Annotated in this window: 50 protein-coding genes and 1 pseudogene (2 of these 51 running past the window's edge); 25 read left to right on the top strand and 26 right to left on the bottom strand. The window is 65.9% G+C overall.

Features of this window, described 5'->3' with window-relative positions; translation table 11 throughout:
• Together ACIQCM_RS07195 and ACIQCM_RS07190 are read left to right on the top strand one after the other, a co-directional pair.
• A pseudogene (locus ACIQCM_RS07195) lies at positions 1-21 on the top strand (homocysteine S-methyltransferase family protein); its annotated part reaches 81 nt to the left of the window's first position; the annotation flags it as partial.
• Between the two features lie 257 nt (positions 22-278).
• On the top strand, positions 279-1,154 hold the full coding sequence (locus tag ACIQCM_RS07190) for a glycerophosphodiester phosphodiesterase (RefSeq protein ID WP_400605123.1): 876 nt from the start codon (positions 279-281) through the stop codon (positions 1,152-1,154).
• A 43-nt stretch (positions 1,155-1,197) separates the two neighbouring features.
• Here ACIQCM_RS07190 and ACIQCM_RS07185 read toward each other — a convergent pair whose 3' ends face one another.
• Positions 1,198-2,109, bottom strand: a complete 912-nt coding sequence (locus ACIQCM_RS07185) for an alpha/beta fold hydrolase (RefSeq protein ID WP_400605121.1) — start codon at positions 2,107-2,109, stop codon at positions 1,198-1,200.
• A gap of 192 nt (positions 2,110-2,301) precedes the next feature.
• Here ACIQCM_RS07185 and metH point away from each other — a divergent pair, with 192 nt between their 5' ends.
• Positions 2,302-5,964 (top strand): methionine synthase, encoded by a 3,663-nt coding sequence (gene metH / locus ACIQCM_RS07180; protein WP_400605119.1) that lies wholly within the window; start codon positions 2,302-2,304, stop codon positions 5,962-5,964.
• Positions 5,965-5,993: 29 nt separating this feature from the next.
• The gene (locus tag ACIQCM_RS07175) at positions 5,994-7,226 is read left to right on the top strand and encodes a saccharopine dehydrogenase family protein (RefSeq protein WP_400605117.1); all 1,233 of its coding nucleotides are present in this window, start codon (positions 5,994-5,996) and stop codon (positions 7,224-7,226) included.
• A gap of 66 nt (positions 7,227-7,292) precedes the next feature.
• On the opposite strand, the gene ACIQCM_RS07170 is transcribed toward ACIQCM_RS07175, so the two are convergent.
• The 8 genes from ACIQCM_RS07170 to ACIQCM_RS07135 form a co-directional block, all read right to left on the bottom strand.
• Positions 7,293-8,117, bottom strand: coding sequence for an alpha/beta fold hydrolase (locus ACIQCM_RS07170; RefSeq protein ID WP_400605115.1), 825 nt, complete (start codon positions 8,115-8,117; stop codon positions 7,293-7,295).
• A 173-nt stretch (positions 8,118-8,290) separates the two neighbouring features.
• Positions 8,291-11,173, bottom strand: a complete 2,883-nt coding sequence (locus ACIQCM_RS07165; protein ID WP_400605113.1) for an ATP-binding cassette domain-containing protein — start codon at positions 11,171-11,173, stop codon at positions 8,291-8,293.
• On the bottom strand, positions 11,170-11,721 hold the full coding sequence (locus tag ACIQCM_RS07160) for a hypothetical protein (protein ID WP_400605111.1): 552 nt from the start codon (positions 11,719-11,721) through the stop codon (positions 11,170-11,172). The genes ACIQCM_RS07165 and ACIQCM_RS07160 overlap by 4 nt, the downstream gene beginning before the upstream one ends.
• Before the next feature lie 83 nt (positions 11,722-11,804).
• Complete coding sequence (locus tag ACIQCM_RS07155) at positions 11,805-12,152, bottom strand: HPP family protein (protein WP_400605110.1); 348 nt, start codon at positions 12,150-12,152, stop codon at positions 11,805-11,807.
• 309 nt (positions 12,153-12,461) lie between these two features.
• Complete coding sequence (locus ACIQCM_RS07150) at positions 12,462-13,556, bottom strand: heme-dependent oxidative N-demethylase family protein (RefSeq protein ID WP_400605108.1); 1,095 nt, start codon at positions 13,554-13,556, stop codon at positions 12,462-12,464.
• Positions 13,557-13,565: 9 nt separating this feature from the next.
• Positions 13,566-14,537 carry a PDR/VanB family oxidoreductase gene (locus ACIQCM_RS07145; RefSeq protein WP_400605106.1) on the bottom strand — a complete coding sequence of 324 codons (972 nt, stop codon included), beginning with the start codon at positions 14,535-14,537 and terminating at the stop codon, positions 13,566-13,568.
• Positions 14,534-15,139, bottom strand: coding sequence for a dimethylamine monooxygenase subunit DmmA family protein (locus ACIQCM_RS07140; protein ID WP_400605104.1), 606 nt, complete (start codon positions 15,137-15,139; stop codon positions 14,534-14,536). The genes ACIQCM_RS07145 and ACIQCM_RS07140 overlap by 4 nt, the downstream gene beginning before the upstream one ends.
• A 19-nt stretch (positions 15,140-15,158) precedes the next feature.
• Positions 15,159-16,694, bottom strand: a complete 1,536-nt coding sequence (locus tag ACIQCM_RS07135; RefSeq protein ID WP_400605102.1) for an APC family permease — start codon at positions 16,692-16,694, stop codon at positions 15,159-15,161.
• A gap of 257 nt (positions 16,695-16,951) precedes the next feature.
• Here ACIQCM_RS07135 and ACIQCM_RS07130 point away from each other — a divergent pair, with 257 nt between their 5' ends.
• From ACIQCM_RS07130 to ACIQCM_RS07115, 4 genes are all read left to right on the top strand, one after another.
• Positions 16,952-17,707, top strand: coding sequence for a FadR/GntR family transcriptional regulator (locus tag ACIQCM_RS07130; RefSeq protein ID WP_400605100.1), 756 nt, complete (start codon positions 16,952-16,954; stop codon positions 17,705-17,707).
• Entirely contained in the window at positions 17,704-18,405 is a 702-nt protein-coding gene (locus ACIQCM_RS07125) for a cache domain-containing protein (RefSeq protein ID WP_400605098.1), read from the top strand. The genes ACIQCM_RS07130 and ACIQCM_RS07125 overlap by 4 nt, the downstream gene beginning before the upstream one ends.
• 61 nt (positions 18,406-18,466) lie before the next feature.
• Positions 18,467-18,979 carry an OsmC family protein gene (locus ACIQCM_RS07120; RefSeq protein ID WP_400605096.1) on the top strand — a complete coding sequence of 171 codons (513 nt, stop codon included), beginning with the start codon at positions 18,467-18,469 and terminating at the stop codon, positions 18,977-18,979.
• A 169-nt stretch (positions 18,980-19,148) separates the two neighbouring features.
• Positions 19,149-20,591 (top strand): DUF222 domain-containing protein, encoded by a 1,443-nt coding sequence (locus tag ACIQCM_RS07115; RefSeq protein ID WP_400605094.1) that lies wholly within the window; start codon positions 19,149-19,151, stop codon positions 20,589-20,591.
• Positions 20,592-20,634: 43 nt separating this feature from the next.
• On the opposite strand, the gene ACIQCM_RS07110 is transcribed toward ACIQCM_RS07115, so the two are convergent.
• Complete coding sequence (locus ACIQCM_RS07110; protein ID WP_400605092.1) at positions 20,635-22,269, bottom strand: phospholipase D family protein; 1,635 nt, start codon at positions 22,267-22,269, stop codon at positions 20,635-20,637.
• Positions 22,270-22,449: 180 nt separating this feature from the next.
• Here ACIQCM_RS07110 and ACIQCM_RS07105 point away from each other — a divergent pair, with 180 nt between their 5' ends.
• The gene (locus ACIQCM_RS07105) at positions 22,450-23,619 is read left to right on the top strand and encodes an acyl-CoA dehydrogenase family protein (protein ID WP_400605090.1); all 1,170 of its coding nucleotides are present in this window, start codon (positions 22,450-22,452) and stop codon (positions 23,617-23,619) included.
• A 61-nt stretch (positions 23,620-23,680) separates the two neighbouring features.
• On the opposite strand, the gene ACIQCM_RS07100 is transcribed toward ACIQCM_RS07105, so the two are convergent.
• Entirely contained in the window at positions 23,681-23,962 is a 282-nt protein-coding gene (locus ACIQCM_RS07100; protein WP_400605089.1) for a hypothetical protein, read from the bottom strand.
• Positions 23,963-24,267: 305 nt separating this feature from the next.
• On the opposite strand from ACIQCM_RS07100, the gene ACIQCM_RS07095 reads away from it, so the two are divergent.
• From ACIQCM_RS07095 to ACIQCM_RS07085, 3 genes are all read left to right on the top strand, one after another.
• Positions 24,268-24,987, top strand: a complete 720-nt coding sequence (locus tag ACIQCM_RS07095) for a potassium channel family protein (RefSeq protein WP_400605087.1) — start codon at positions 24,268-24,270, stop codon at positions 24,985-24,987.
• A gap of 117 nt (positions 24,988-25,104) precedes the next feature.
• Positions 25,105-25,959, top strand: coding sequence for a phosphatidylinositol-specific phospholipase C/glycerophosphodiester phosphodiesterase family protein (locus tag ACIQCM_RS07090; RefSeq protein WP_400605085.1), 855 nt, complete (start codon positions 25,105-25,107; stop codon positions 25,957-25,959).
• Positions 25,960-26,075: 116 nt separating this feature from the next.
• The gene (locus ACIQCM_RS07085) at positions 26,076-26,309 is read left to right on the top strand and encodes a hypothetical protein (RefSeq protein WP_400605083.1); all 234 of its coding nucleotides are present in this window, start codon (positions 26,076-26,078) and stop codon (positions 26,307-26,309) included.
• Between the two features lie 140 nt (positions 26,310-26,449).
• Here ACIQCM_RS07085 and ACIQCM_RS07080 read toward each other — a convergent pair whose 3' ends face one another.
• Entirely contained in the window at positions 26,450-27,538 is a 1,089-nt protein-coding gene (locus ACIQCM_RS07080; RefSeq protein ID WP_400605081.1) for an AGE family epimerase/isomerase, read from the bottom strand.
• 79 nt (positions 27,539-27,617) lie between these two features.
• The gene (locus ACIQCM_RS07075; RefSeq protein ID WP_400605079.1) at positions 27,618-28,844 is read right to left on the bottom strand and encodes an ROK family protein; all 1,227 of its coding nucleotides are present in this window, start codon (positions 28,842-28,844) and stop codon (positions 27,618-27,620) included.
• A gap of 142 nt (positions 28,845-28,986) precedes the next feature.
• Between ACIQCM_RS07075 and ACIQCM_RS07070 the strand changes: the two genes are divergently transcribed.
• The 5 genes from ACIQCM_RS07070 to ACIQCM_RS07050 are packed head-to-tail and all read left to right on the top strand — an operon-like array spanning position 28,987 to position 34,489.
• Positions 28,987-30,393, top strand: coding sequence for an extracellular solute-binding protein (locus ACIQCM_RS07070; protein ID WP_400605077.1), 1,407 nt, complete (start codon positions 28,987-28,989; stop codon positions 30,391-30,393).
• Positions 30,374-31,333 carry a carbohydrate ABC transporter permease gene (locus ACIQCM_RS07065; RefSeq protein WP_400605075.1) on the top strand — a complete coding sequence of 320 codons (960 nt, stop codon included), beginning with the start codon at positions 30,374-30,376 and terminating at the stop codon, positions 31,331-31,333. The genes ACIQCM_RS07070 and ACIQCM_RS07065 overlap by 20 nt, the downstream gene beginning before the upstream one ends.
• Entirely contained in the window at positions 31,330-32,199 is an 870-nt protein-coding gene (locus tag ACIQCM_RS07060; protein WP_400605073.1) for a carbohydrate ABC transporter permease, read from the top strand. Before ACIQCM_RS07065 ends, ACIQCM_RS07060 begins: the two co-directional genes overlap by 4 nt.
• Positions 32,199-33,278: an ABC transporter ATP-binding protein gene (locus tag ACIQCM_RS07055; protein WP_400605071.1), complete on the top strand. Its 1,080-nt coding sequence runs from the start codon at positions 32,199-32,201 to the stop codon at positions 33,276-33,278. Before ACIQCM_RS07060 ends, ACIQCM_RS07055 begins: the two co-directional genes overlap by 1 nt.
• Positions 33,279-33,280: 2 nt before the next feature.
• A complete protein-coding gene (locus tag ACIQCM_RS07050; protein WP_400605069.1) occupies positions 33,281-34,489 on the top strand; it encodes a CehA/McbA family metallohydrolase in 1,209 nt (402 codons plus the stop codon).
• A 93-nt stretch (positions 34,490-34,582) separates the two neighbouring features.
• On the opposite strand, the gene ACIQCM_RS07045 is transcribed toward ACIQCM_RS07050, so the two are convergent.
• The 3 genes from ACIQCM_RS07045 to ACIQCM_RS07035 are packed head-to-tail and all read right to left on the bottom strand — an operon-like array spanning position 34,583 to position 39,335.
• Positions 34,583-37,303 carry a hypothetical protein gene (locus ACIQCM_RS07045; protein WP_400605067.1) on the bottom strand — a complete coding sequence of 907 codons (2,721 nt, stop codon included), beginning with the start codon at positions 37,301-37,303 and terminating at the stop codon, positions 34,583-34,585.
• Entirely contained in the window at positions 37,300-38,433 is a 1,134-nt protein-coding gene (locus ACIQCM_RS07040) for a Gfo/Idh/MocA family protein (RefSeq protein ID WP_400605066.1), read from the bottom strand. The genes ACIQCM_RS07045 and ACIQCM_RS07040 overlap by 4 nt, the downstream gene beginning before the upstream one ends.
• Positions 38,430-39,335 (bottom strand): TIM barrel protein, encoded by a 906-nt coding sequence (locus tag ACIQCM_RS07035; protein WP_400605064.1) that lies wholly within the window; start codon positions 39,333-39,335, stop codon positions 38,430-38,432. Before ACIQCM_RS07035 ends, ACIQCM_RS07040 begins: the two co-directional genes overlap by 4 nt.
• Before the next feature lie 236 nt (positions 39,336-39,571).
• Between ACIQCM_RS07035 and ACIQCM_RS07030 the strand changes: the two genes are divergently transcribed.
• Positions 39,572-40,237 carry a GPP34 family phosphoprotein gene (locus ACIQCM_RS07030; RefSeq protein WP_400605062.1) on the top strand — a complete coding sequence of 222 codons (666 nt, stop codon included), beginning with the start codon at positions 39,572-39,574 and terminating at the stop codon, positions 40,235-40,237.
• A 295-nt stretch (positions 40,238-40,532) separates the two neighbouring features.
• Here ACIQCM_RS07030 and ACIQCM_RS07025 read toward each other — a convergent pair whose 3' ends face one another.
• Both ACIQCM_RS07025 and ACIQCM_RS07020 read right to left on the bottom strand, forming a co-directional pair.
• Entirely contained in the window at positions 40,533-42,230 is a 1,698-nt protein-coding gene (locus ACIQCM_RS07025) for a DUF5671 domain-containing protein (protein ID WP_400605061.1), read from the bottom strand.
• Entirely contained in the window at positions 42,227-42,694 is a 468-nt protein-coding gene (locus tag ACIQCM_RS07020) for a hypothetical protein (RefSeq protein WP_400605059.1), read from the bottom strand. The genes ACIQCM_RS07025 and ACIQCM_RS07020 overlap by 4 nt, the downstream gene beginning before the upstream one ends.
• A gap of 160 nt (positions 42,695-42,854) precedes the next feature.
• On the opposite strand from ACIQCM_RS07020, the gene ACIQCM_RS07015 reads away from it, so the two are divergent.
• Positions 42,855-43,661: a methyltransferase domain-containing protein gene (locus tag ACIQCM_RS07015; RefSeq protein ID WP_400605058.1), complete on the top strand. Its 807-nt coding sequence runs from the start codon at positions 42,855-42,857 to the stop codon at positions 43,659-43,661.
• A gap of 26 nt (positions 43,662-43,687) precedes the next feature.
• Complete coding sequence (locus ACIQCM_RS07010) at positions 43,688-44,461, top strand: oxygenase MpaB family protein (RefSeq protein ID WP_400605056.1); 774 nt, start codon at positions 43,688-43,690, stop codon at positions 44,459-44,461.
• On the opposite strand, the gene ACIQCM_RS07005 is transcribed toward ACIQCM_RS07010, so the two are convergent.
• Together ACIQCM_RS07005 and ACIQCM_RS07000 are read right to left on the bottom strand one after the other, a co-directional pair.
• Positions 44,437-44,790: a hypothetical protein gene (locus ACIQCM_RS07005; protein WP_400605054.1), complete on the bottom strand. Its 354-nt coding sequence runs from the start codon at positions 44,788-44,790 to the stop codon at positions 44,437-44,439. The two genes, ACIQCM_RS07010 and ACIQCM_RS07005, sit on opposite strands and share 25 nt — an antisense overlap.
• The gene (locus ACIQCM_RS07000) at positions 44,750-45,556 is read right to left on the bottom strand and encodes a type II CAAX prenyl endopeptidase Rce1 family protein (RefSeq protein ID WP_400605052.1); all 807 of its coding nucleotides are present in this window, start codon (positions 45,554-45,556) and stop codon (positions 44,750-44,752) included. The genes ACIQCM_RS07005 and ACIQCM_RS07000 overlap by 41 nt, the downstream gene beginning before the upstream one ends.
• 324 nt (positions 45,557-45,880) lie before the next feature.
• Here ACIQCM_RS07000 and ACIQCM_RS06995 point away from each other — a divergent pair, with 324 nt between their 5' ends.
• Positions 45,881-47,266: an MBL fold metallo-hydrolase RNA specificity domain-containing protein gene (locus ACIQCM_RS06995; RefSeq protein WP_400605050.1), complete on the top strand. Its 1,386-nt coding sequence runs from the start codon at positions 45,881-45,883 to the stop codon at positions 47,264-47,266.
• A gap of 126 nt (positions 47,267-47,392) precedes the next feature.
• Here ACIQCM_RS06995 and ACIQCM_RS06990 read toward each other — a convergent pair whose 3' ends face one another.
• The 3 genes from ACIQCM_RS06990 to ACIQCM_RS06980 form a co-directional block, all read right to left on the bottom strand.
• On the bottom strand, positions 47,393-47,584 hold the full coding sequence (locus tag ACIQCM_RS06990) for a hypothetical protein (protein ID WP_400605048.1): 192 nt from the start codon (positions 47,582-47,584) through the stop codon (positions 47,393-47,395).
• A 244-nt stretch (positions 47,585-47,828) separates the two neighbouring features.
• Positions 47,829-49,058 (bottom strand): NYN domain-containing protein, encoded by a 1,230-nt coding sequence (locus ACIQCM_RS06985; protein WP_400605046.1) that lies wholly within the window; start codon positions 49,056-49,058, stop codon positions 47,829-47,831.
• A 184-nt stretch (positions 49,059-49,242) separates the two neighbouring features.
• Positions 49,243-49,974: an ANTAR domain-containing protein gene (locus ACIQCM_RS06980; RefSeq protein ID WP_400605044.1), complete on the bottom strand. Its 732-nt coding sequence runs from the start codon at positions 49,972-49,974 to the stop codon at positions 49,243-49,245.
• 243 nt (positions 49,975-50,217) lie between these two features.
• Between ACIQCM_RS06980 and ACIQCM_RS06975 the strand changes: the two genes are divergently transcribed.
• Genes ACIQCM_RS06975 through ACIQCM_RS06960 form a run of 4 tightly spaced genes read left to right on the top strand, consistent with a single transcriptional unit; the run spans position 50,218 to position 52,478 of the window.
• Complete coding sequence (locus ACIQCM_RS06975; RefSeq protein WP_400605042.1) at positions 50,218-50,952, top strand: GAF and ANTAR domain-containing protein; 735 nt, start codon at positions 50,218-50,220, stop codon at positions 50,950-50,952.
• A gap of 42 nt (positions 50,953-50,994) precedes the next feature.
• A complete protein-coding gene (locus ACIQCM_RS06970; RefSeq protein ID WP_400605040.1) occupies positions 50,995-51,327 on the top strand; it encodes an ArsR/SmtB family transcription factor in 333 nt (110 codons plus the stop codon).
• Positions 51,328-51,339: 12 nt separating this feature from the next.
• Positions 51,340-51,837, top strand: a complete 498-nt coding sequence (locus ACIQCM_RS06965; RefSeq protein ID WP_400605038.1) for an SRPBCC domain-containing protein — start codon at positions 51,340-51,342, stop codon at positions 51,835-51,837.
• Between the two features lie 20 nt (positions 51,838-51,857).
• Entirely contained in the window at positions 51,858-52,478 is a 621-nt protein-coding gene (locus ACIQCM_RS06960) for a DUF1992 domain-containing protein (protein WP_400605036.1), read from the top strand.
• Between the two features lie 12 nt (positions 52,479-52,490).
• On the opposite strand, the gene ACIQCM_RS06955 is transcribed toward ACIQCM_RS06960, so the two are convergent.
• From ACIQCM_RS06955 to ACIQCM_RS06945, 3 genes are all read right to left on the bottom strand, one after another.
• Positions 52,491-54,821, bottom strand: a complete 2,331-nt coding sequence (locus ACIQCM_RS06955) for a transglycosylase domain-containing protein (RefSeq protein WP_400605035.1) — start codon at positions 54,819-54,821, stop codon at positions 52,491-52,493.
• Between the two features lie 125 nt (positions 54,822-54,946).
• A complete protein-coding gene (locus ACIQCM_RS06950; RefSeq protein ID WP_400605033.1) occupies positions 54,947-56,257 on the bottom strand; it encodes an ammonium transporter in 1,311 nt (436 codons plus the stop codon).
• A gap of 203 nt (positions 56,258-56,460) precedes the next feature.
• Positions 56,461-57,167, bottom strand: the 3' portion of a protein-coding gene (locus ACIQCM_RS06945) for a carbon-nitrogen hydrolase family protein (RefSeq protein WP_400605031.1). It continues 88 nt past the right edge of the window; the window shows 707 of its 795 coding nt (coding positions 89-795); the start codon falls outside the window, past its right edge; the stop codon is at positions 56,461-56,463.

The following is a 57,167-nucleotide window of genomic DNA, read 5'->3' as shown; positions in this document are numbered from 1 at the left end:
CAGACCAAAGCCGCGGTCAACAGCTGAGGCCTCCGCACGGCGACATCTCCGTGCAGCCCCGCCCTGACCGACGCCTGACGAAACGGAAGCGGACGACGGCGGGAGGTCCCGCCGTCGTCCGCTCAGCGCTGCCGACCGTCACGGCAAAGCTGAACGCGGCAGCTGTGCGGCACAGTTCACCTGCCGGTCATGGACAGTTCGATTTGAGTGCACAGGGTTTCGAGAGCGTAGGTGGAGAAACCTGCACAGGCCGATTTGGAAACAGAAAGAGGCTATTCATGCGCCGTAAAGAACGCGGGCTAGGCATCGTCACGGGGTTGGCCGTTATTGCCACCCTCAGTGGGTTAATCGCACCGGCCGCGCAGGCCGCCCAGAGCACGTTCCAGGACAAGGGTGATTCGAGCGTCAAGGTCATCGCCCACAGGGGTTCGAGCGGGGCGGCCCCGGAGAACACCCTCGCCTCCGTAGAGCTCGCGCTGAAGCACGGCTCAGACGTGGTGGAGAACGACATCCAGCGCACCGCAGACGGCGCCCTCATAGTCATTCACGACCTCACGCTGGCCCGTACCACCGACGTCGAGCAAGTCTTTCCCGACCGGGCGCCGTGGAACGTCCGCGACTTCACCCTCGCCGAGATCAAGCAGCTCGACGCCGGCTCATGGTTCGCGCCCGAGTTCGCCGGTCAGCGGGTGCCGACCCTCGCAGAGTGGATGCAGGCAGTGGGCCAAAAGGCCGGCATGCTGCTGGAGGTCAAGTCGCCCGAGCTCTACCCGGGCATCGAGATCGATGTTGACAGGGAACTGCGTGCCCTTCCCGAATTCACCTACGCGCAGCGGCATGGCCGGGTAATGATGCAGTCCTTCAACCACCTGTGGCTGCGCGCGTACGACACGCTCGCCGTGGACGTACCGGTGGGCCTGCTCTTCGGCGGCGCGCCGACCGAGGCGCAGCTCGCCGATGCCGCCACCTGGGCAGAGGCCGCCAACCCCGCCCTCGGCAACATGACTCAGGGCACCGTGGAAATGATCCACCGTTACGGACTGAAGACCTACACCTGGACCGTGAACGGCGGCCAGGACATGCGCCGCGCCATCAACTGGGGCGTCGACGGGGTAATCACCAACTACCCCCAGGTGCTGCGCGACATCCTCTAGGAGACCGCGCAGCTGAACCTTCCTGGATTGGCCGCTTGCCCGGTCACTCTGACCACAGGTCCTCGAGCAGCCGGAGCACCTTTTCCGGCTGCTCGAGGTTGGCGAAGTGACCGCAATGCTGGATCGCCGCAGCCCGGACACTTGGAACGGTGGCGGCCAGCCGGTCCACATCGGATGACGATGTGAACACGTCACTTTCCCCGCGCGTCGCCAGCACGGCGCAGCGGATGCCGCGCCAGCGGTCAAAGTCGTAGTGCGCCACTGCCCTGGCAGCCGCGGAGAAACCGGCAGGGCGGACGTCATGGCCGAGCCTGCGGATCACCCCGGCGGAGATGCCCCGGGGATCTGCGAAGAAGGGCGTCATCAGCAGTTTCATCAGGGGCGTGGCGCCGACCGCGCCGACCAGTGCCGGCGCTGCTGGACCCAGGGCCGCCAGCGTGCGCATGATCAGCATCATGCCCACAAATGCCGGGAACCGGGGGAGGCTGCGCAGTGGCTTTCGGGCGGCCTCAGACACGGCGAACGTCGTGGGCGAAATGGCCGCGACGCTGGCGGTCTGCTCCGGCCACGCCGCGGCAATATGCAGAGCCAGAAAGCCTCCCATGGAGTGGCCCACGAGGTTCCACCGGGTGTAGTTGAGCGAGTTCAGGACGTCGGTTACGGCGTGTCCCATCGCCTCGATGCTGAGGTGTTCCAGCCGGGCTTCCCCCGTGGATTCGCCCCAGCCCGGCAGATCAATGAGGACACGATCACGGGGCGATGCTTCGGAAAGCAGCGGCCGGAAGCTGGTCCAGGATCCTGCGGCGCCGTGCAGGTACACCTCTGGTGCGCCGGTCGCTGGAGACCCGTATCCGAAGCCCTGCTGGACACGCACGGTACAGGGGCCGAGCTCTGTTGGAATGGTGTACCGCCGCAGCGTGACCGCCCACGCCGCGGACTCCTGCCGAACGCCCAAAGTCCGCCTTCCGTTGCTGATGTCTACTACGGATTCGGAGCCGCGGCGTTACCGGACCGGACCTTGCGGCGTCTGCTGCCCACGGCAACGGCGCTCCAGTCCGGCCCAACCACTCCCGCCGCCCGCCGCCCGCCGTCGTAGTACTCAGACATACAGCGCCGCCCTGCAAGCCCCCGCCCGTACCCTGAATAAATGCCCCGCTTTGCGCTCGACATCGAATCCGTGCCCCGCCCTGCCCGTGCGCAGGAACTCCTGGACGCCGTGAACCACAGCGTGGTCATCGCCGACGGCGCCATGGGCACCATGCTGCAGGGCCGGGACCTGACCCTCGAAACCGACTTCCAGGGACTGGAGGGCTGCAACGAAATCCTCAACGACACCCGGCCGGATGTCATCGCCGACATCCACGACGCCTACTTTGCCACCGGCATCGACGCGGTGGAAACCAACACCTTCGGTGCCAACTGGTCCAACCTCTCCGACTACGGCATCGATGACCGCATTGCTGAGCTCGCCCTGAAGGGCGCCAGGATCGCCCGCGAACGCGCCGAAGCGGCAGAAAAAACGGACGGCCGCATGCGCTGGGTCCTTGGCTCCATGGGCCCGGGCACCAAGCTCCCCAGCCTCGGCCACACCAGCTACGACTACCTCAAGCAGACCTTCGCCCTGCAGGCCGAGGGCCTCATCGACGGCGGCGCAGACGCGTTCCTCATCGAAACCAGCCAGGACCTCCTGCAGACCAAGGCCGCGGTCAACGGCTGCAAGCAGGCCATAGTCTCCAAGGGAATCCGCCTCCCCATCTTCGTCGAAGTGACGGTCGAGACCACCGGAACCATGCTCATGGGCTCCGAAATCGGCGCAGCCCTCACCGCCCTGGAACCGCTCGGCGTCGACGCCATCGGCCTGAACTGCGCCACCGGCCCGGACGAGATGAGCGAGCACCTCCGCCACCTCTCCAAGCAGTCCTCCGTTGCCATCGCCTGCATGCCCAACGCCGGCCTGCCCATCCTCGGCGCCAACGGCGCGCACTACCCGCTCACCCCCACCGAACTCGCCACCGCACACGAGCAGTTCGTGCGCGAGTTCGGCCTGGGCCTGGTGGGCGGCTGCTGCGGTACGACGCCGGAACACATGGCCGCCGTCGTCGAACGCCTTGCGCCCTTCCGCACCCGTAAAACCGCGGACGACGGCGTTGCCTCCAACGGCGGCAAGCCCGCCCCCGCCCGCGTCCCCACCGAACGCGAAGCCGGCATCGCCTCCCTCTACCAGCACGTGAACTTCGACCAGGAATCCGCCTACTTGGCCATCGGTGAGCGCACCAACGCCAACGGCTCCAAGGCCTTCCGCCAGGCCATGCTCGAAGAGCGCTGGGACGACTGCGTGGACATCGCCCGCGAACAGATCCGCGTCGGCGCGCACCTGCTGGACGTCTGCGTGGACTACGTGGGGCGCGACGGCGTCGCGGACGTCAAGGAGATCGTCTCCCGTTTCGCGTCCGCCTCCACCCTCCCGCTCGTCATCGACTCCACCGAACCGCCCGTCCTGCAGGCCGGCCTGGAACTCATCGGCGGCCGCCCCGTGGTCAACTCCGTCAACTACGAGGACGGCGACGGCCCCAACAGCCGCTTCGCCCGCATCATGCCGCTGGTCAAGGAACACGGCACCGCCGTCATTGCCCTGACTATCGACGAACAGGGTCAGGCCCGCACCACCGACGGCAAGGTTGCCATCGCCTCCCGCCTCGTCGACGCCCTGGTGGGCGAATGGGGCATGCGCGTCGAGGACATCATCGTGGACGCCCTGACCTTCCCCGTCGCCACCGGCCAGGAGGAAACCCGCCGGGACGGCATCGAAACCATCGAGGCCATCCGCCAGATCACCGCCAAGTACCCCGGCATCAACACAACCCTGGGCGTCTCCAACGTCTCCTTCGGCCTGAACCCGGCCGCGCGCATCGTCCTGAACTCCGTCTTCCTCCACGAGGCCACCGAAGCGGGCCTGACCAGCGGCATCATCGACGCCGCCAAAATCGTCCCGCTCGCCTCGATCCCGGAAGACCAGCGCAAGGTAGCCCTGGACCTGGTCTGGGACCGCCGCGAATACGACGCCGACGGCAACACCACCTACGATCCGCTCGCTATCATGCTCGACATGTTCGCCGGCGTCGACACCGCGGCCCTCAAGGACCAGCGCGCCGCCGAACTCGCGGCGCTGCCCACGGGCGCCCGCCTGGAACGGCGCATCATCGACGGCGAAGGCAAGGGCCTCGAGGAGGACCTGGACCTGGCCCGCAGCGAGGGCCTGACCCCGCTCGGCATCATCAATGACCACCTGCTCGAGGGCATGAAGGTGGTGGGCGAACGCTTCGGCGCCGGCGAAATGCAGCTTCCGTTCGTGCTCCAGTCCGCCGAGGTGATGAAGAACGCCGTCGCGCTGCTGGAGCCGCACATGGAGAAGTCGGATTCGTCCGGCAAGGGCACCATGGTGATCGCCACCGTGCGCGGCGACGTGCACGATATCGGCAAGAACCTGGTGGACATCATCCTCACCAACAACGGCTACAAGGTAGTCAACATCGGCATCAAGCAGGGCATCGCCGAGATCATCGCCGCGGCCGAGGAACACAATGCGGACGTGATCGGCATGTCGGGGCTGCTGGTGAAGTCCACCGTGGTGATGAAGGAAAACCTCGCCGAGCTGCAGTCCCGCGGCATGGCCAAGAAGTGGCCTGTGATCCTGGGTGGCGCCGCCCTGACCCGCGCCTACGTGGAGCAGGACCTCGCCGAACAGTTCGACGGCGTGGTCCGGTACGCCAAGGACGCCTTTGAGGGCCTGGCCCTCATGGAACCGCTGGTGCGCGTGGCCCGCGGCGAGTCCCCGGACGACGTCGGCCTGCCGCCGCTGAAGAAGCGCATCCACAAGGGCGGCCCCAAGTTCACGGTGACCGAGCCCGAGGCGATGCCCGGCCGATCCGACGTCGCACTTGATAACCCTGTGCCGGCGCCGCCGTTCTGGGGCACCCGCATTGTGCGCGGCGTCGCGCTCCACGACTTCGCCGCGTTCCTCGACGAACGCGCCACCTTCATGGGCCAGTGGGGTCTCAAGCCCGGCCGCGGCGAGGACGGCGCCTCCTACGAGGAACTGGTGGAACGCGAGGGCCGGCCTCGCCTGCGCTACTGGCTGGACCGCATCCTGGCCGAAGGCATGCTCGACGCCTCCGTCGCCTACGGCTACTTCCCGGTGGTCTCCGAGGGGGAGCAGGTGGTGGTGCTGCACCACGGTGAAGACCCCGACGGCGTCCTCGGCACCGCGGGCCTGCTCGCCCCAGACGGCGGTTCCGGCAGCCCGATCGGCACCGACCGGCTGCGCTTCGACTTCCCGCGCCAGCGCCGCGACCGGCACCTGTGCCTCGCCGACTTCGTGAAGTCCCGCGAGTCCGGCCAGATCGACGTGCTGCCCGTGCAGCTGGTCACCGCGGGCTCGAAGATCGACGAGTTCACGTCCAAGATGTTCGCGGCCAACCAGTACCGCGACTACTACGAGCTCAACGGCCTGGTCATGCAGCTCACCGAGGCGCTGGCCGAGTTCTGGCACGCCCGCATCCGCAAGGAACTGGGCTTCGCCGCCGAGGAACCCAAGGACACGGCAGGGTATTTCAAGCTCGACTACCGCGGTGCACGATTCTCCCTGGGCTATCCCGCGTGCCCGGACATGGAGGACCGCCGCAAGGTGACGGAGCTGCTGAAGCCGGAGCGGATGGGCGTGATCCTCAGCGATGAGCTGATGCTGCACCCCGAGCAGTCCACCGACGCGTTCGTGTTCCACCACCCGGAGGCGAAGTACTTCAAGGTGTGAGTGCAATGCCGCTGTGAAAGGCTGCAGTGATGGACAATTCACCTCGGGAACATGACCTCGTTCTCTTCGGAGCGACGGGTTTCGTTGGCAGACTGACCGCCGCCTATCTCGCGGAGCATGCACCGGCCGGTTTCCGTGTCGGACTCGCGGGCCGGTCCACGTCCAGACTCGAGGCGGTTCGGTCGGAGTTGCCGGCTGCGGCGCACGGATGGGCCCTCATCGAAGCCGACTCGGAGGACCCGGAATCAATCGCCGCCCTGGCTGCGAACACCCGCGTGCTCTTCACAACCGTCGGCCCGTACGCGAAACACGGCCTGCCCGTCGTCGAGGCCTGCGCACGGGCCGGTACCCACTACGCCGACCTCGCCGGTGAGGTGTCCTTCATCCGGGAGGCGATCGACCGCTACGACGTTCTGGCCAGGACGAGCGGAGCCAGGATTGTGCACTCCTGCGGCTACGACTCCGTGCCGTCCGACCTCGCCGTACTGCTGCTTCATCAGGCGGCAGAGGGCGATGGCGCCGGCGGTTTAGCCGAGGTCCAACTCGTTGCCAGGGCCAAGGGCGGCATCAGCGGTGGCACGCTCGAATCGATGCGGGGGCAGCTCGATGCGATGCGATCGAGCACTGCCCTGAGGGCATTAGCCGCGGACCCCTTCGCCCTGAGCCCCGATCGCGCCCGGGAGCCGACGACACCACAGCCTCCTGACGCCGGTCCGGTGCGCCGTTCCGCTGACGGCACCTGGACCGCGCCTTTCGTCATGGCCCCGTTCAACACCCGGATAGTGCGCCGCAGCAACGCCTTGCAGGGTTGGGCCTACGGCCGCTCCCTTCAGTACGGCGAGGTGATGGGGGTGGCCCCCGGACCCGCAGGAGCGGTCATCGCCAGGGCGCTGGCACTCGGGCTCCGGGCATTCACGGCCGCGATGGCGTTCCCGCCCACCCGGCGGGTGCTCGACCGCTGTCTCCCGGCACCGGGTACGGGTCCGAGCATCAGCAGGCAGCGCGCGGGCTGGTTCCACTCCCAAGTGACCGCCTGCACCGGGAACGGCCAGCGTTACCAGGCGATTGCCGCCGGCCCCGGTGATCCCGGCTATGCCGCCACCGCCGTAATGGCAGGGGAGACTGCACTCGCTCTTGCCCTCGACGGTGACCGGCTGCCGACCGCCAAAGGGTCGCTGACACCGGCCACTGCCCTGGGCAATGTGCTCATAGAGCGACTCCGTGCGGCCGGGCACACCTACCAAGTAACCAAACTCGCCTGAACCCAGATCCTGCAGCTCGCCTGAAAACGGGCAATCACTGGATGAACCCGCCCCGACCGGCGCCCGTCACGAGCGGGAGTCAAGGTAGTGCAGAATCGCCTGGGCCGTCTCCTCCGGGGCGCCGACGTGGGGGCAGTGCCCGGTCGCCCGGAGCTGCACCAGGGTGCTCTGTTCCAGATTTTTGTGCAGGTAGGCGCCCACTTCCGGCGGGGCAAGCCGATCGTCGGAGCACTGCAGAATCAGGCAGCTGGTGCGCAATTTTTTCAGTTCAGGGCGGGTGTCGGAGAAAAAGGTTACGCCGGCGAAGTGCCGCGCGATGGTTGGATTTGTCCGGCAGAAGCTGGCACGCAGGTCCTCCGCTAATTCAGGCTCCTGCGGGTTGCCCATGACCATGGGGGCCAAGGCCGCGGCCCAGGCAAAGTAGTCGCTGTCCAGGGATGCCAGCAGGCCCTCGATGTCTTCCCGCGAAAAGCCGCCCACGTAGCCGTCGTATGGGTCATCCGTATGGCGGGGCGAAGGAGCGAGCAGGATCAGGCGGGAGAAACGGTTGGGGTCCTGCACTGCGGCGATCACGCCGATCATCGTGCTGACGCTGTGGCCCACCAGGATGACGTCCTCAAGTTCAAGGGCGTCGCAGATCTCCAGCAGGTCCGCAGCGTAACCATTCAGGGACCCGTACTTCTCCCAGTCATAGGCGCTGATGTCGGAGTGTCCTGCACCAACATGATCAAAAAGCACCAGCCGGTAATTATCAGCGAAATAAGGCAGCAGCTTCCGCCACATGGCCTGATCGCAGCCAAAACCGTGGGCAAACATCATCACGGGCCCGTCATCCCGGCCCGATATGGTGACATTGTTCCGGCCGATTACGGCGGCAGCTGCTTCGATCACGTTCTCACTGACCCTCCGTAGGGTGGCGTCCTGTCCCAGACTATCCACAGGAAATAGCGAATCCTAGGATCCCTCGCACTATGACCTTCAAGGCGAGATCAATTCAGCCAGCACATGCGACGGGGCGTACGCGATTCCCCGACAGGGACCATGATGTCGGCTGTCCGGTGTCCTCAGACCCCGAGGTGAAGCCGGTCCCGGGCCTGGGCGGAGGAATCCCGCGCAACGTGCCCGCCCGCACCTGACACCGGCTTCACACGCCGGAACGCGGCGAGGACTGCCCGCCCTACGAGGATGATCCCGACGATCGTGGTCACCGCACGCACCGTATCCCAGCCCGCCGTCGACGTCACCAGCGAGTACAGCAGGAAGCTGGCCAGGTTGGTCTCCAGCGGCGCGCCAGGCACATAAGAAATGCCCGTGCCGGCTCCCACCGCGAACGGCCAGAACCAGAGGTTGGTCAGCAGCCCAAAGAGGTAAGACGCCACAGCACCGTAGCCGCACAGCATCCACAGCTCCGCCCGCCCGCGCACCCGCCGGGGGAGCAGGCCCGCGCCCGCGCCCACCCACGCACACGCAAAGATCTGGAACGGGGTCCACGGCCCGATCCCGCCCCACAGCGCGCTCGACACGGCGATCGTGGCCGCGCCGAGCAGCATGCCGAAGCGGGGACCGAACGCCCGGCCCGCCAGGATCAGCAGGATGAATACCGCCTCCACACCCCCGACGCCGGTGCTCGCCACCCGCACGGCAGTCCCCACCCCAGCCAGCACACCGAGCAGCGCCACCGTATGTGCCGAGCGAACCGAACCGTCGAGGGACACCACGACGGCGACGACGGCAAGCGGCGCGATGGCCAGCGCCGCGTAAGGAACCGCTGCTGCCGCATCCTGTGGCAGGGCCGTTGCGAGCAGGGGCCAGCAGAAGGCGCCGAGGGCAACGAGGTTCGCCGCCGCGAGAATGATGAGTTCGGCGCCGCGCGGCATCCGGATCCGGCGCGGGTTAGCGGGCGGCGGGGTGTCTGACGGCTGGGGGTCGAACCGGGGCAGGGCGATGGCCTGTGCCGCGGGTTGTTGCGCCGTGGCTGCAGTACCGTCACCTTTTTCCTGCGGGGCTGCGGGTGCGACGCCGTCGCGCATCGGGAGGATCCGCGCGCCGAGGCTGTGCGCGAAATCGTGGTCGTGGGTGGCGATCAGGACCGCGGCCCCGGCGTCCGCGGCATTCCGCAATGCCGCCGCGACTGCCGTGCGCGCCGCGGGATCGAGCCCCCGGGTGGGCTCGTCGATCAGCAGCACCGGCGGGCTGTCCATGGTCTGCAGCGCGATCGCAAGGATTCTCCGCTCTCCTGCAGAGAGGTCCCGGGGATGCTCGTGCCCGATGGGGATCGTGACGTCGCCGCGCAGCCGCGCGAGGTGTGACGCCGCAAAACCGTGCCCGGCCCGTCCGCCGTTCTTTCGGCGCGCAAGGCGCCGCTCAGCCGCGCGCAGCTCTCCGGCGACCGTATCCCTGGTGAAGAGGTCGTCGGAGGCGTCCGGCACCAGGGCGACCTGGCCGCCGTCGGACGATATGTTCCCGCTGATACCGCTGCCCGCCTTGCCGTCCTGGAGCGCGAGCGCCACCAGCAGCGACGACTTGCCGGCGCCGTTCGGGCCCACCAGGGCGGCGATTTCGCCGCGGTGCAGCGTCAGGGACGCATCGCGCACGAGCGGCTCGCCCTTGCGGTGCACTGCGAGGTTCGCGGCAACCAGCACGGGGGAATCAGCTGGCTGTGCCGGCGGCGGGACAGCGGCCCGGTGCGACGGCGCCGCCAGCACAGGCGCGACACTTGGAACCAGCGCGCCGCCGTCGACGGCCCACCAGGAGTCCGCGACGGGCACGAGCGGCTCCGGGCGGTGCTCCGCCACGATAACGCAGACACCCGCGTCACGCGCCAGGGAGTGCAGCACGGCGGTGACGCGGGCGCGGGCGGCGGTATCGAGATCGGCGAGCGGCTCATCCACCAGGAGCAGGGCAGGGTGTTCGACGACGGCGGCGGCGATGGCCACGAGCGTCGCCTCACCCGCGGAAAGGGTGCCCAGGTTCCGGTCCAGCAGGGCGGAGACCCCCATGCTTTCCGCGACCTCCAGGACGCGGGCATTGGCATCGGCGGCCGCAACTCCGCGCAGCTCAAGGGCGAGGGAGATTTCGTCGCGCACCCGGGTGCTGGCGAAGGCGGCGCGGGGATTTTGCAGCACGACGCCGATCACGCCCGCGGTGTCGCGGGGCGGGGTATCAGCGCGGTCCAGTCCGCCGACGCGCACCGTGCCCGAGATTTGGCCGCCGTCTATGTGCGGGAGGAGCCCGGCGATACCCCGGAGGAGGGTGGACTTGCCCGAGCCGGTAGGCCCGGTGATGACGGTGACGGACCCAGGCGGGGGCTGGAAAGCGGCGACGTATATCTGTGCGTCACCGATGCGGAACCGGGCGTCGCGCACCAGAAGCGGGCCGCCGCCGTCGTCCACGGTACGGGGCGCTGAGGGAGGGTGCGCTGAGAGCCGGTGCGCTGCCCGGCTGCCGAAGCCGCGCAACTCCAGGGCGGCGGCAACGCGGCTGGCGTGCTCGAGTGTGCGTTCGAGCACGGGCACCAGCGCGCGCGGCCCGAAGCGTTCGCCCCGCAGCCGGAAGGCGAGCCGCACGGAGGTCACGGCGTCGGCCAGGGCCGGAAGCGCCGCCCACGCCACCACCAGCATCCGGCCCATGCCCTGCAGGGGGCCGCCGCGGGCCAGGAAGAGGAAGCCGCGGGAGATGTCCACGAACGCATTGACGACGCCGAAAGCGAAAATGATCCCGGCGATCGGCACGGCGGACAAGGCCGCGTCCCACAGGCCCTGACCCGTCACCGGGCCGAAAAGGACCACGTGGGCGTAAGGGGCGGGCAGCCGAACCGGCGGCAGGTCGAGCAGCAGCGGGGCGCCGGCCCCCGCCCCGTTGAACAGGACGCGGTAGATGACCCGGGCCGCGACGAAGACGACGGCGAGGGCCGCCGCCGCGCGTAACGGCGCGGGTCGGAACGTCATGCCTTGGGCGCGGCCGGCTCGCCGTCGACCGTGAAGAGCAGCTCCAGGCTCTGGCCCGGGCTGACCTTCAGGGTGGCGAGGCCCTCCTGGGCGTAGGCCCATTCGGCGTCGGGGGTCGCCTTGACCCAGAGTGCCCAGTACGCGAAGGCGGCCGGCATCTTCTGGCACTCTTCGCGGTACGTGCCGCCCTTGTGCTTGATGTCGAAGTCGGCAGCCGGCACGCCGTTCACGCGGCATACCAGTTCGTTGGGGTACGCCTCGGTGCCCACCGTCTTAACGTTGGCTTCCTCGAGGACCTTGGCGGCCGCCGTCGGGCCTTCCACGGCGATGCAGGCGGAGGTATCCGCGGCCTCCTGCTCCAGCGAGCCGGAATCGACGATGACCTGCACGCCCTCGCACGGCCCCGAAGCGGTGGCGGATCCTGCGGCGGCGGGTGCGGACGACGGCGATTGGCTGGTTGCCGGGGCGGAGCAGGCAGCGAGGGACAACAGGAGGCCGGCGGCGGCGAGGGAGCTCACGGCGGCGGTACGGATCTTAGTCAAAGTCACCTGTCAAGGGTAGGACTTTGCCGGTGCTCAGCGGGATGGCGTGGCGTTGTGTGACGTCGCCTCCCGTCGGGGGGCGCCGGTACCTAGAGCCAATAGAGGGGATAGCTGGCTCCGCGGAGGCGCGCGCTGAGAATGCCGAATCCGACGAGCACGCATGCGGCGACGCTGGTGCAGACCACAAACGAGACCTGTCCTGTTGTCAGCATGGTGCCTATTACTGCCGTGGCGGCTGCGGGTGAGTGCGGCATCTTCAGCCACATTGTCACGCCGACGGCCAAGCCACCTGCAATCGCGGCAGCCCAGATGGAGTGGCTGGCCAGTCCCGTCCCGACACCGATCAGGGCGGAAACTACCTGGCCCCCGATGACGCTCCTGGGCTGGGCGAGGGGCAATTGGGGTGCCGCGGCCACGAGCGCCATCGAGGCAGCCATCGGTGGGATTAGCAGGAGGTGGCCCGACACATTACCGAGCAACACGAGGCAGGCCAGCGCGACGAGGCTGGTAACGGTTGCTGCAACTACGTTCGCCGCAGGAGGCCGGTCAGGAGCCTGTGACGACCACCGTGATGGGTGCTTTGTAGGACCAGTGGCCGGCCGGGCAGGAAGGGTAGCGGACATAGGTTTTCCTCCGGAATCCGGCAACGGATGGGCTAGCGTGCCCTGAACAGGCAGGACGGATCACCAGCCGCGGCGCTGAACCTGGTGCGGCTGGTGCTCCTGCCTTGCTTCGCCCTTGTTGGGCTATTCGACGCCGGGCTGGATACCTTCCGGGGCCCAGGGGTAGCCGGTCGCGAGGGGCGCGCCGTCGTCATGCCTTGCCAGCCACTCGACCGCAGCAGCGTGGTAGCGGTGGAAGCCCTTGTAATCGACGAGTTCGGAGTCCAGGGAGGCCAGGGCACGGTGCATGCGTTTTGCCCAATCCGGAGCGTGCTGCACAAGTTCAGCGAGGCTGACCAGATAAGTGCGGACGGGGAAGACTATGGCGTTTGAACGGGGAAGCCGGTGCAGGGGCTGCAGTTCGATGCGCAGGTACACCTTTTCGCCCGCGTTGTCAGCGGTGACAGTGGCGCGGTCCGGCGCCCATTCCGGAAGCGTTTCTACTGAGGTTTCAAGGCGCGGATGAACCGTGAGGGACCAATTGACGCGCCTTACGGGATGGCCCGGTTTCATTCGGAGCAGGAACTTAAGGGCCCTGTCCAGGATGCCCGTCTCATGAAGCTTCGGAACGGGTCCGTGGAATTCGAAGAAGCTCATGCCGAGGTTGAACTGCAGTGAGTAGTCGGCCCGCTGGGTAGTCATGCCCGCGCCGATGACGAGGGTGTTGTCCCGCTCTTCGAGCACCACGAACTCTCCCTGCGCCTGCCGCGTGGCGTACTCCATCGGCTCCATCGGCAAGGTGGCGGGATCGCCGAAAGTGAACGAATCATCGATGCCAAGGAGCCGGTTCTGCCACCGCCATTCATTCCCGTTCTTGGTGAGTGTGAAGTGTTCGGGGAAATCCCTGGCGTACGACTCGAAGATCAGCTCAAGCAGGTCCCATTGTGCTTCCAGCATGTGGGGCAGCGCCAGGTAATGGACGCCTGGCATGTCCTTCAGCATTTGGGCGCGGTGGGCGCATTCGGAAACGTAGTGTTCATCGATATCGAATGCGGCCCTCAGCGCTCCGTCGCCTGCCGGTACGTGCGGTTCCAGGTTCATGGAGTACATGTAGTTGTCATCCGGGAACGGGAAGGGGAGGCGGCGGACGGCCTCGCGGGAGTTATGAAACCGGTACTCCCCGTCCGGCGTGTACGTCTCATCCGTTTTGAATTGAGCTGACTCGGAAATTGCGGTCATGGTGGTCCCTTAAGCGTTGATGATGAGTTTTGAACAGGTAGCGCGGGAAACGCACGGCATGATGAGCTTGTTTGTGGCGCGTTCCGATTCGGACAGCCAGTCGTCCCGGTGGTCGATGGTGCCTTCCAGTTCCAGAACCTCGGTTTCACACTCGCCGCATGCGCCTCCACGGCACAGATAGGGCAGCTTATGGCCGGCTTCTTCTGCCGCTTCCAGGAGCGACTGCTCGGGGGACACCTTGATCACGGCCCCCGAACGGGCCAGGGTGACGGTGAACGGATCACCGGTTGAGCCGAGGTCCTCGAACCTTTCGAAGTGGATGTTCGAGTCGGTCCACCCGAGGACATGGGCCGCCTCGATGACGTCGTCGACCATGCCTGCTGGCCCGCAAACATACGCATGCGTACCAAGGGGGCGTCCCGCCAGTATGTCCATGGCGTTCAGCCGGGACCGGCCGTCATCGCCGTAGAGGGCAACCCTCTGGCCGTACCGTTCCTTTAGCTCATGTCCCAGGGCCGCATGTTCCGGCCCCCGGACCGCCAGATGGAGTTCGAACTCGCCTCCCTTAAGGCTTAGTTCATCAAGCTGCGCATAGATTGGGGTTATGCCTACGCCGCCGGCGATAAAGAGGTGGTGCCTGGCGTGCTTGGAGACCGGGAAAAGGTTCGCCGGAATGGAAGCAAGCAACACGTCCCCCTCACGGACGTTCCTGTGCATGGACAGGGAGCCGCGTTTACCCTCGTCGACCCTGCGGACAGCTATCTGGTACTCGCTGGTGTCATACGGCGAACTCATCAGCGAATATGCGTTCCGTTTGGTCTCGCCATCGGTTGGGATGAGGATCGTGATGTGGCTGCCGCCGGAGAAGGGCGGCAGCCAGGACCCGTCGGCAGCGCAGAAGGTGTACCTGTTGATTTCCGGCGTGAGCTCCTCAATACGCTTGACCTTGAGTTGCAGGGCTCCGTGGTGTGCGCCGCTCATGTGTCCAGCTCCTCATCATCCGGCAGTTCGCCGGGGACTTCGCCGTCGGCTTTGACTCCCTGGAACGCGGCGAGACGCCCCGAGTAGTGGTCGCGGACGACCAGGCTGCGTTCACAGCCTGGACATCTGAAGACCCTGCGGGTGACATTCTCCGAGTAATGCCCACAGTGCGCGCACCACACGCGCCTGACAAAGGAACCCGCGTGCTCGCGCAGCACTTCGTCCCGGTTCATGCCGTAAGCGGTGGCAACCTGCATTGAGGTCCCGATGAACCCCTCCGAACCCGAAACATACAGGCGGGTGCCCATCTGTGCTGTCGCGAGCTTGCCATCGAGTGCGCGGACGGCATCGGCGTTGCTCGAATACACGATGAGATCGCATACCTTGAACTGTTGGATATCGGCCAGATAGTTCTGCCCTGTGAATGATTCCGTGGAGTACAGGACAGTCGTGGTGGCCAGCTGACCTGGAGTCATGGCTTCCAGAAGGCGAATCAAGGGCTTGCCGCCACTGCCCTGGGCGGCAGCGATGTGGTGGAGTCCGCTTGCCATTGGCGCCAGCTCGTCATACACGGGCCGGCTCTTTATTCCGGTGATTAACATGGGTCTGCTACCTGTCGCACTAAAAAGGCCGTCGGGTGGCGGACGCCAGTGCGGGCGTGGATTCGGTGCCAGGAACGGCGTCTGCGGCCGGAGCGTCACCCTTGAGGTGCGGCTTCTTCCAGGCCATGTAGGCAAGGCCGATGGCGACGACGGTGACGGCGGAAATCAGGACGACATAGTTGGCGAACCAGCCGTCCTCCGGTGTCCTCGGCCAAGCCATGTTGACCATTCCAAGCACGCCCCAGATGAGAGCGGCGATGTTGACCGGGATGCCCCAGGCGCCAAGCTGGAAGGCCCCGTTCGGCTTCCATCCGAGGAGGCGCGCCCTGAGCGAGGCAAGGACCACCATCTGAAAGCCCATGTACATGCCCATGGCAGCAAAGGAGATGATGACCGTCAGGGCGTCGCTGGAAACCTTCGATCCGATGACGATCAGTGCCGGGACCAGGCCCGCCAGAAGCAAGGCATACGGCGGTACGCGGCGGGACTCGCTGAAGGTGCTCAGAAGCGTGCTGGCCGGAAGAATTCCGTCCCGGGCCATTGAATAGGCAAGCCGGGAGGTGGCTGCCTGCAGGCTCAGCACGCATGAAAGGAACGAGACAAGAACGACGGCGAGTACTGCCTTGAAGCCAACCGGGCCGAAGGCTGAGACGAGGATGTTTCCGACGGGGTCGGCGTCCGCGCCGGATATTACGGCGGTGAAGTCGGGAACAGCCAGGATCAGGGACAGGCACACGAACATGGCCGCGAACCCGCCAATGTAGATGGTCATCCGCATCGCCTTGGGGATGGTCCGGCCAGGGTTGGGGACTTCTTCGGCGACGTCGCCGCAGGCTTCAAATCCGTAGTACTGGAAGATGCCAATCAGGCCGGCAGCAGCAAAGGCCACGAAATAGTTACTGCCTTCCCCGGCACCGAACGCGTTAAAGAGGACGCTGAGATCATGCTGTCGGGCTGTAACGAGCAGCCAAGTACCGACGACCAGGGCACCGCCGAGTTCCGCCAGGAGACCGATCATTGCCACGGCGTTCAGCACCTTGGTACCGCCGAGATTAAGGATGGTGGCCAGGGCGATGACTACGAGGCCGGAAATGACAGTGGCGTCGACGGTGCTTTCCACGCCGATGAGAGTGCTCAGGAAAGGTCCGGCGCCATAGGCGACGCTCGCGATGGTGGTGAGTAGCGCCACGAGGTAAACCCAGCCGCTCATCCAGCCCCATTTGCGGCCCCACAGCCTGCGTGACCAAGGATAGACGCCGCCGGCCACCGGGTATGCTGCGACCACTTCGCCGAATACGGTCGCAACGAGAAGCTGCCCGACCCCCACAATCACCAAAGACCAGAACATCGGCGGCCCCGCGACGCTGAGGGACAGTGCGAAGAGTGAATAGATAGCCACGACCGGCGACAGGTACGTGAAGCCCAGGGACACGTTTCCCCAGAACGTCATCTCCCGCTTGAACTGCCGGTCGTACGAGTAGCCAAGGCTGGCCAAGTGCCTGGCGTCTTCGTCGACGCCAGCCTCCCCGGCAGATTCGGGCACCTCTACACGCATTTAGACTCCTTCGGTTCGGTCGCGCACCTACCTGTGAGCGAGACCACGTGCTAAAAACCCTAGTTTCATATCTTTAGAAGCGCAATAGCCGGATGCTTATCCGCTTGTTTTAGGGGGTCCAACGTACTGAGGCTCCGACTAATGTCATGGTTTCCGTGGTTTTTATTGAGCTGCAGTAGACTGCACACAGAGCAAATCCGCTGGGAAGGCCAGGTCCCTGGCGGTGCTGCCGAGGTCCCTATTCCGATGGAGTCGTGTTGGCATCTACAACCGCATTTCAAGCTCAGGTGTACCGGTCGCTGCCGGAAACGGAGCGGTCGGAAGCCATCGTCAACCGGATCTCCAAAGCGATCTCACTGGGACTCCTCAAAGTTGGTGAACGGCTGCCCCCTGAGATGGCACTGTCAGAAATGTTCGGCGTCGCGCCCTCCACCCTCCGGGAAGCGCTGTCCGATCTTCGCAATCAAGGGATCGTGGCCACTCGCAGAGGGCGCAGCGGAGGAACCTTCATCGTCAAGCAGCCGTTCACATCGGCTGATGTCATCAGGAGCTGGTTCCGGGACACATCCATCGCCGAGATCCGGGACGTTGGCGACGAACATGCTGCGATTGCCGCAGCGACCGTAAGACTTGCGTGCGAGCGGGCAGAACCCCACGAGGCGAACCGGCTCCTGGATCTTGCACGGGCCGTTGTTATGACGGACAAGCCGGAGTTGCGCGCCCGTGCGGACAGCAGATTCCATATTGAACTGGCAGTGTTGGCTCAGTCGCCCAGGCTCATGAACGCTGAGATTCGACTACAGGCCGAAACGGTGCAGGCGCTTTGGTCGGCCGTGTCCATGGTCCGCGACCCGGAGCAAGTGGCGGCTGAGCATCTCGCGCTGGCCCGCGCCATCGCGAGCGATGCGCCTGAGAACGCTCAACAATTGGTGCTGGCGCATATCCGACATGACGTCCACCATCTGGTGGATGCGAAGTTGTCGCTGGGATACCCGAGGCAGGAGCGCGCATGACAACTTACACCGGTGCGGTTGAAGCCGCCAAGGAAATTGCAGCATGGATGAACACCCTCAGCCTTGATGTTCACAACTGCGCGGTGCAGGTGTCGTCGATTTGGCACGATCGGCGGATGCCTCTCGAAATCGCTCCCAGGGACGTAGCGCACTTGGAAAAAATAGCGACGGAATTCCTGGAAGGTCACAGTTTCGTCGTTGGCGCAGGGGTTATCTTCTCGGCCGACGCGATTGAAAACCGCGACGGCTTCCTTGAGTGGTGGACCAGGAAGGAGCAGGGCATTGAGAAGTTGGAATTTGATCTCACGCCTGGGGGTGAACGCTTCTACGACTATCAGAACATGCCCTTTTTCACGTCGGCCAGCCGGACAGGGGAGCATTCACTCTGGGGTCCTTACGTCGACTACCTAGGCTTGGACGAGTACATCCTGACGCACACCGCACCTGTACACGTGGGCGGGCGCTTTGTTGGGGTGGCTGGCTGCGACATACGGATTCGCCAGCTTGAAGCCATCTTCATGCCTGTCTTGCGGGCCATTCCGGGAGATGCTGCATTGCTAAACGAAAGCCGCCGCGTCATCGTGGGAAATTCCGGCGCCTATTTGGTCGGTGAGAGAATCCGCAGTATCCCCGGCAACAAACAGTTGCTCCCCATTGAAGCACCGCATCTCGGGCTCTCGCTGCTGGGTTCCCGCTAGGCGAGCGGGAGCACGAGACGAACGAGCGCCAGCGGCACAAGGACCCAATCGGAGGAGACCGATGAGCAACTCGCGAATTGCCGAGGCAATCAAGTCGGCCAGGGAATATCTGGGCGCCCATACCGATGAGGCCCGCTACCGCGATTCCGTCGCCTCCGCCGTTGTGGTGGAGGGCCTCCGGGTCCGCGTTACTGGCACGGATGGCTTCTCCCTGGAGACAGATATGGTCGCCGGCGTGGGCGGAACCGGTTCGGCACCTTCGCCCGGATGGCTCTTCCGCGCTGCCTATGCCTCCTGCGCCGCCACCCTTATGGCCATGCGCGCTGCTGAGCAGGGCGTGGAACTGCCCGGACTCCAGGTCGACGTGGACAGTGAGTCCGACGACCGGGGCATTCTCGGCGTCTCCGAAGGCGTCAGCGCCGGCCCGGCCAGTATCCGAGTGGCAGTCCGGGTGGGACCTGCCGCCGATGAGGCTGCCGTCCGGGAGGTTGTCGAGTGGGGCCTGAAGCATTGCCCCGTCGATGATGCTGTCCGCCGGGCAGTCCCCGTGGAGTTGGACCTCCGGATCGGTTAGGCAAGGTCTGGGCCGAAGCTGCGGGTGCCGGTGCAAGTGTCGGCTGGGCGTGAGCCTCGGAGAGTCATCTCCGGCCGTTCCGATCGCCCCGCCTAAGGGAGAACGAGTCGTTCAGCCCTGACGGGGTTTGCCGCCATTAAATGTCAGACCCCCCTGCGACGCTTTGGTTATGAAATCCGGCGCGGTTGTTGAGGCAGGAAGCAGGGCCGCGATGGCTGCTGCCGTTGCCTCCGTAGGCCGCCTGGTCGATGAGCTTGCCGGTGTTGTTTCGCCGGTGGTTTGCCTTGATGGACCTGACGTCATGCCGGATGCAGATCCGTTGCATGACTTTTCGGAGGCATGCCTGGAGGGATTGGCAGTGCTGGCGCGGATCGAGGCGGTGACGGCCGCGGCGAAGGTCCGACTGGTGGCTGCCTACGCGGATGCGGCAGCTGCGCTGGCCGGACCGCCGTCCACAGCCTATGAGGCGTCGGCGCAGGAGATGAGCCTGGTGGCTGAAACCGCGTGCGTGCTGACGATCGGCGAACGCGCAGCAGCGGCTCTGCTCGGCGAAGCCCATGCGCTGACAACGTCGTTGCCCGATACTCTTGACGCGCTGCAAAACGGCGCGATTGGCTGGCAGCACGCCCGGATCATGGTAGACGAAACCACCGGGCTCACCCCATCAGCGGTTGCTGCCCTGCAGGCCCACTTCTTCGATCCGGAGGAGCCTAACGCGACCCGGGGCGGCGCTCCCGGAGATCTGGTGCCGGCCCGGTTCCGGCGGAAGGTCCGGGCGTGGCGCGAACGCCACCAGCCCGAGTCCCTGGAGTTGCGCCGCGCGAAGGGCTCGCTGGACCGGCGGATGGAGTATGCTCCGGACCGGGACGGCATGGCCTGGCTCTCGTTGTACCTGCCGGGTGATACCGCTTGTGCCATCTGGAACAGGACAACTGCTCTGTCCCGTGGTCTCCAGGGCCCTGACCAACCCCGCAACCTCGCGCAGCTGCGTGCCGACATCGCGGCTGGACTGCTGTTGGGCAGTGCAAGCGAGAACCCGGGAGACGTGCCCGCTCCCAAGGCTGACGTGCTGGTCACCGTTCCGGTCTTCTCACTCCTTGGCCTGACCGATGAGCCCGCCGAGGTCGACGGACTTGGCCCGGTCCCGCCGTCGATCGCTCGCAGGCTGGTTGCCGACGGCTCCACCTCGTTCTATCGGGTCCTGGTGGACCCCCACGATGGGGCACCGCTCGAAATCGGGCGAACCAGCTACCGGCTCCCGGAAACACTCAAACGGTGGCTGAAGCTGCGGGATGGCGGATGCACATTCCCGGGCTGCAGCAACCAGACCCTCGACAATGAGGCGGACCACCTCACCGCGTGGCAGCACGGCGGGACCACCGGAATCGGCAACCTGGGACAGGCCTGCCCGAAGCACCACCGGCTGAAACACCAGAGACCCTGGAGACCAACGCAGGCAACGAAGGATGAACCGCCGGGCTGGATTTCACCCACCGGACGGCACTATCCGGCCGAGCATCCGGACCGGGAGCCTCCACTCCTGCCGCCGGGGTGCCTGCCCGTTCCCGTAAGTCCACTGGAACAAGTCATCCTGACGCGCCTCGCTGCGTGAGACTGCGTGAGATTGCTTGGCTGCCTGGCGCCTGACGTGCAGGCTAGAACTTGGTGGTGCCGCGCAATTTGCGCGGGCGGCCGTCCGGATCCACGAAGAAGCGGTTTGCCGGACCCGCCCACAAGCGTTGAAGGCGCGTTACGGGTTCTGTGGTGTGGTGGCGCGCATGGCCCTTGGGTCGGGGCGACCGGCTGCCGGTATCGGTATCGGTATCGTGCCATTCGTCCAGGGCATCGGCGGCGGCATTCCACAGGGCGAGACCGTTCGACGGATTCTCGAACCGGGGGTCATCTTCGTCAAGGCCCAGGTGTTCGGCCCAGAGCTGGCGCCGGACAGCGTGGGCTAGGGACCCGTCGGCAGGGGAACGGGAACTATTGGAGCCGGAGTCGCCGCCCGGAGTGGTTCCGGCGCTGGTGTCGATGACGGCGCACGTCAGCTCGCTGTCCGTGGTCCAGGACCGGCGATTGAAGTTGTCCGACCCGCACGTGAACCACGTGTCGTCGATGATGCAGATCTTGGCGTGGATATAGATGGGCGTTCCCGCCTTGTTTTCGAGGTTGAACACGCCGAACCGGTCGGGCGCGGCGCGACGAATCGTCTCGATGGCATGCAGTTGCCCCAGCCGCTTGGGCGGCCCTCCGAGCGGACCGTCGGAGTCCGGGTAGCGGGGCACCACAGCGATGACGTTCAACCCGGGGTTCTGTTCGAGGGCCTCTGCGATTCCAGCAGCAACCTCGGTGGACCACAGGTACTGGTCCTCGATGTAGATCAGCGAACGGGCCAGGGAGAAGGCTTTCGTGTAGGCCTGGGCCACGCTGCGCTCGCCGCCCGGGGCAAACGGGAACGGGGGGTGTTTCACGCCGTACGTGCGCAACAGTTGCACGGCGTGGGGCCCGGCGGGTGGCGGCGGTGGTGCGGTGTCCGGAAGAGGCTGGGGGTGCCGGGGCATGTCGGCCAGGCGCTGCAACAGCATCCGGTACGGGGTGCGCCGGTCCAGGGGATGGGGGTCGTTCCATCGTTCGGCGAACAGTTCCAGCACATCTGCCACAACCGGGCCTCGAAGTTCGACGGCGGCGTCGTGCCAGGGCGGTCGCTTCCCGTACCGGGGGTCCATGTCCACCGCCTGCGGATCGCCCATGTGATCGGCGTCGTCCCGGCGGCTGTGGGAAAGGTCGATGCCGCCCACGAACGCGACGTCCCGGGAAGCGTCATTCTGCCTGCGGATGACGAACAGTTTCTGGTGGTGGCAACCGAAGACGCGCACGCGCTGGTCCAGCAGCACCTCCCCGCCGGCGTCGTTTATCTGGCGGCTGAGGAGTTCATTCGAGCGGTTGCTCATGGGGGCAGACACGCGCTCGCCGTGGGATCGCCAGATCAGGCCGCGGATTTCCACGCCCGTCCGGGCCAATCGCGCCAGCAGTTCCCCGATCGCCGGACCGTCGGGCGTCAGCCGCTCGTCGCCGTCGCCACGCCAGTCGGTGAACCAAACGCGATCACCCGCTTGAAGAGCCGAGAGCTCCTCGTGGAGGCGCGCGAAATAGGCGGCGCCGTGGATCAGGGGCCGCACCAGGTTGCCCTCCGACCACGCCGGCGTTTCGGCAGGGCCGGCGTGTACGCCCGTGGCCGAATGTTCCCGCTCAGCGCCACTTAAGAACCAGTAACCGGCTGTACTGTCCACTTTGCCGTTCCCTTCGGGACCCGAGACCGGTGGGTGTCCGGCCTACTCAGTAGCCTACGACTGCGGCGGCCAATGTCACCCGGAAACCGACCCGACCTTTCCGGGCTGCAGGAATGGCAAGATTCAGGAATACAAGCTTCGTGAAAAATTCACAGCCACCGCTTCCCACGGAGGAATCCCATGACATCCATTCCGGACCACTCGGACGTGCTCAACCTGGACGGGCTGCTAAGCGAGGAGGAACTGCAGCTGCGCGCCAAGGTCCGCGGATTCGTGGACGCACGGATCCGGCCGAACATCAGGAAATGGTACGAGGACGCGCACTTTCCGGTGGAGATCGCCCGCGAAATGGGTGCCCTCGGCCTGCTTGGCATGCACCTCAAGGGCTACGGCTGCCCGGGCCGCTCCGCCGTCGAATACGGTATCGCCGCCATGGAGCTAGAGGCCGGGGATTCGGGGCTGCGCACCTTCGTCTCCGTCCAGGGCTCGCTCGCGATGAGTGCCATCCACAAGTGGGGATCGGAAGAGCAGAAGAACGCCTATCTGCCGGGCATGGCCCAGGGCGAGATCATCGGCTGCTTCGGGCTGACGGAGCCAACCGCTGGGTCGGACCCTTCCGCGATGCAGACCACCGCCGTCAGGGACGGCGGCGGGTGGGTCCTGAACGGGGTCAAACGGTGGATCGGCCTGGCCTCCATCGCGCACGTTGCCGTCATCTGGGCCGCCGCCGAAGACGGCGTCCGGGGCTTCCTGGTGCCCACGGACACGGCAGGCTTCACGGCCACCCCCATCGAGCCCAAGCTGTCCATGCGGGCCTCCATCCAGTGCGACATCAGCCTGGAAGACGTCCGGCTGCCCGCTTCGGCCGTGCTGCCTGGCGCTAAGGGCCTCAGGGGACCGTTCTCCTGCCTGAATGAGGCACGCTACGGGATCATCTGGGGTGCCATGGGTGCCGCCCGGGACAGCTATGAGGAAGCGCTCAGGTACTCGTTGGGGCGGATGCAGTTTGATAAGCCGCTCGCCGCGTATCAGCTGACCCAGGAAAAGCTTGTCAACATGCTCCTGGAGATCCAAAAAGGCACACTGCTTGCCATTCACACCGGCAGGCTGAAGGACGCCGGCACGCTGGAACCGGTCCAGATCTCGGTGGGCAAGCTGAACAACTGCCGCGAAGCCATCGCCATCTGCAGGGAGGCACGGACCATCCTGGGCGGCAACGGCATCACGCTGGACCACTCCCCGCTGCGGCACGCGAACAACCTCGAATCGGTGCGGACCTACGAGGGTACCGACGAAGTCCACACGCTGATCCTGGGCAACCACATCACAGGCCAGTCGGCCTTCCGGTAAGGGCGACGTGGGACCTGGCCGTTCCTACAGCGGGCAGCGGCTTTGGGAACAATGCTGATCATCATTGTTCGGAAACGTCACCGATTAACCACAGCCTGTCCTTGGCGCAGTCGCGTTCGGCCCAGTTGTCCGGGACTTTGCCAGCACCGCCCCCGCCGATATTCAGGGGAGCGCCCGAACGTGCCACAACGCTCTGCTCGGCGTCGAGCACTTCGAAAGACTTTGCATTCCCTTTAACCGTGTACCCGAGGGGCCACACGAGGCTCACCGCGTCTCCCGCCGTCGCCGCGTGGACGCAGCCGCTTTCGTCAGCCGCCAGCGTTCCCCGGAGCAGCGCTTCCATCCCGCTTTTTTCGGGTCTATCCGATGTAAGGAGCCGGAGAGGGGTAGGTTCGGCGGCACAGCCCGCTGCCCCGAGAAAAGCCACAGTGAATCCGAGAATTACCAATCTTGACAATCTGGAAGACATGCCCCGCACTATACTCTCGCCGCAACGCTAAACGCAGGGGCGTTTCATCGCTTCCGAGCTCGGCGTGGTAGCTGTCGGGCCGTCATTAAGCATGCTGAAAACTCTGGAGCGCCTGTGGAATTCCTGGTAATTGTCTTCGCAGCGATTTTCTTATATTGCCTCCGAGAGGGAAATAGACCATGACCCAAATCCTCTGGCGCAGATACACGGAATGGCCGCTCCTCGCCGTCGCGATCATCTTCGTGACCGCCTATTCTGTCCAGGTCATCGGGGACCTGCCCTCCCGGGAAGATCAGGTACTTGAAATAATCGTGTGGGCGGCGTGGGCCATCTTCGGGGTTGACTATGTGGCCAACCTGATCCTCGCCAAGAACCGTTCACGATGGTTTGTCCGCAATCTTCACGAGCTCGTGATCCTTGTGTTGCCGTTTCTTCGCCCCTTGCGCCTGCTCCGCCTGGTCACCCTGCTGCAGGTGTTCCACCGTGCGGCGGGACGGTCCCTTCGTGGCCGGGCACTGACGTACGTCCTCGGCGCGGCAGTCCTCCTGACCTATGTTGGCGCCGTCGCCATCCTGGACGCAGAGAAGGGTGCCGAAGGCTCTAACATCAATAACTTTGGTGATGCCCTCTGGTGGGCTGTCGTCACCATAAGCACTGTTGGATATGGCGACCATTTCCCCGTGACGCCGCTCGGGAGGGCGGTAGCCATGGCTCTTCTTCTCGGAGGCATAGCGGTCCTGGGGGTGATCACGGCGTCCATGGCTTCCTGGCTGGTGGAGGCTGTGTCCACGGAGGTCAGCGGAGAAACTGAGAAATCGGAGGAGTCCCTCCGCAGGGAGGTCGCCAACCTGGCTGAGCAGGTTGAAAGGCTTACCACCAGACTCGAACCCAACCGCTGAGTTAACCTGCAGTCAACTCACAGGACCTCCACCGTTCTCCCGCACCCGGCAGGCTTGTCACGTTTGCCCGGCACCACCCCCACGCCGGGCAGAGAAACCTGATCCTAGGAGAACCCCGTGTTTGTAAAAAGCGCCCTTGCGGCCGTTGCCGTCCTGGCCGCCCTGACCGGAACGGCAGTGGCACCCGCCAACGCTGAGGCTCCCACGCCTGCCCCCGTCCTCGGCCAGCCGCTGGCCGCCGCCCACGCCCACAACGACTACGAGCACGAGCGCCCGCTCTTCGACGCGCTGGAGCACGGCTTCACCAGCGTAGAGGCGGACGTGTGGCTGGTCGACGGTGAGCTGCTCGTCGCCCACGATTTCGAGGACGTCAAGCCCGGGGTGACCCTGGAGAGCCTGTACCTCGATCCGCTCGAGAACCTGGTCCGGCAGGGCGGCCACAGCGTGTACCCCAAGTGGGACGGCAACCTGCAGCTGATGATCGACATCAAGAGCGAGGGCGAAGCCACCTACGCCGCCATTGAGAAGGAACTGGCCGAGCACCCGTCCATCATGACCCGCTACGTCAACGGAACCGTCAAGCCCGGTCCGGTCACCGCCATCATCAGCGGTAACCGTCCGCTGGCCACCATGCAGGCCCAGGACAAGCGGTTCGGCTTCTTCGACGGACGCGCCAGCGACCTCACCTCCGGGATGCCTGCCAGCCTGATGCCGATCGTGAGCAACAACTGGACCAAGCTCTTCACCTGGCAGGGCGTCGGCCCCATGCCTGAGCTGGAGCGGGCCAAGCTGCACGCCTACGTTGAGACCGCACACGCCAACGGCTACCGGGTACGCTTCTGGGCCACCCCGGACCAGGCAGGCGACGCCCGCGACGCCGTCTGGAACGAGCTCTACAACGCCGGTGTTGACCACATCAACACCGACGACCTCGCCGGACTTCAGGCCTTCCTCACCGCCCGCGCGGCATAACCGGAGCGCCAAAGCACCCAGGTAAAAGGAAGCGGTCGACGGCGGGAGGAACCCGCCGTCGACCGCTTTTCTTTTGTGCGTATTGACCGCCTGACCAACCGCCGCGACGATGAGATATGGCTGACTTCGATAGCGAGCTCCCCGTTGACAGTGCCTCTGCGGAGGCGGTTACCCACGTCGAGACTCCTGAAAGCATCGCGGACGAGATCAAGGATGAGATCCACCTTGGGCACGTCCAGGATGACGTAAGCCACGTTCTTGAGGAGCGCTTCGAAAAGGCAGGCATCGACATGCGCCCCGAGGACGTCGATGACCTTGCCGAGGAAATCGAGCGGGACGCGTCTACCTAGAGGGCGTGCGGGCCGGAAACGGCGGCTAACGACCTGGGCCAGTGCGCTGGCCGTGTTGGGCGCATGGCTCTCAGGAGCGATACCAGTGACCCAGGTGGCCCGCACTTAGCCACATGCTGCAACTTAGTTGCCGGGCGGGTTCAAACGGCTGCGGCGAGGCTGGTCCGCACAGGCATCTGCGGAATAAGGACCGCCTGGTAGGCGTGATACAGGTCCGGCTTGTCCGTGGGGAGTGGTGCGCCAGCCTGGTTCTCCATGTCCACCTCGTGATGCCAGGAACCTGAGTCCAGATCAACGAAAGCTGCTTCGATATGGTGGAACCATTCCCCATAGCGGGCAGCGAAGCGGCGTTCTCCCGTCAGCCGGTACAGCACTGCAGCACAGGCAAGCGCTTCGGCCGCCACCCAGTGCAGGCGCCGGGACGAAACGGGCCGGCCTTTCCAGTCCGTGGTGTAGCAGAATCCGGGGTACTTCCCGGACTGCCAACCGTCCGCGGCGGCCCTGTCGAACAGGGCCGTTGCAGCCTCCAATTGTCCTTCGGCTCCGAAGCGGGCGGACTGGGCCATCAGGCGCGCCCACTCGAAACCATGGCCGATTGTTGCGCCAAAGGGCTTGAAGGTGTGGTGGGGCTCGTGCAGGTTGTGTTGGGGGAGGGGCTGCCAGTCCTCGCTGTAGTGCTCGCAGATGCGCCAATTCCGCTGTCCGGCCTGCCGGATGACAAAGCTGCAGATTCCCAGCGCCCGGGCTCGAAGAAGATCATCTCCGGTGACGTCGGCGGCCGCGAACAGCGCTTCTGCCAGGTGCATGTTGCCATTGAGGCCCCGATAGGAATCGGTACGGCCGGCCGGATCGATCCGGTCCGCGGCCAGGCCGTGCGCGGGCTCCCAGAACTGTTGTTCCAGCCGCGCCAGCGCCATGGAGAGCATGGCAGGGCTCCCGGGATGCCCGATGGTGCTCCCTGAAGACGCGGCCAGGATGACGAATGCCAGCGTGTACAGCTCCTGGCCTGCGGCAGGGCCCGCCGGGCTTGTTGGCCACCCACTAGGGGTGAACGCGGCCAGGTAGTCCAGCAGGACAAAGGCGGTGGCGCCGGCCCCCGGTTCACCCCTTGCTGCAGCCAAGGCGTAGACGTGGGCTGCCCGGGCGGTGTTGAAGGTCGGCGAATCCACCCCGGGCAGGACATCCCCCGTGCGGGACCATGCCGCGACATCGCCCCGGGCGGTAACCACTGTTCGGGGAAACCTCAGCAGCCGGGACTCTTCAGACCTCAACCACGCCAAATGGCCCGGGTTGTCCAGAAGCGGCGTCTCACTCAAGGAGCAGCCCTCCCGCCCGCGGTGCGAGGACGTGGTCCAGCACGATGCACGCGGCGCCCACCGCTGCAATGTCCTCGCCGAGCACCGATCCCCGCGCCTCGACGGAATGGATCATTCCCATCGCCAGCCGCTGCGACAGGGCAGAGCGCAACACCTCGAGGTAGCGCCCGGCTACGGGTGCCCAGGATGGTCCGCCCACCACCACGGCGTCCACATCCAGCAGGTTGGCAATGTCCTCGACGGCGCGGGCCAGCCGCCGGGCCGCTTCATCGAAGATTGCGGTGGCCTTGGCATCCCCGCTGTCCGCCAGGGCCGCGAGCGCACCGAAGTTCTGCGCAACCTGCTGCAGGTCGTCTTCGTCGATCGGACCCGGGATGAGCCTCTGCGCGGCTGCCTCCAGGACCAGCTTGACCGGCATCACGGACACGCCAAAGCAGCCCTTTCGCCCGCACCCGCACAGCCGGCCGCCGTCGCCCGTGGAGAAATGGCCGATTTCGCCAACGTTGTTCGACGAACCCCTGACCACCTCGCCGTTAAGCACCACGGCCGCGCCGGTGCCGCTGCCGAGGTAGATGAACACGAAGTTTTGGTCGGAGCGCTGGTCGAGGACCCACAGGTCGGCATGGGCGGCGGCCGTGGAGTCTTTGTCCAGGAACACACCGAAGCCTGTTGCCTTGCCCAGTGACTCCCGCAGTTCCACGCGTTCCCAGCCTGTCAGCATGGGAGGACCCACCACCGCGCCCTCATCGAATTCGATGGGCCCGGGGGCTGCTATGCCCACGCCCAGTACCCGGTCTCGCGGGATGGCTGCATGGGTAATCAGATCCTCGATTGCTGCGGCGATCCTGGCTACCGTCTTGTCCGGGGTGGCCACCGCCTCGATGGGGATATGGCTGCGGTGGACCACCGCGCCGGCGAGATCCAGCAGCACGAACGTCAGCCGGGAGGGGTCCAGGTGGACGCCCACCGCGAACCGGCTGTGCGGATCGATGGTCAGCGTGGTCCGGGGCTTGCCTTGCGGCACATGGACTTTTCCGCTTTCCCTGATCAGCCCCAGGTCCAGAAGCCTGCGGGCGATGTTCGACACCGTTTGGGTGGACAGCCCCGTGGCGCCGATCAGTTCCACCCTGCTCAACCCCGCTTCCGCGCGGCGGATCAAGTCCAGGACGACCGCCTGGTTGAACGCGCTGACACGCTCAAGATTGGATCCCCGCGCCATGAAAAACCGCCTAACTCAATTTAGTTGACTAAGCCCGATACTCGACTATAGTGGCCTGTGTCACATGCTGTCAGGTACCTCGGACAACTTTCCAACCAGCTTCGCAGAGGCGGAGCTCTGTCTCCCAAAGGGATCCACTGATATGACTCGAAAGAGAATTTTTGCGGCTTTGTCCAGCGCGCTCGCAGGCACCGTTGCCTTGAGCGCGTGCGGCGGAGCCGGCGCCCCGTCGGCCGACACCAAGCAGAACGCGGACGCAAAGGAGGTGACGCTGACCATCGCGGCCAACGCCGTTTCCGGCGGAAAGAACTCCGACGGCGCGGACTGGATCACGAACTACGTCATCCCCAAGTTTGAGGAAGCACAAAAGGCGAAGGGTGTCACGGCCAAGGTGTCCTTCCAGTCCAATGGCGTGGACGACCAGGCCTACAAGACCAAGGTTTCCCTGGACCTCTCCACGGGCCAGGGTGCGGACATCGCGTCCATTGACGGCATCTGGTTCGGTGAGTTCGCCGACGCGGGCTACATCAAACCGCTGGAGGACATCGTCGGCAAGGAGAAGGTGGAAGCCTGGGACGGCTGGAAGCAGATCACGCCGGCCGTCCAGCAGCTGACCACGTACGAGGACAAGCTCTACGGCGTGCCCGACGGAACTGATGGCCGGATCATCTACTTCAACAAGAACCTCTTCAAGAAGGCGGGGCTGCCGGCTGACTGGCAGCCCAAGAGCTGGGACGAAATCCTCGAGGCCGCCCGGAAGCTCAAGAAGCTCCCCGGCGTGACCCCGCTGCAGATCAATGCGGGCAAGGCGATGGGCGAGGCGACCACCATGCAGGGCTTCCTTCCCCTGCTCCAGGGCACCGGCCAGCCCATCAACAAGGACGGCAAATGGCAGGGCAACAGCCAGGCCGTGCAGGACGTGCTGGGCTTCTACTCCACCGTGTACGGCAGCGAAAAGCTGGGCGATCCGCTCCTGCAGCAGGACGCCAAGGGACGCGACAAGTCGTTCCTGGAGTTCTCGCAGAACAAGCTGGGCATCATGATCGAGAGCGACTACCTGTGGCGCTCGGTCCTGAACCCCAAGAACGGCGTGGCTCCCATGGCGGACCGTGACACGGCCGTCGGTTGGGCCAAGATCCCGGCGAAAACTCCAGGCCAGGGACCCGACGGCGCCGATTTCGTCAGCATGTCCGGCGGCTCCGGACAGATCATCAACCCGAAGACCAAGTACCCGCAGCAGGCTTGGGAACTGCTTCAGTTCATGTCCTCAGCGGACGCCATCAAGGAAAAGCTCAAGAACGCGGCCAGGATCTCGCCCCGTGACGACGTCAATGCCGAAACGCTGAAGAGCGACCCCCTGATGAACTTCGTCTCCACGGAGGTGCTTCCGGTCACGGCCTACCGCCCGGGTCTGTCCGACTACACCCAGGTGTCCACCGCCGTACAGGACGCCACCGGCCTGGTTGCGGCGGGCAAGTCCCCGGATGAAGCCGGCGCCGCGTACCAGAAGTCCCTGGAGGGAATCGTCGGTGACCAGATCTTCAAGTGATGAACTCGTGAAGGCTCCGGTGCCCGCTGCTGCAGCGGGCACCGGGCCCTCCCGGGCACTGCCCGACGACGGGGACGTCGCCGGGCTGGGCAAGGCCGGAGCCGCGGCTTTCCTGGCGCCGGCACTGCTGCTGATCTCGGTGTTCCTCGTCTTTCCGGCGCTGTGGTCGCTCTACCTCGGCATGACCAACTACCGGCTCAGCGGTTCCGCCGCCAAGAACCCGCAGTTCGTCGGCCTGGACAACTACATCAACGCACTCTCCGATGACCGGTTCTTCAATTCGCTGGTACTGACGCTTCTCTTCGTGTTCGGCTCTGCCGTCATCGGGCAATCGGTTCTCGGTTTCGCCATTGCCTGGACCATGACCCGGGTCCGGAAGTCCGTCCGCGCCGTCGTCGAATTCTTTGTGCTCCTGGCCTGGATCATCCCGAGCTCAGTGACTACTTTCCTCTGGTACGCATTGCTGGACCGCAGCAACGGCACCCTCAACGCGATGTTGAACACCGGGAATACCGCGTGGTTGCTGAACCACCCGATGGAAAGCATCATCGTCTTCAACACCTGGGTAGGGACAGCCTTCTCCATGCTGCTCTTCAGCTCGGCGCTGGCCTCGGTTCCACCGACCCAGCTCGAAAGCGCCAGGATGGTGGGCGCCGGCGCGTGGGCCCAGTTCCGCGACGTGATCTTTCCCCACATCCGGGGCCACATCCTCACGAACACCCTGCTGATCACGCTCTGGACGTTCAACACCTTCACCCCTTACCTGCTGACCGCCGGAGGGCCCGATGACCGGTCCAACATCCTGCCGATCTTCATCTACCAGCTGGCATTGAACGACGGCGCACTGGGGCAGGGTGCCGCGATCTCACTGATCATGATCATCATCAACCTGGTGATCGCCATGGTCTACCTGCGACTCCTGAAGGAGAGAAAATCATGACCGCCCTGGACAACCCGCGTCCCACTGCGGAGCAGGAGAGCCGGCGGATCCTGGGCCACTTCCTCGGGCTGATGGGCAAGAGCCTGTTTGTCGCCGTCGTCCTGGCATTTTTCGTCATCCCCGTCCTGTGGCTGGTGTTCGCACCCTTCGACGCGCACCCCACCCTCAACGTGAAGGTGCCGGAGTTCACGCTCAACAACTTCAAGGTCCTCTTCGAGAACCCCATCGCCATTGCGTCGCTGGGGAACTCCCTGATCCTGGCGCTGGGATCAATGGCCGTCGTCCTGGTCCTGGGTTCGCTCGCCTCCTATTCGCTGTCCCGGGTGAAGATCCCTGGACGCGACCTGCTGCTGTACACGCTGCTGCTGCTGTCCTCCATCATCACGGGCACGGCGGCCATGGTCCCGACGTTCCTGCTGATGGTCAAGCTCGGGCTGATCGACTCCCAGTTCGGCGTGATCCTGGTGCTCAGCGGCGGCATTCTGCCCACCGTCATCTTCATCCTCAAAGACTTCATGGACTCGACGCCGAAATCCTACGAGGAATCGGCCCGGCTGTACGGAGCGAAACCGCTGCGCATCCTGTGGGACGTGGTTATTCCCCTGGCCCGCCCGGGGCTTGCCACCATCGCCGTGTGGGCCGTCGTCCAGGTGTGGGGCAACTTCCTGGTCCCCTACCTCCTGCTGCGCTCGCCTGCCAAGTCTCCCGCCGCCGTCGTGATGTACACCTTCTATACAGAAGGCGGCCAGCCCAACCTCGCACTGATTTCCGCGTTCTCCCTGCTCTTCTCTATTCCCGTGATCGCCATGTACTTCTTCGTCAACCGGCGTTACGGGTTCCGCTTCCATGGAGGTATCAAAAGCTAATGGCCAGCATCACCACCAGCTCCCTGATCAAGGAGTATCCCGGCGGCGTCCGGGGAGTGGACGACATGGACCTCACCATCCACGACGGCGAGTTCTTTGCCCTCCTCGGCCCGTCCGGCTGCGGCAAGACCACGTTGCTGAGGACCATCGCCGGGCTGGAGAAATCCACCTCCGGCACCATCCGGATCGGGGAGCGGGATGTCACCAACCTCGAGCCCGGCCAGCGCAGGGTCGCCATGGTCTTCCAGGACTATGCGCTGTTCCCGCACATGTCCATCGTGGACAACATCGCCTACCCGCTGAAAATCCAAAAAGTGGCCAAGCCGGAGCGGCAGGCCAGCGCGGAAGAAGTCGGTGACAAGCTCTCGCTGCAGGGCCTGATGGAACGGCGCCCCGGCCAGCTCTCCGGCGGCCAGCAGCAGCGCGTTGCGTTGGCGCGCGCCGTCACCAGCCGGCCCGACGTCTTCCTGTTTGACGAGCCGCTCTCCAACCTTGATGCCCGGCTCCGGCTTGAAGCCCGCACCTTCCTCAAGAAGCTCCAGCAGGACCTGGGCGTCACCACCGTGTTCGTGACCCACGACCAGGCGGAGGCCCTGGCGCTGGCGGACCGGATTGCGATCATGCGCGCCGGAAAGATGCAGCAGCTCGGCACCCCGCGCGAGGTCTTCCAGCGGCCCGCGAACACCTTCGTTGCCTCCTTCGTGGGGTCCACGTCGATGAACCTGATCAAGGGAACGGTCGACGGCGGATCCGTCCTCATCGGGCGGCAACGGGTCGGGCTTCCCGAAGGGACCGCGGAGAGGGTCAGCGACGGCCAGGAGGTCACCTGGGGTGCACGTCCGGAGTACCTCCGGCTCGCCACCGAACCCGAGTCCGGCAGCATTTCAGGCAAGGTGACGGTGTCCGAAAACCTCGGCGCCTCCGTGCTGATGACGGTGGAAGTTCCCGAGAGCGACCACCTGCTCCAGGTAGTGGTCAGCGAGGACAACGAACCGGAAATCGGGGCGCCCGTGTGGGTGACGTTCGAACCGCGGCGCACCCTGCTGTTCGATGCCGAGGGCCTTCGGATCGGAGACTGACGGTGCGGATCACGCGGACCCTGACTCCCGAAGACCGGGTCCGGAGTCTGTACCTGGACGTGCCGTTCGAGCTCTCCGGTGCACGGTCGGTGGAGGTGGTCTTGGCATACGACACCTCCCGGGCAGTCATCGACCTTGGATGCATGGGGGCGGCAGGCTGGCGGGGATGGTCGGGCGGGGCAAGGCAGCGCTTCGTCATCACCGCGGACGAAGCCACCACGGGCTACTGCCCGGGCCGGCTCGAAGATGGCGTGTGGAAGGTGGTGCTGGGCCTCCACCATGTCCCCGACGGCGGAGTCCCCATTGAGCTGACCATTAACACGCCGGCCATGGGCCGGATCGATCCTGAACCCCCGGCTCCGGCTCCCTCGCAGACGGTCCCGGCCAGCCGACGCCGAAGCCTTCCATCGGGATCCGGCATGACCTGGTTTGCCGGCGACTGCCACGCCCACACACTCCACTCGGACGGGGCACTCTCGATCCGCCAGCTGGCGGCTGATGCAGCGGCAAACGGACTGGACTTCCTTGCCGTGACGGACCACAACACGGTCAGTCACCACCCGCACCTGCAGAGTGCCGGCACCGAATACGGCATCACCCTCCTTCCCGGCCAGGAGGTGACCACGGTCCGCGGCCACGCGAACGCCTACGGCCGGATCGGCTGGGTCGATTTCCGCCGGCATCCTGACGAGTGGCTCAAGCAGGTGGAGGCGGAGGGTGGCTTCCTGTCCATCAACCACCCGGTGGCCACCGACTGTTCATGGCAGTGGCAGTTGTCGCGCAAGCCTGCGCACGCCGAAATCATGCACGAAACATGGCTGCCCAACCGGCGCGACACCAGCATCTGGGCGTGGCTGAATGCATGGGGCGAACCCGTGATCCCCCTGGGCGGGGGCGACTTCCACCGGCATGAGGGCGGCCACCCTACCGGGCTGCCAACCACCTGGGTCCAGGCGGCGGAGCCGGATGAAGCCGGTATCTTCGAAGCGCTCAAGACCGGGCCGACAGCCCTCAGCATGGGCATCGACTCGCCTCTGCTGCTGCGTGTCGACGGCGAATTGGTCGCCGTCGATGCCGAGGGTACCCTCCTCATCGATTTTGAAGGCCGGCGCCAGTTGATCCGCGGCCCGCGCGTTTCCATCAGGGAGCCCGGTGTGGGTCCCTTCCGGCTGGAGACAGCTGACCGGCAGATCGTTGCAATGACCATCTAAGTTCGGGGGGCCATCCAGGCTGTTCCGACGCCATGGCAAGAGGCTGGCTGCGGCTCCTCCCCGGGAGCGCAGCCAGCCTCCTGCGATGGCGGCCTAGCCCCCGGCGCGGAGGAGCAGGGTCCGGATCTCCCACGGTTCGAGCACGAACTTGTACTCCCCGTCGGCCCCTTCGCTGGCCAGGCTGCGGCCTGTGAGATCGACTGTTTCAACCTGCCTGAACGGGCCGGTGACCACGGCGCCGGTGCTCTGGCCGGCGAGCAGCACCACGCGTACCTCAATGTCCCCGCCGATCCTGCGCATGCTGCTCAGCCGGACGTTGTCGCCCCGCACCCGCAGCCCTTCAGCCTGCCCGGGTACGGCACCTCCGGCAGGTGCGATGCCGCGCACCACGAGGCCGGGTGCATTGAACCGGTCGGACAGCCGTACGGCGTCAGCGTTGCGGTGCCCCTCTGAGGAAGCGATGACGCCAAACTCGATGTCGACGTCGGTCCCGCTTTCCTGGCCGCCCGGGATGGGAATCTCCGAAGCCGCCGGCTCGTCGCGCAGCGGATGGACATTGACGCTGATGGAACCAACGGCCCTGAGCAGGGTCAATGCCAGTTCCCTGCCCTCCACCACCTCGTATTCGGTGGCGTCGTGCAGCAGAACCGTTGCGGGCCCGGCAGAGACAAACGTGTAGGCGGGGAAAGTGGGCAGCGGGAATTCGCCGCCGCCGCCTTCTGCGGTGAGGGAACGCTCAGTGATGGCGAACTGTCCCTCCGACGCGGACCCTTCCACGGGATGGGGGAGCGGAATGTGAAGGCGGAACCGGTGGTCTGCCGCGTAGTTGGTGAAGTGGACGCGGACGCGGACAAACGGCTCACCGCGCCGCAGCTCCACGAACGTGTGCACCGGGACTTCCACCAGGTCCTCGGAGCGTGCGCCGAGGCTTCGGTCCAGGGCACTCGGCCAGAGGTAATGGCGGACAATCCGGGCCACGGCGCGGACGGAGCCGCTTTCGAGCACCTCGACACTGATCTTGGACGGTTCTGTGACAAGCGTGTCCACGGCCGGGGGCCCATAGTTGTAGCTGTCGCCGCAGTCACCGCCGTCAACCAGCCTGCCGATGCCGGCCAGGACCGTACCGTCCTGGCCGGTGAGCGTGACTGTCCCGTCCGCCTCCAGCCGCGCGGTCACCAGCCCGTTGTCCAGGACATTGTCCCGGCAGGTCACCTGCTCCGCAGGGGAATGGTCCTGCTGGGAAACCCTGAAGGGAACCATGCCCATGGCCGGGACCGGAACGTCCACCAGGATCCGGCGCCGGGGCTGCGCGGTGATCCGCACCTTCCACTCCCCGGGGTGCGCCTGCACGGCCTCGGCCAGGACCGCCTTGAACTCAACGATGTCGAAGACCGGAGTCGACGGCACCTCGGCGACGTCGAACTCAAGAGAGTACGGTCCAACGCGGTAATTCTCGATCAGCTGGCCAAACAGCTCCCGCCCGTGGATGCGGTTCATCATGCGTTCCACCAACACGGACGCGTCCATGGATTCGTCCCCGAGCAGGGTGGGCGCGTGGCCGGTTTCCTGGACGTCCAGGCGGGTGCCGTCGCAGGTTTCTGCCGCCAGCGGGACCCCGTCGACCGGCGCGGGGACTTCCAGTTCCACCATGACGCTGCGGTCTTCAGGCAGGGTGTTCAGGGCGACGTACGCATCGCTGGGAATGCCGGCCGCAACTGAAAGCGCAACCTCGTTGCGGACCGCCCTGGCGATCTGGGCTGCCTCATGCAGGCGCGCTTCCACCTGGCTGACCGTTTCATCGGTTCCGGATCCCACCACGGAATCGTGGGCGGTGGACTCGATGATGCGCCGCCAGGCCATGCTGATAAACGGTTCGAAGTCGCTCTCGCTGTAGGTGGCTGCCAGCCGTTCCGCTTCCAGTGCCATCCGTTCGGCTTCTGCCATGGCCGTCTTCAGGTTCCTGCGAATGGAGAAGACGCCCGGCAGGATGTTGCCGCGCGCGTGCGAACGCAGTTCTCCGGCAACCGTGAGCAGTTGTTCGTCGGGGCCGAAGGCTGCCACATACTCTTCCAAGGTGGCCAGCCTCATGGGGAACTGCGCGGAGTGGTGGGTGTCTACATGCCCCATGAGACCGGTATCTGGAGGCATGTGGTCTGTTCCCACCATCCCCAGGATGGCGTCACCGCTGTAGCGGTCCATGGTTTCCTGGCGGTATTTCTTCAGGGCGTGGGGAATGTTCTCCGGAATGGCGAGGAGATCCAGGGCGCTGCCGTAGCCGTCGAACAGGTACTCCACCCGCACGGAGGAGCCATCGGGGGCTTCCCATCGGAATGCATGCCCGGTGACACGGGACGGAACGCCCCGCCACAGGCAGGCGTCTCCGATGCCGGCACGGCTGAGGATTTGCGGCATCTGCGCGACATGGCCGAACATGTCCGGCAGGTAGCCCACATTCATGTACCCGCCGAGCCTGCGGGCCCCGGCCATGCCCATCTGGAGGTTGCGGACGATGGTCTCTCCGGAGCAAAGGAACTCGTCCAGGAGGATCTGCCAGGGACCGAGCGCCAGTTGGCCGCTGGCCACAACGGCCCGTACGCGCGCCTCGTTTTCCGGCCGGATTTCCAAGTAGTCCTCGATGGCCGCGGTCTGGCCGTCGAGGGTAAACCTGAAGCGGGGGTCCGCTTCGGCCATGCCCAGGACCACATCGAACATTTGAACCAGCTTGAACCGGAACACCTGGAAAGGCTCGTACCATTCCCTGTCCCAGTGCGTGTGCGGGACCAGGACAATGCCTTTTTCGTTCGGGTCGCTCATAGGGATGCAGCCTCTCCGCCAATCGTCGTTGCCAGGGAATCCGCCAGGGCGGCGGCAATCAGTTGGGCCGCCCCGACGTCGGCCTCTCCTTCGGGTATTCCGGTCGGGGGCGCTTCGTGGGTGGAAACCATGCGGTGGAAGGCCAGCAGTTCCTGCTCGAAGGCCTCCGTGATGTCCTCCATGACGCTGTTGGCAACACCCTGCCCGGAAGCTGTGGTCATGGTCAGCTTGGTGGGGGCGTTGAGGAGGTACGGCACGGTGAATTCGAGCCTGCCGGTGCCCCGGGTGTGGTGGACGGTAACTGTTTCCCGGTAGGCGGGATAATCCGTCAGGAAATGCCAGTTGAAGTGGACGCGAAGTCCGTCACCGGCTGTTCCGCTGATTTCGATCGACCCCGGGTCGTCCTGTTCCGCCCAGTAGTGCACTGAGTCCACGTGCGTCACCGGGCCCACAAGCGCCCGGACCAGAGCGATGTCATGAATCAAACTGCCCAGGATCACATTGGCGTACAACCTCCGGAGCTTCTCCGTACTGTCCTTCCCGATGGCCGCGTCCAGGCGGGCGGCGTCGGCAGCCGCCAGGCCGGAGAGGACATCCGCCGGGATGTCACGCACGGGCGGCCTGAGGTTGGCGTAACCCAATTGGGAGGAGCCGCTCGGATGCAGTACCTCCACGTTCAGGTAGCGCAGGTCTGCGGAAGGGGGAAGCTGTTTCTTGAGTTCCAGGACGGCCGGATCGTACTCCTTCATGTAGCCGAGCAGCAGCATCGGCCTTCCCTGGTTCTGTTCGGCCTTGCGGAGCAGCCCGATTTCCGCGAGGGAGTACGCCAGCGGCTTCTCGCAGAGGACAGCGACTCCGGCCTCAATTGCCTGCAGCGCCGGCGGTCCGTGGGAACCGGAGGTCAGGAGTACGACTGCGTCCAGGTCCTCGGCCTCGAGCATGCCTTCCAGTGAGCCGTAACGGTGCCCGGCTGCCACGCCGTACTGGGCGCCCACCTGTTCGAGGAGGCTGGGGGAGAGATCGGCAACCGCCGCCAGCTCAAAGAGGTCCCAGCGCCGTTTGATGAGTGGCAGGTGGACGGACTGGGCAACGGCGCCGAGGCCTACCACTCCGAGTCGAAGCTTGGTCAAGGTATCCACTTCCTAAGGACGTTCCGGTTGATGGCATGGTGCTGTTCGATGAGGCCGGGATCGTCGCCGGGTGCCGGGATGGTGTCCTGCTCGACGACGAGCCAGCCCTCATAGCCGCGTCCGATGAGCCCGGCCATGAAGGTGTCCACCTCCAGATCGCCTTGGCCCAGCGGCACGAACGCCTTGCCGGCCCACACGTCCCGCATGCCGCCCTTGCCTTCCACCACGCCCCGGAGCACGTCGACGCGGGCATCCTTGATATGCACGTGGTTGATGCGGCTGCCCCATCGCTGCAGGCCCTCCACCGGGTCCCCTCCAGCGAGGATGAGATGCCCCGTGTCCAGGGTCAGCCCCACGTCCGTGGAGTCGAGGAAACGGTCGATCTCTTCAGGGGTTTCCACGTAGGTGCAGGCGTGGTGATGGAAGGTGGGCTCGAATCCGCGGTCCCGCACCATGGCGGCCGCCACCGCTACGTTACGGGCCAGCGTGTCCCAGCCCTGGCTGTCAAGGGCCACGTCCGGGTGTCCGCCCGGATGGGCCCGGCGCAGTTCCGAGCCGCTGTCCGCCAGGGTGGGCAGGGGAAGGAGTTCGTGGTTTTCAGCCCTGCCCTCACCGAAGATGTCCAGGGCTTCGGCGAGCACCGGCAGGCTGGCGGGAAAGGCGGACGGGTCGCTGAAGGGGAGGTCTATCCAGCCACCGGCCAGGGAAAGCCCGTACCGGGACAGCCGTTCGCGGAGGCCGGCCCCGCGCCCCAGGAAACCCAGGGGGCCGAGGTCAACGCCGGTGTATCCATGGGCGCTGAGCGTGCTGCAGACCTCGTCGGCTCCCGGAAGCTGCCCGCCCGCGCTTCCTCCCAGATCGAATACACCGAAGCTGACGGGCGCACCTGCGACTTCAATCAAGGAGGGCTCCTCGCATTGCAGAAGGGAATGGGTTGTCCGACAGTTCCATGGCGCATCGAGGCCGGGGAAGAAAGTCGGAACAGAAGTAATCTAGCTCACAAAGCCCTACTAAATCAATTTAGTTGAGAAAGATGCGGGCCCGCGTTGGGGTAAGCGGACGACGGCGGGAGGCTTCCGCCGTCGTCCGCTTCACTTGGCCATTGTGGTCACTGTGGGAGGAGCGCACCATGGGTGGTATGGATGCGGAAACTCCGAAGGCCGGCAGGTTGAACCTGCCGCAGGCCTTCCTTCTCCTGGCAACAAACGATGCGGACGGCAAGCCTGAAATTCCAGTGTTTGCGCTTCGGGCCGGCCTGGCCGGCGCGATCCTGGCCGAGCTGGACCGCAGCGGTGCGGTGGAGCTGCGCGGCAAGCATGTCCGGGCTGCCGGCGCCCCGGCGCCGCCTGGTTTCGAACATGAGCTGGAGCTTATCCGGCACAAGTCCCGGCCCCATACGCCCAGGGCGTGGGTTTCGATGTTCGAGGGGCGGGCCGTGGTCCAGCGGGTCTATGAGGCAATGGCCTCCCTGGGGATTGTGGAACGTGCCGGCGAGCGGCACCTGGGCCTCTTCCGGACGGTGCGGTATCCGGGAAAGGACCACGGGCCAAAGGCAATCTTGATGCGGGACCTGGAGTCTGCGCTTCGTTCTCCGGCTGCCCCGCCCGCCGGGTCGGTTGCGCCGGACGCGCGGCTCCTTGCGCTGATTGCCCTCTCGGAAGCTTCCGGCCTTTTCGGAAAACTCTTCCCTGCCGCGGACCGGGTCTGGGCCGACGAACTGGCCAAGGACTACTGGCCCTCGCGGGCGGTGGAGGACGAGCTCCGGCTGGTGAGGCTGGCCGAGGAAGAAGCCGCGACGCTGTGACCACCTGTTCGGCGAAGTTGGCCCCTGGATACCCCGTGGGGTATTATTTCGATGGACGGGCACCCGCCCGCCACGCGAAAAACCCCATAACGGAGGATCCTCATGTGCCGAGTGGCGACATGCCAGAAATGCTCGAAGGCGACGTGGGCCGGCTGCGGCAACCACGTAGACCAGGTCATGGCCACCATTCCGCAGTCACGGCGCTGCACCTGCACTGCGGAGGCACAGCCCTCCGGTGGCGGATTCAGCTGGCTGGCAAAGCTGTTCGGCCGCTGAACGCGCTGCCCGCCCGGGTTTAGCGCGCGGCCAGCGGGATGACCTCCAGCCTGGGGCCGGGACCCAGGATGACCAGCGCATGCTCGGCCGTGATGTCCGCCAACGCGTCGGCCACCCGCGTCGCATAACCGGGGTCTGTCTCCCTGCCAGCAACCCCGGCAGGTGCCGGGCCGCCGTCGTACGCCCTGGGCCACACGGTGACCCTGGCGCCGCCGGTCGCTTCAGCGATGTCGCGGGCGAGGGTATCCGGAGCGGCCGGATCCGGCGGGAACCCCGTGACCAGGGTGATCCGCTCCACCATCCGTTTCCTGGCAGGCGCGGCTGCCGCAATCAGCACCCGGTCGCGCCGCCACAGGGCAAAGTGGTAGCCGGCCACCAGCCCGGCCGCCACCAGGAGGCCCAGCTGTGCGCGGATGCGGTCCACAAAGCTGCCGCCGGAGACGTCTCCCAATACGAATTCGAAGAGCCGGAAACCAATCACCAGCAGCGCTATCAGTGCCACGACGGCGCTGACCCCGAAGAACGCCACAAGGTAGAGGCGGCGCCCCGGCGGAATTTCGCCGGCAGCAGCGGGTTGGCGGCGCGGCTTCCACGAAAGCCACCACACCGGCCCGCCCACCAGCACCGCACTTATGCCGCCCAGCAGCAGCGTGCGCGTCCCGCCGCCGGCCAGCGGCGAAACCAGCGCCGCCAGCAGCGCGTTGATAATGACCCCGACGCCGGACGCGGCCGCCGCCAGCGCCACCGCCGAGGTGACCAACAGGCCCGCACGCCGGGTCGCGAGGGAACGGTCCGCGGAGGCCGTCCGATGATAGCGCCACACCACCGCGCCAATCAGCGCCCCCGCGATGGCGGGCGCCAGCGGCTCCAGGAGCTCATTCAGGGGGCCTCCGCGGTCGAATGCCAGCCGCAGCAGGACAAACAGGACGACGGCGAAGCCGGCCAGGGCGGTGAGCCCGGCAAGGAAGACGCCGATGAGCACCATGATCACGTCCACCAGTCCGGACTTGAAGCTCTTCCCGCCGTCGCGGAACCAGTGCCACCACCAGACGGCCGCTCCGCCCGCTGCCCACACCAGCGCCTGGACTGCCGGACGCCACCAGGGCTCGTAGGCGGAAAGGAGCGGCAGTCCCCGGATGGCAACGTCCAGCAGCGCGGCGAGCGCCACGATGGCCGCCACTGCTCCGAGCACCAGGCCAAAGACGGTTCCGACCACGGCCCTCACGTCATGCAGGTGGGCCGACGGTTTCGCGGGGTTCGTCCACATCCAGCGGTGCCACAGCCAGATGCCCGCCCAGACGATGGCATTGGCCAGCAGCGGCTGCCAGGCGTTCCCCGAAGGATCCACGAAGGAGGCAACCAGGGCGAACAGGGACGTGCTGAAGATGATGAGCGAGACCGCGTACATCAGGGTGAGGTAGAGGCCCCACTCCACAGCCCGCCGTTCCGACTCGACGCTGAGCCGTTTCCAGCTGACCCACCACAGCAGCAAGGCAAGCGGGCCGCCGATCAGGGTGAACGCCAGGGCCAGCGCCAGGCTGGCCACGTCCGCCGACGCCAGCGTGCCGGGGGCCGCGAAGAGACGGGTCAGCAGCCCCGAAAGGCCGTTGGCCATGATGACCACCAGGGCAAACAGCAGCCCGTACTGGATCAGCCGGCGAAGGGTGGCCAGCGAGCTGCCGGCCCCGTGGACGGTGACGGCTGCTGAGGCGCTCACCGCTTCACCAGCGGTCCGTCGCACGCCTGCAGCGGATAGGGCGCCTGGTCGATCAGCCACTGCCCGTCCACCTTGGACAGCCGGAAGGAATCCTCCATCTCATATTCGGACGGGCCGAAGGGGCCATCCTGCGCTGAATGGACAATGGATACCCGCACAGTGGCCGAATCGGAGCGCTCCGTCGTCGACACCAGCACCACCCGGCTCGGCTGCGGTTCACCGGAATAGTAGCCGCCGCCACACATGCTGCGGGCGTTGTCGGTGAGGTAGGTGTCCGCCGTGCGGGTATCGCCGTCGATCACCGCGGTGCTGTAGCGCTGCACCACGCCGGCAGCGCTCGCAGGGTCAAGCGGCGGGGGCCCGCCGCGCGTAAACACCACCGCCAGGGCCACCACCACCAACAGGCCGACGACGCCGAGCAGCGCCAGGAGGATCCGGTCCGGTTTTCGCGGTGTGTCGCCCATGCGCCAAGTATGGGCTTTTTTCAGCGGATGCGCAGGTGTCCTTGGGCCCTAATTTGCGGGGTTCTTGACGCTGCCTTCGCGGCGGAGGAAACTCATGTTCCACAGCTGCTCGCACGGGTGCTGGGGCGACTTGTTGGGCGATGTTCAACGAGGAGGACCCATGGAAACCACGCCCCGGCAACTCGACACCACCGACCTTGAGGACCGTGTCCGGTCGATGTACGAGCAGGTGGCCAACTTCCCGCACCAGGAGTTCCACTTCGAAACCGGCCGCGCCTTGGCGGAACGGCTTGGCTACCCCGCGGCCGGCCTGGACAGGATCCCGTCCGCGGCCATCGAATCCTTCGCCGGCGTGGGGTACTTCCACGATCTCGCCGCCATCCGGCCGGGCGAAACTGTGCTGGACCTGGGCAGCGGGTCAGGCATGGACAGCTTCCTGGCCGCGCTCGGCGCCGGTCACTCCGGTGCGGTGATCGGCGTCGACATGACTCCCGCGCAGGTGCGGAAAGCCCGCGCCCTGGCGGAGGTTTTCGCTGCCCAGGTGAGCGGTGTTGCTGAGTTCCCCGCCGCCGTCGACTTCCGCGAGGGCCGGATCGAAGACCCCGGCGTCGCCGACGGGTCCGTGGACTGCGTCATCTCCAACGGCGTGATCAACCTGGTCCCGGACAAGGCGCGCGTCTTCGAAGCGGCCGCCCGCGCGCTCAAGCCCGGGGGCCGGTTGGTGGTGGCCGACATCGTCTCCGCAGTGCAGCTCCCGGACACCGTGACCTGTGACGCGTCGTTATGGGCGGCCTGCATCGGCGGCGCCATGCAGCAGGACAGCTTCCTGGCCGCCCTCGAGGACGCCGGCTTCCGCGTGGAGGCGGTCCGCCCCAACGACGAATACCGGTTCCTTTCCAGCCGCGCGGTCAAGGCCACGTCCAAATACGGGGTGGCCAGCATCAGCGTGGCCGCCCGCCGGGAATGACCAGGCGTTCCGGATTACCAGTCGCCATGAATCGCGGGCACGGGCACGGGGACCTGGGAGCGGAGGGCATCCTGCTCGCCGGGGCCGGGCGTGCGCTCCTGCTGCAGATCGCCAACCCGGCGGTGGGCCGCGGCGTGGCGGAGCACAGCGCCTTCACGGACCGGCCGCTGCACCGGCTCAAGGGCACGCTCACCTACGTCTACGCGGTGGTGTACGGCAACGAGGAGCAGATCAGGGCTGTCCGCCGGCGGGTGAACCGCGCCCACGCGCGGGTCCGGAGCGGCCCGGAGGCGGGCGCCGCCGGCTACAGCGCCTACGATCCTGAACTGCAGCTTTGGGTGGCCGCAACCCTCTATGACACGGCGGCGACCATCCTCACCCGGGTCTACGGACCGTTCGACGACGACAGTGCCGATGCGATGTACCGCGAGTACGCGAAGCTCGGTACAGCCCTTCAGCTTCCCGCACGCATGTGGCCGGGGGACCGGGCGGCCTTCGGCCGCTACTGGGAGGAACGCCTGGCCACGCTTCGCGCGGACGACGCTGCCGTACAGATTGGCCGCAGCCTCCTGTACCCGGCCACGGCGCCGCTTTGGTACCGGGCCCTGATGCCGCCTGCACGCTTCATGACGGCGGGCCTGCTGACGGAGCAGTTGCGGGACGACTTCGGCCTGCCCTGGAGCGCCCGGAGCGAACGGCGGTTCCAACGGACCATGTCGGCGCTCGCCGTGACCTACCCCAGGCTTCCCAGGCGCATTCGGCACTGGGTCAAGGACTACTGCTTGAGCGGGCTGGCGTAGCCCGCGACCTTTTCCGTTGCCGCCCGTGTGGCCAGCAGTTGCAGCGCTTCTTCGGAGGGGCTGCCCGGGGTGGCCGGGTAGACCGTAAGCGTGTGGCCGGGGTCCTCTTCGAGGCCGAGTACCTGGTAATTCAGCTCCAGCGTTCCCGCTATGGGGTGGTGGAAGAACTTGGTCCCCGCGCAGTGGCGGCGGACGTTATGCGCAGCCCGGCGGGTGCGGAATTCTTCGCTGCGCATGGAGAGTTCGCCTGCCCGTCGCCCGCATCGACGGGCCACTTCCAGCCCCGGCTCAGTAGATAAAGATGTCGATCCATTCGCGGTTGTGCGCATGCACCAGCACCAGGAACAGGACGAAATCGAACAGCAGGTGAACGCTGACGATGTAGGACAGCGACTTGGTGACCGTGAAGAGCCGCGCCTGCAGCAGGGCAAACGGGAAGATGAAGAACGGCGCCCAGCTGTGGAATCCGAGCTCCCAGAGGAAGGACGTGAAAAGGACGGCCTGCAGCAGGTTTGCCTGCCAGTCCGGAAGGTGGCGGCGCAGCAGGGTGAAGGCGGTGCAGATGAAGAACAGTTCGTCCCAGATGCCCAATACGTTGGTGCCCAGGAACAGCCGGCCAATCCCTTCCGCGTCGCTCACGGCGGGCCAGTTGTTGTAGACACCGGTGCGGATCATGTAAACCGGCATCAGCGCGTAGCCGATCACCAGGACCGCGGGCAGGTACCACTTCTCGGCCCGCGTCCACGGCTGGCCGGTCCTGACGGGAAAGCGGATGGCATGCTCCCGGGTCACGTAGCGCGAGACCACATACGGGATTCCCACGGCCAGCACCATGGCCGTCCCCATCTCGATCATGTGGCCGGTGCTGATGTCCGTGGTGATGGGCACCAGGCTCATCGCTGTCAGCCCCACCGCCACCAGGGCCAGGTCGATCAGCAGCCGCCGCCCCACCAACGCCGCCACTGCCAGCGCGCAGGCCAGCAGGATGAATCCCGGGAACCGGTCCTGCCGCGCAAACAGCAGGAATCCCGACGCCGATACCATCGCTGCCGGGGCCAGTGCCAGGGGGAAGCGGGCAGGGGATCGCAGCGTCATGGTCACACAGTTTACGTGCGGCGGCATGGGCACGCGTGGACGGCGCATTCGAAGCTGTTGGGCGTTACACCCTGATTGCCCTTTACGCGACAACCGGCGGGGTGCATACCCTGTCGCGGCTCAGTCGCCGGGCGTAGACTGAAAGCGCCTGCAGGTAACCATCAGATGACGCCGGGCTGTTCAGGACATGAGAATGTCCGAGCCGTCTCTTAGCGGGATCGCCAAGGTACCTGCAGGTTCTGTGCATTAGAAGGACCGTCCCTGTTGTCCTCCGCCGGACCGGGTATCTACTGGATAGACGCCGCCCCTTACCAAGGAGCAGATGTGAGGGAACAGCATCCTCCAACGCTGCAGTTTCTTGGTGCAACCGATACCGTGACGGGATCCCGCTGCCTTGTCCGTTCTCAGGACCGCCGGATCCTGGTGGACTGCGGACTTTTCCAGGGCTACAAGCGCCTCCGCGACCGCAACCGCATGTCCCTCCATATCAACCCCGCAAGCCTCGACGCGGTTGTCCTGACGCACGCACACCTGGACCACACCGGCTACATCCCAGCGCTGGTCCGTGACGGCTTCATGGGCCCGGTCTACGCGACGGCCGGAACAACGGAACTGTGCAAGCTGCTCCTGCCCGACAGCGGGTACCTCCAGGAAGAGGAGGCCCGCTATGCAAACCAGCGGGGATCCTCGGCGCACCATCCAGCGCTGCCGCTCTACACAGCCGAGGACGCTGTGCGGTCGCTCAACAGCTTCAGGGCCCAGGAGTTCGATTCGCCGTTCCAGGCTGCCGGAGGAATTGAAGCGACCTTTGTTCCCGCCGGGCACATCCTTGGCGCGGCCCAGGTCCGCCTCAGGACGGGCGGCCGGACCATCCACTTCACGGGGGACCTCGGCCGCGCCAATGACCCGCTCATGTACCCGCCGCGGGCCCTGGAACCAGCGAACATCCTGGTGGCCGAGTCCACCTACGGCAACCGGATCCACCCGGCAGGAAATCCCGAAACTGAGTTGGGCGGGATCATCACGCGGGTCGCGAAGAGGCAGGGCGTCATCATGATCGCGGCCTTCGCCGTGGGACGGGCCGAAACTGTCCTGCTGCATCTGTCACGCCTGTTGGCCAAAGGCGCCATCCCGGCCATCCCCATATACCTCAACAGCCCAATGGCCATCGACGCCTCCGACATGTATCGGCGCCACCGCGATGAGCACCGGATCGGGCAGCATGAATTCGAGGCGATGTACAAAGTGGCCAGGCCGGTCCGAAGCGCGGATGAATCCAAACTGCTCAACCTCCGCGGCGGACCGATGATCATTATTTCCGCGAGCGGTATGCTCACCGGAGGCCGGATCCTCCACCACCTTGCGGCGTATGGGCCCGACCGCCGCAACGCCATCATCCTCAGCGGATACCAGGCAGGAGGAACCAGGGGCGCTTCCCTGGCCGCAGGCGGGAAAAATGTCCGCGTTTACGGCCAGGACGTCGGTGTCCAGGCCGAGGTTATCCAGATGGAAGGTCTCTCAGCCCATGCCGACTCCAACGAGTTGATCCAATGGATGAAATCCGTTCCTGAAGCCCCGGCCATGACCTATATCACCCACGGAGAACCCGATGCCTCCGACGCCCTTCGGGCCCGCATCAAGCACGAACTGGGACGGCGGGCCCGCGTCCCGGAGTATATGGAAACGGTTTCCCTGCTTGATCCCCGATAAGGTTCAGCACTTGGCCCACACGCTCGCAGCGGCAAGGTGGCGGAAAGCACGAGGAGGGCGCACGACGCCGGGAGGTCCCGCCGTCGTACGCCCTCCCGAGGTGCCTGGGCCGTAGCTTCGCAGCGGCTACGCGCTGGCCAGCTCCGGGCCGCGGAGGCTCAGGGTGAAGGTGTTGGGGCCACTGCAGGTGACCGCGATGCGGCACTTGGTGGTGTTGTGGCGGGCCGAAAGGTCCTCGACCACTGCGTCCAGGGTGTGGTGCATGTTGGCGCGGTCCCAGATTTTGAGCGTTACGGAGTGGGCAGTTTCAAACGTCATTGTTTTGTACTTCCATGTATCGGTCCGGGCTGTGCCGGAGGTGGCCTGCTCGTGAACGCGCGGAGGCGTCGGCGGCCCGGGGGTCACCGGTGGGCTTCGTTGCGTCACCAGATGTGGAGGGCCGGAATCAACCCCGGCCTGCTCCTCCATAGTGCCCAACGGAGGGGGCAGCCACAACATTATTGCGAGTGAATCGCATCACGTGTGATGCACTCCACACGGTACCCCTCGATGGGACGGTGCCTTAGGACTCAAGGAATCCGCCGCTCGCCCAGCGCCGCAGCGCCCGACGTTCGTCGTCATCGAACTCCATCAGCGCCACGCGGCAGAGCTCCTCCACGTTGTGGGTCCAGGCTGTGGCGAGCTGAGCGGCGGTGGACGTGTCGGTGAGCTCGAAATGCGCGTAACCCAGCCCCTGGATGACGAAGTTCACGGCCGCCCGGGACACCGGCTGGCCTGCGCTCACGCAGTCGTCGCGGACCTGCTTGGCGAGCTCGTTGCGGTTCACGGGGTGTTCGCGGAGGCGTTTCTCCAGCGCGATGAACATCTGCCGGAACTGGGCCGTGGAAAGCGACGGCACGTCCGTCACCCGGGCCACCTGCTCCTCGATCCCGGGCTCCGGCTCGGTGTCCTGCGGCAGGTCGGCGCTCGAAAAACGCTTCGCGTCCCAGACCCAGCCGCCGCGGGCCGGGGAGTATTCGATGCCTTTGCCCAGCTGCGCCACCCACGTGCCGAACTTCCCGTGTCCTCCCCAGTCGGCCTTCAATGACGGGTCCGCAGCCAGCGCCCGGTGTGCCACCATCGCCCCTACCACGGGGCCTGCGGCGCTCCGGATCAGGGCCGTGACCTCCTTGACCGCGGGGCTGAGCGGCCTGCCCTGCGGCGCTCTGGGGCCGCTGACGGGAGCCGTGCCGTTGGTGCTGACCGCGCGGATGGGCTCCGCCGCGGACTGGTTGAGGATGGCGATGAAGTCGTGCGACTCCACCACGCTGTCCGCCATCTCCCGGTAGGCAAAGGCCACCGGCCCTGCGGCTATCACCGTGGTCATGCGGTCCGCGGCCCGGAAACGCTGGATCAGCGAGGTGAAATCGGCGTCGGCGGAGGCGATGAAGAACTCTTCGATCCCGACGCTGCCCGAGAGCGCGTCCATGGCGTCCAGTACCAGGTTGATGTCCGTGCTGCTCTTCCCCTGCTGCGTCAGCGACGGGCAGTCGATCACCCGGAACCCGGCCCGGGTCCAGTACGCCCGGTACTTCGAATAAACCACGGGGTTCAGGTAGCAGTTCCGCACCAGGAAACGGCGCGAATTCTCGGCGGTCCCGCCCGCGGACAGCGCATCAGTCCAGTGCTTGGGATCCTCCGCGAAGCGCTTGGCGGCCGCCGGATCCAACGCCAGCAGGCCGGTGTAGACATTGTCGAAATCGACGAACATCGCAGCACGGATGCCCGGCCGCCGGGACGGGGAAAGACTCATTCGCCCAGTGTGCCAGCAGGCAGCCGCGGCGTCACGCACCCGCCGCGCGCCCCGCGCCGCGCTGAGTTCCGCACCTTTGGCGACGGACGACGACGGCGCGCCGGCCTTTGGGGTGCGACCCGCCGTCGGTCCCAAGGTTGGGGAAACCGGCGGCTGCCGCGCTGGAGCGGCGCTGACCCGGGGGTTATTCGTCGAAGTGCGTGTCGATCTTTTCCTCACCCGAGACGGAAGCAATCACCGTGGCGGCCAGATCCCGCACTTTGATGTTCCGCGCACTGGAAGCCCTGGTCAGGATGCTGAACGCGGTGTCCCGGCTGCACCGGTTCTCCGCCATGATCACTCCGAGGGCGGTGTCGATCATCGTCCGCGACTGCAGCGCCGCGGTCAGGTCCTCCCTGGCCTCGCTGAGCTGTGAAATCCGGAGGGACAGCCGCAGCGCTCCCGCCGCCTGCTCCGCAAAGGCCTCCACAGTGGCAATGCTGTCGCTGGGGAAGCTGTGGCGGGTTTGGGCGTAGATATTCAGGACGGCGTCGGCCTCTCCGGCCAGGTCCAGGGGAACTGCGAGAATCGAGGCCACGCCGTTGCGGAGTGCCGCGCGGACGTAGTCGCTCCAGCGGTCCTCGGCGGCGAGGTCCGGGGTCATCACCGTGGATCTGGTCCGAAGGGCGGTGAGGCAGGGGCCGTCGCCGAATCCGTTCTGCAGTTCATCCAGGGCGCGGGCCGTCGCGTCGCTGGCGGCCACGGCTTCCGGCCGCTTTCGCCGCAGCACGGTGACCCCGCTGTGCACAGGGTTGCCTGGGGAAGATAACCGCCCGGAGGCGAGGACGGCCAGTTCGGTGAGGAAACTCCGGATGTCCGGGTTCGCCAACACCATTCCCTGCAGGGTCAGATCTGTCTCCGCACCGCGGTTGTCCACTGCGGGTCACGCTCCAATGGGGCTGCGTGCGGGGGACCCCTGCCGACGCGCTGCGTAGCCCACTTCAATGCTCATGGCCATACGGCCCTACTTCCCAAACTCCGGGTGGCTGGTGGCCGCCGCTCTTAGGCGCGGCCCGGACAGTCCACCTCCGGGTCCTGTCGTTATCCCGAAATCTCCTGCTATCGACACTACGCCCCTGCCGGGCCAGGGGATACAGTGCGGGACCAGTAGGATGGCCGCATGCCGACTTCAGCCGATCGCGAGTCCGTCCATCAGCTCCAGGAAATCCTGGTGGGCGCTGAAAACGTGGTGGATTTCCTGTCCGGCCTCTCAGGAATGGCGGCGGCTGCCGTCTCCGAAACCGCCGGTGACCACATTGAATGCGCCGTGACGCTCAAGACCAAACGCAAGCCCGCGACGGCGGCAGGCAGCAGCCAGCGCGCGGTGGACCTTGACCATGTGGAACAGGCCCTCGGCGACGGTCCGTGCATCAGGGCGCTGCGGGAAATGTCCCCGGTGATCATCGACGACGTCAGCAGGGATCCGCGCTGGCCCGCCTACAACCAGCGGCTCGCGGAGAACAGTGTCCATAGCACGTTGGGCGTGCCGCTGGAGATCGGTCCGGATGCCAGTGCCGCCTTGAACTTCTTCGCCGGCAGGCCCGGCGTCTTCACCGCCGATGTCTACGAACAGGCCGTGGGTTTCGCGGGCGCCGCGCAGAACACGCTTCGGCTGTCCGTGCGGATCACTTCCGCGCAGAGCAGGGCGGAGGACCTGGAAGCGGCCCTGGAGAGCAGGACCGCCATCAACCTGGCGTGCGGGGTGATCATGGCGCAGAACCGCTGCTCGCAGGCTGAGGCCATGGATATCCTCACCAAGGTTTCCAGCAACCGCAACCGCAAGTTGCGGGACGTGGCCCGCGAGCTCATTGAGCAGCTGTCCGGAACCTCAATCGAGACGCACTTCGATTCCTGAAACTGTTGACTCTTCCGCGGGATGGGAATATCGTACAACCAAATGGTTGTAGATCAGCTCCGTGAAACAGAACTCGACCGCCTGTTCCAGGCGCTCGCAGACCCCACCCGGCGTGACATCGTCCGGCGGGTGACGGTGGCTGGGTACTCGGTGTCCGGCCTCGCTGATCTCTACGCCATGAGCTTCGCCGCAGTCCAGAAGCATGTGGCGGTGCTGGAGCGCGCGAACCTGGTGAGCAAGGAAAAGCGCGGAAGGGAGCAGTTGGTGCGGGGCAGCCGCGAAGGCCTGCAGAAAGCCCGCCTGCTGCTCGACGAATACGAAATGATCTGGCGGCAACGCGCCGGCCGGATTGCCGACATTCTCGCTGAAAACTAGGACGGCACAGCCATGACAGTCATCAGTATGGACAAAAACCCCGAGGCACTCTGCCTCACCCTCGTCGCGGAGTTTGACGCCGCCGTCGACCGCGTCTGGGACCTGTGGGAAGACCCGCGGCAACTGGAACGCTGGTGGGGGCCGCCCACCTGGCCGGCGACGTTTGAGAAGCTCGACTTTGTCCGCGGCGGCCGCGCGAGTTACTACATGACCGGCCCGGAGGGGCAAAAATCGCGTGGCTGGTGGGAATTCACCGCCATTGACGCGCCGCGCCAGCTCGAGTTCGATGACGGTTTTGCGGACGACGACGGCAACCCCACCGGCGATCTCGGCATCACCCATGCCGAGGTGACCCTTGAGGATGTCGGCGGGCGGACCCGGATGACGATCCACTCGAAGTTTGAGTCGGAGGAGCAGATGGAACAGATGGTGGCCATGGGCATGGAAGAGGGGCTCAAGGGCGCCGTGGACCAGATGGACGGCATCCTGGCCGAACACGCCAACGCCTGAGCGCTTTCGGAGGGCATGGAATGGCGGGGGGATCCGACGGGTTTCGAAAGCGGCTGGAACGGGCGGCGGAGCTGAGATCATACCGGGGAGGGGGTATCAGCGCGGAGGAGGAGGCCGCGCTGGAAGCCGTCGAGGCCCGGGAACGTGAAAAGCGCCGGAAGGTGGGAGACGCTGCCCGCGCCGACTACCTGATCCGTGACGCCATGGCCCAGGGCAAGTTCGACAATCTCAAGTACGCGGGCAAGCCGATTCCCGGGCTGGGGGAGTCGTACGACCCCGACTGGTGGGTCAAGGGACTCCTGGAACGCGAAAACATCAGCGGCATGGGGCCTGCGGCGATCCTGCTCCGCAAGGAGGACTCCGGGCTCGATGCCGCTTTGGACGCGCAGTACACCGAACAGCAGGCGCGGGACCTTCTGGAGGATTTCAACCGCCGGGTCATCGATGCGCGCCGACAGCTCCAGGGCGGTCCGCCGGTGGTTACCAGGACCCGCGACGTGGAAGCCGAGCTTGACCGGTGGCGTGAACGCCGGGCAGCCCGCGTTGCTGAGGAACCGCCGGTTGCATCAGCGCCGCCCCGGTGGCGGCGGAGCCGGTGGTGGCAGAAGGTGTGGCGCGGCGGGGGCCAGCCCTTGCGGTGAACGGGCTTCCTGTTACCTGCCCGGGGGTGTCGGTGGTTTGCCTCCGCCTTGGCGATCGGTACCGCCATCCGACCCGCCGGTGGACCCGCCCGTGGCACCTCCGGTGGACCCCCCAGTGGCACCGTCAGTCTGGCCGGAGGGGGTCGAACCGGTGCCGCCGGTGGATGTCCCGGGTGTGGGCGACGGAGCCGGCCCCCCGTACATCGAGGCCGGAGGTGGCGGGAATTCCTTCGCAGGGTACAGCGGACCCACCTTCAGCATGTAGTTGGCCCACTGCGGCCCGGCGATCATGTAGCCGTCCAGCCGCTCGTAGAACACGCCGTTGATGGTCACGTTCTGCCCCGGCCGGTCCTGGCCCTCCAGGGCGTCGCCAAAGAACGACGCAGTGGCGAGGCCGCTGGAGTACCCCACAACCCATGTGGAACCGTTGTTGTTGGACGTACCGGTTTTCGCGCCTACCGGGAACTTCGTGTGGACCTTCGGCTCGATCCACACACCCGAGCCCTTCTTCATGACGTCCTGCAGCACCGAGTTGACCCCGCGCGCCACCTGCGGCTTGAGCGCGGTGCGGCATTCCGTGGTCTGCGCCGGCAACTTACCGCCGGTGGCATCACGGATGTCCAGGAGCGCGATCGGGGCGCAGTAACGGCCATCGTTGGCGAAGGTGGCATACGCGTTTGCCAGGTGCAGCGGGGCCACGCCGATGGCTCCCAGCAGGTTCCCCAGCTGGTGCATGTTGATCTGGGCCCCGTCCAGGCCGCTGTGCAGGCCGACGGCGTCCACCACCTTCTGGATGCCGCAGAAGTCCAACTGCGTGGCGGAAGCGAAAGTGGCGGTGTTGATGGAGTTGTAGAGTCCGTAATTGATGGCCATCGGCCGGTAGAACCCTGGTTCAGCGTTCTGCAGGTCGTCCGCAGCCCCCAGCTCCGGGGTGTTCTGTGCCGTGCTGTAGGCCCCCATCACGCGGCCGCAGCTGGATCGCCACGGAAACCCCCAAGAATAGACCCGCCGTGACGCGTCGATCATGGCAGTGAGCGGCTTCCCCTCATTCAGCCATTCCGCAAACGTGAACGGCTTCATGGTCGAGCCCGGCTGGAACCCGCCGGCGCCGTTGAGGTCGTTGCCCTGCGGATCCTTCGCGTCCACATTGAAATTCAGGTGGGTATCGAACTTCCCCTTCACCGGAAGGATTACTGTGTTCTGCGCCATCGCAAGGATCTTCCCGGTGCCGGGCTGCACGGTGACAAGGGCCGCGCCCCACCGGTCCCGGTTGGCGCCGGCGGTCCCGTTGACCTGCGTTTGGGCTGCTCCCTGCAGACGGCTGTCCAAAGTGGTGACGATGGTGAGCCCGCCGCGGTACAGCTTGCGCTGCCGTTCGATCAGGCTTGCGCCATAGGCCGGATTGTTCAGGATCAGGTGCGAGATGTAGTCGCAGAAGTACGGCGCTATCAGGGCGTAGGCGCAGCCCTGCCGCTGCGGCGCCAGCTTCAACTGGATGGGGGTTGCCACAGCAGCGTCGTGCTCGGCGTCAGTGATCATGCGCTGGCGCAGCATCTCGGACAGCACCTGGTTGCGGCGCACGATCGACTTATCCGGATTGACCGCGGGGTTGTAGAACGTGGGGCTGTTGACCAGGCCGGCCAGGAGCGCGGCCTGCGGGAGCGTCAGTTTCCTGGCCGTGCTGCTGAAAAAGTAGCGCGCCGCGGCTTCGATCCCGTAGGCCTCGCTGTTGAAGAACACAATATTCAGGTATCCCTCAAGAATCTGCTCCTTGGTGAACTTCTTCTCCAGGGCAATAGCCAGCTTCATCTCCCGCAGCTTGTCGCCCATGTCCTTCTGGCCGCTGAGGATCACCTCGTCCGGACGGTCCTGCGAGAGCCGGGACTCATTCACCACATTAGTGACGTACTGCTGCGTGATGGTGGACGCCCCCTGCTGGCCGCCCTTGGTCAGGTTGGACACCACCGCCCGGGCAATGGCCTGCGGATCGATGCCGGCGTGCTCGTAGAACCGGCTGTCCTCGATCGCCACCACCGCATCCTTGATGTACGGGGACATCTGGTCCAGCGGGATCCGCACCCGGTTTTCCGCGAAGAACGTGGCGATCAGCTTGCCGTCGGAGGTGAGCACCTTGGTGGATTGCGACGGCGGCTGCACCGTCAGTTCATCGGGCAGGTTTTCGAAGAATCCAATGGATCTGCTGACGCCCAGCCCGGCTGCGGCCACCGCCGGTACCACCAGGCTGGCCGCCAGGACGCCGCACACCACGCTGGCGGCGATGAATGCAATAAAGCGTGCCAAGACGGCGCCAACGCCGTACCTGGGTTTCTTCGTTTGTGCCATTCAGCAGCCCCTGAGCCTCGGAGGTGGCATCAGACTACGCCGCAGCGGGAGGCCGATCCAGAGACATGCAGGTCAGGATTTGGTCACGTTTACCGGCGCGGTCCATGCCGGCGTGCCGGGCCCGTCTAGGCGAAGGAGTCTTCCTTGGCGCGTGCCGCCGTCGGGGATTCCTTGTGCGCAAGCAGGCGTCCCAAGGGGTTGAACCCGGCGCCGGTTTCCCCGAAGGCGTAGGCGGTTTCGGCGTGTTCGGACAGGTCCACGCCGGCGGTCTCCGCCTCATGGCTGACCCGGAAGCCTATGGTCTTGTGGATCGCCTGGCCAATGAGCAGGGTGCCGATACCGGACAGCAGCACGGTGATGACCACGGCCGCGGTCTGGGCGATGAGCTGCTGGAAGCCGCCGCCGTAGAAAAGTCCGCCGCCCGCGCCGTCCACCGGCAGGGCGATGAAGCCGAGGGACAGGGTGCCGATGAGCCCGCCGCCAAGGTGCACGCCCACCACGTCCAGTGAGTCGTCCAGGCCGAAGCGGTACTTGAGGTCCACGAACCAGCAGCATGCCGCTCCCGCCACCAGGCCCAGGCCGACGGCGGCCACTGGGCTGATGTTGGCGCAGGAGGGGGTGATGGCCACCAGGCCGGCCACCACGCCGGACGCGGCACCCAGCGAGGTGGGGTGGCCGTGGCGGACCTTCTCGACAACCAGCCAGCTGAGCATGGCCGCCGCGGGGGTGACCAGGGTGTTCACCCAGATGAGGCCGGCCTGCTCCGCGGTGGTGGCGGCACCGCCGTTGAAGCCGAACCAGCCGAACCAGAGAATGGCGGCGCCGAGCATGATGAAGGGGAGGTTGTGCGGGCGGTGGTTGGGGTCCTTGGCGAAGCCGTGCCGCTGGCCCACGATCAGCGCGAGCACCAGCGCCGCGGTGCCGGAGCTGATCTCCACGACCGCGCCGCCGGCGAAATCGATCACCTGGCCGAACACGGCGGTCACCGCACCGTCCGGTCCCATGAGGCCGCCGCCCCAGATCATGAAGGCGAGCGGGCAGTACACCACGGTGATCCATGCGGGCACGAACATCGACCAGGCGCTGAACCTGGCCCGGTCAGCGATGGCGCCGCTGATCAGCGCAACGGTGATGATGGCGAAGGTGGCGCTGTAACCTGCCGTGATGAGGTCCGGGGAGCCCATCAGGTCCTGCAGGCCGAAGTGGGTGAACGGGTTTCCGAAGAGGCCCAGCACGCTGTCTCCGGTGGTCATGGAATAGCCCCAAAGAACCCAGACAACGCCCACGATCCCGGCTGAAATGAAGCTCATCATGATCATGTTGAGCGCGGCCTTGGCACGGGTCATGCCGCCGTAGAAGAGGCCAAGACCGGGGGTCATCAGCAGTACCATCGCGGCTGAAATCATCAGCCAGACGTGTTGGGCAGTGATCTCCACCGGCGGGTCCCTTCGCATATAAACGGCAAGCGGGGGAGCTGGCAGCACGCCCCGTGTTTCCCCCGCCGTCCATTTTTCGGGTTCCGTGTTTCCGGTAATCGAGCTTCAAGTTGCGCTCACGTTACACAAATCGCCGTTGCGTGAAGATCGCGTGTCGCCAATGTTTCGGAAATGTAAACGCGACCTACCCAAGGGCCCTGCAGCTAGAATCGGCGCGCGTTGGCCAGTACCGGCAGCTTTCGGCGGACCTGCGCCGCCTCTTCAGGATCGAGGTCGACGACGGCGAGTTCAGGCTCGGCGCCCAGCGTCACCAGGGGAACGCCCAGGGGAGTGATGACCGCACTGTGCCCGATACCGGTCGGAGCCGTCCCAGCCGCACCGGCCCCAACGCTCGCCGGATCGGCCTGGCCGCACGCGATCACGAACGTGGTGCTGTCCAGGGCGCGTGCCCGCACCAGGAGGTCCCACTGATCAGCCTTGCCTTCGCCGGCTCCCCACGACGCGCAGAGGATGTTGACCTGTGCCCCGGCGCTGGCGTTGGCCGTGAAGAGCCCGGGGAACCGGACGTCGTAGCAGGTTGCCAGGCCGAATACCGTTCCCTTGTACTCAAACGTCACCGGGGTTTCACCGGCGTCCACCGTTTCGGACTCGGTAAATCCGAACGCGTCAAAAAGGTGCACTTTGTCGTACGAGGCTTCCACGCCCGGGCCGGTCACCAGGAGCGTATTCCGCACCCGACCGTCCTTCCCGGGGGTGAACATCCCCGCCACCACCGCAAGGCCGTGCTCCCGCGCGATGTCCCGTACCGCCGTCGCCCACGGCCCGTCCAGCGGCTCGGCGACGCCGCGCAGGGAGTTTCCGAATGCCCGCATGGTGGCCTCGGGGAACACCACGAGTTCCGCCCCGGCTT

Origin of the sequence: Pseudarthrobacter sp. NPDC092439 (assembly GCF_044754945.1) — a bacterium.
Taxonomy (GTDB): Bacteria; Actinomycetota; Actinomycetes; order Actinomycetales; family Micrococcaceae; genus Arthrobacter.
This window is presented reverse-complemented; position numbering and strand designations above follow the sequence as displayed.

Bases quoted from the DNA above. Each gene is read 5' to 3' on its own strand.
- ACIQCM_RS07190 (WP_400605123.1), top strand. From the start codon at position 279: ATGCGCCGTAAAGAACGCGGGCTAGGCATCGTCACGGGGTTGGCCGTT.
- metH (WP_400605119.1), top strand. From the start codon at position 2,302: ATGCCCCGCTTTGCGCTCGACATCGAATCCGTGCCCCGCCCTGCCCGT.
- ACIQCM_RS07175 (WP_400605117.1), top strand. From the start codon at position 5,994: ATGGACAATTCACCTCGGGAACATGACCTCGTTCTCTTCGGAGCGACG.
- ACIQCM_RS07165 (WP_400605113.1), bottom strand. From the start codon at position 11,173: ATGACGTTCCGACCCGCGCCGTTACGCGCGGCGGCGGCCCTCGCCGTC.
- ACIQCM_RS07155 (WP_400605110.1), bottom strand. From the start codon at position 12,152: ATGGCTGCCTCGATGGCGCTCGTGGCCGCGGCACCCCAATTGCCCCTC.
- ACIQCM_RS07150 (WP_400605108.1), bottom strand. From the start codon at position 13,556: ATGACCGCAATTTCCGAGTCAGCTCAATTCAAAACGGATGAGACGTAC.
- ACIQCM_RS07145 (WP_400605106.1), bottom strand. From the start codon at position 14,537: ATGAGCGGCGCACACCACGGAGCCCTGCAACTCAAGGTCAAGCGTATT.
- ACIQCM_RS07140 (WP_400605104.1), bottom strand. From the start codon at position 15,139: ATGTTAATCACCGGAATAAAGAGCCGGCCCGTGTATGACGAGCTGGCG.
- ACIQCM_RS07135 (WP_400605102.1), bottom strand. From the start codon at position 16,694: ATGCGTGTAGAGGTGCCCGAATCTGCCGGGGAGGCTGGCGTCGACGAA.
- ACIQCM_RS07125 (WP_400605098.1), top strand. From the start codon at position 17,704: ATGACAACTTACACCGGTGCGGTTGAAGCCGCCAAGGAAATTGCAGCA.
- ACIQCM_RS07120 (WP_400605096.1), top strand. From the start codon at position 18,467: ATGAGCAACTCGCGAATTGCCGAGGCAATCAAGTCGGCCAGGGAATAT.
- ACIQCM_RS07115 (WP_400605094.1), top strand. From the start codon at position 19,149: ATGAAATCCGGCGCGGTTGTTGAGGCAGGAAGCAGGGCCGCGATGGCT.
- ACIQCM_RS07105 (WP_400605090.1), top strand. From the start codon at position 22,450: ATGACATCCATTCCGGACCACTCGGACGTGCTCAACCTGGACGGGCTG.
- ACIQCM_RS07100 (WP_400605089.1), bottom strand. From the start codon at position 23,962: ATGGAAGCGCTGCTCCGGGGAACGCTGGCGGCTGACGAAAGCGGCTGC.
- ACIQCM_RS07095 (WP_400605087.1), top strand. From the start codon at position 24,268: ATGACCCAAATCCTCTGGCGCAGATACACGGAATGGCCGCTCCTCGCC.
- ACIQCM_RS07085 (WP_400605083.1), top strand. From the start codon at position 26,076: ATGGCTGACTTCGATAGCGAGCTCCCCGTTGACAGTGCCTCTGCGGAG.
- ACIQCM_RS07075 (WP_400605079.1), bottom strand. From the start codon at position 28,844: ATGGCGCGGGGATCCAATCTTGAGCGTGTCAGCGCGTTCAACCAGGCG.
- ACIQCM_RS07070 (WP_400605077.1), top strand. From the start codon at position 28,987: ATGACTCGAAAGAGAATTTTTGCGGCTTTGTCCAGCGCGCTCGCAGGC.
- ACIQCM_RS07060 (WP_400605073.1), top strand. From the start codon at position 31,330: ATGACCGCCCTGGACAACCCGCGTCCCACTGCGGAGCAGGAGAGCCGG.
- ACIQCM_RS07055 (WP_400605071.1), top strand. From the start codon at position 32,199: ATGGCCAGCATCACCACCAGCTCCCTGATCAAGGAGTATCCCGGCGGC.
- ACIQCM_RS07045 (WP_400605067.1), bottom strand. From the start codon at position 37,303: ATGAGCGACCCGAACGAAAAAGGCATTGTCCTGGTCCCGCACACGCAC.
- ACIQCM_RS07030 (WP_400605062.1), top strand. From the start codon at position 39,572: ATGGATGCGGAAACTCCGAAGGCCGGCAGGTTGAACCTGCCGCAGGCC.
- ACIQCM_RS07020 (WP_400605059.1), bottom strand. From the start codon at position 42,694: ATGGGCGACACACCGCGAAAACCGGACCGGATCCTCCTGGCGCTGCTC.
- ACIQCM_RS07015 (WP_400605058.1), top strand. From the start codon at position 42,855: ATGGAAACCACGCCCCGGCAACTCGACACCACCGACCTTGAGGACCGT.
- ACIQCM_RS07010 (WP_400605056.1), top strand. From the start codon at position 43,688: ATGAATCGCGGGCACGGGCACGGGGACCTGGGAGCGGAGGGCATCCTG.
- ACIQCM_RS07005 (WP_400605054.1), bottom strand. From the start codon at position 44,790: ATGCGCACAACCGCGAATGGATCGACATCTTTATCTACTGAGCCGGGG.
- ACIQCM_RS07000 (WP_400605052.1), bottom strand. From the start codon at position 45,556: ATGACGCTGCGATCCCCTGCCCGCTTCCCCCTGGCACTGGCCCCGGCA.
- ACIQCM_RS06990 (WP_400605048.1), bottom strand. From the start codon at position 47,584: ATGACGTTTGAAACTGCCCACTCCGTAACGCTCAAAATCTGGGACCGC.
- ACIQCM_RS06985 (WP_400605046.1), bottom strand. From the start codon at position 49,058: ATGAGTCTTTCCCCGTCCCGGCGGCCGGGCATCCGTGCTGCGATGTTC.
- ACIQCM_RS06975 (WP_400605042.1), top strand. From the start codon at position 50,218: ATGCCGACTTCAGCCGATCGCGAGTCCGTCCATCAGCTCCAGGAAATC.
- ACIQCM_RS06970 (WP_400605040.1), top strand. From the start codon at position 50,995: ATGGTTGTAGATCAGCTCCGTGAAACAGAACTCGACCGCCTGTTCCAG.
- ACIQCM_RS06965 (WP_400605038.1), top strand. From the start codon at position 51,340: ATGACAGTCATCAGTATGGACAAAAACCCCGAGGCACTCTGCCTCACC.
- ACIQCM_RS06960 (WP_400605036.1), top strand. From the start codon at position 51,858: ATGGCGGGGGGATCCGACGGGTTTCGAAAGCGGCTGGAACGGGCGGCG.
- ACIQCM_RS06955 (WP_400605035.1), bottom strand. From the start codon at position 54,821: ATGGCACAAACGAAGAAACCCAGGTACGGCGTTGGCGCCGTCTTGGCA.